The organism is Curtobacterium subtropicum (assembly GCF_030362975.1).
GTDB lineage: Bacteria > Actinomycetota > Actinomycetes > Actinomycetales > Microbacteriaceae > Curtobacterium > Curtobacterium subtropicum.
The window spans coordinates 54,758-112,428 of the sequence record NZ_JAUCMM010000005.1; the positions used below are offsets into that span (position 1 = coordinate 54,758).

General features: G+C 72.4%; 47 protein-coding genes, 1 tRNA gene and 1 pseudogene (2 of these 49 running past the window's edge). 41 read left to right on the plus strand and 8 right to left on the minus strand.

The window, feature by feature from the left end:
- Positions 1-1,393: the 5' portion of a TPM domain-containing protein gene (locus tag QUG98_RS09040; protein WP_289470230.1), read on the minus strand. 548 nt of this gene lie to the left of the window's left edge; only the first 1,393 of its 1,941 coding nucleotides appear in the window; its start codon is at positions 1,391-1,393; its stop codon lies beyond the left edge, outside the window.
- 289 nt (positions 1,394-1,682) lie between these two features.
- Between QUG98_RS09040 and QUG98_RS09045 the strand changes: the two genes are divergently transcribed.
- Together QUG98_RS09045 and QUG98_RS09050 are read left to right on the plus strand one after the other, a co-directional pair.
- Positions 1,683-1,886 (plus strand): hypothetical protein, encoded by a 204-nt coding sequence (locus QUG98_RS09045; RefSeq protein WP_058729997.1) that lies wholly within the window; start codon positions 1,683-1,685, stop codon positions 1,884-1,886.
- Between the two features lie 43 nt (positions 1,887-1,929).
- On the plus strand, positions 1,930-2,547 hold the full coding sequence (locus tag QUG98_RS09050) for a 4'-phosphopantetheinyl transferase superfamily protein (RefSeq protein ID WP_289470231.1): 618 nt from the start codon (positions 1,930-1,932) through the stop codon (positions 2,545-2,547).
- Here the strand turns inward: QUG98_RS09050 and map are convergent.
- Entirely contained in the window at positions 2,528-3,298 is a 771-nt protein-coding gene (gene map / locus QUG98_RS09055) for a type I methionyl aminopeptidase (RefSeq protein WP_289470232.1), read from the minus strand. The two genes, QUG98_RS09050 and map, sit on opposite strands and share 20 nt — an antisense overlap.
- Before the next feature lie 47 nt (positions 3,299-3,345).
- On the opposite strand from map, the gene QUG98_RS09060 reads away from it, so the two are divergent.
- A complete protein-coding gene (locus tag QUG98_RS09060) occupies positions 3,346-3,651 on the plus strand; it encodes a helix-turn-helix domain-containing protein (RefSeq protein WP_289470233.1) in 306 nt (101 codons plus the stop codon).
- On the opposite strand, the gene QUG98_RS09065 is transcribed toward QUG98_RS09060, so the two are convergent.
- The 4 genes from QUG98_RS09065 to QUG98_RS09080 form a co-directional block, all read right to left on the minus strand.
- Positions 3,648-4,973, minus strand: coding sequence for a M1 family metallopeptidase (locus QUG98_RS09065; RefSeq protein ID WP_289470235.1), 1,326 nt, complete (start codon positions 4,971-4,973; stop codon positions 3,648-3,650). The genes QUG98_RS09060 and QUG98_RS09065 overlap by 4 nt on opposite strands.
- Positions 4,970-8,953, minus strand: coding sequence for a Pls/PosA family non-ribosomal peptide synthetase (locus QUG98_RS09070; RefSeq protein ID WP_289470236.1), 3,984 nt, complete (start codon positions 8,951-8,953; stop codon positions 4,970-4,972). The genes QUG98_RS09065 and QUG98_RS09070 overlap by 4 nt, the downstream gene beginning before the upstream one ends.
- A gap of 120 nt (positions 8,954-9,073) precedes the next feature.
- Positions 9,074-9,145 (minus strand) — tRNA-Arg (locus tag QUG98_RS09075).
- Between the two features lie 135 nt (positions 9,146-9,280).
- Positions 9,281-9,853 (minus strand): hypothetical protein, encoded by a 573-nt coding sequence (locus QUG98_RS09080; RefSeq protein ID WP_289470237.1) that lies wholly within the window; start codon positions 9,851-9,853, stop codon positions 9,281-9,283.
- A 72-nt stretch (positions 9,854-9,925) separates the two neighbouring features.
- Here QUG98_RS09080 and argS point away from each other — a divergent pair, with 72 nt between their 5' ends.
- The 9 genes from argS (at position 9,926) to prmC (ending at position 21,913) form a co-directional block, all read left to right on the plus strand.
- Positions 9,926-11,596, plus strand: a complete 1,671-nt coding sequence (argS, locus tag QUG98_RS09085; protein ID WP_289470238.1) for an arginine--tRNA ligase — start codon at positions 9,926-9,928, stop codon at positions 11,594-11,596.
- A gap of 207 nt (positions 11,597-11,803) precedes the next feature.
- Complete coding sequence (locus QUG98_RS09090) at positions 11,804-12,559, plus strand: LmeA family phospholipid-binding protein (protein ID WP_289470239.1); 756 nt, start codon at positions 11,804-11,806, stop codon at positions 12,557-12,559.
- A 76-nt stretch (positions 12,560-12,635) separates the two neighbouring features.
- Positions 12,636-14,036: a diaminopimelate decarboxylase gene (gene lysA / locus QUG98_RS09095; protein WP_289470240.1), complete on the plus strand. Its 1,401-nt coding sequence runs from the start codon at positions 12,636-12,638 to the stop codon at positions 14,034-14,036.
- A gap of 55 nt (positions 14,037-14,091) precedes the next feature.
- A complete protein-coding gene (locus tag QUG98_RS09100; protein ID WP_058729225.1) occupies positions 14,092-15,411 on the plus strand; it encodes a homoserine dehydrogenase in 1,320 nt (439 codons plus the stop codon).
- Between the two features lie 51 nt (positions 15,412-15,462).
- On the plus strand, positions 15,463-16,542 hold the full coding sequence (gene thrC / locus QUG98_RS09105; protein ID WP_058749850.1) for a threonine synthase: 1,080 nt from the start codon (positions 15,463-15,465) through the stop codon (positions 16,540-16,542).
- A gap of 32 nt (positions 16,543-16,574) precedes the next feature.
- Entirely contained in the window at positions 16,575-17,531 is a 957-nt protein-coding gene (thrB, locus tag QUG98_RS09110) for a homoserine kinase (RefSeq protein ID WP_289470323.1), read from the plus strand.
- A gap of 120 nt (positions 17,532-17,651) precedes the next feature.
- Positions 17,652-19,922 carry a transcription termination factor Rho gene (gene rho, locus QUG98_RS09115; protein WP_434533427.1) on the plus strand — a complete coding sequence of 757 codons (2,271 nt, stop codon included), beginning with the start codon at positions 17,652-17,654 and terminating at the stop codon, positions 19,920-19,922.
- 3 nt (positions 19,923-19,925) lie between these two features.
- The gene (gene prfA / locus QUG98_RS09120; protein WP_289470243.1) at positions 19,926-21,008 is read left to right on the plus strand and encodes a peptide chain release factor 1; all 1,083 of its coding nucleotides are present in this window, start codon (positions 19,926-19,928) and stop codon (positions 21,006-21,008) included.
- 14 nt (positions 21,009-21,022) lie between these two features.
- Positions 21,023-21,913: a peptide chain release factor N(5)-glutamine methyltransferase gene (gene prmC / locus QUG98_RS09125; protein ID WP_434533431.1), complete on the plus strand. Its 891-nt coding sequence runs from the start codon at positions 21,023-21,025 to the stop codon at positions 21,911-21,913.
- Positions 21,914-21,964: 51 nt separating this feature from the next.
- On the opposite strand, the gene QUG98_RS09130 is transcribed toward prmC, so the two are convergent.
- Positions 21,965-22,618: an HAD-IA family hydrolase gene (locus QUG98_RS09130; RefSeq protein WP_289470245.1), complete on the minus strand. Its 654-nt coding sequence runs from the start codon at positions 22,616-22,618 to the stop codon at positions 21,965-21,967.
- Positions 22,619-22,655: 37 nt separating this feature from the next.
- Here QUG98_RS09130 and QUG98_RS09135 point away from each other — a divergent pair, with 37 nt between their 5' ends.
- From QUG98_RS09135 to QUG98_RS09240, 23 genes and pseudogenes are all read left to right on the plus strand, one after another.
- A complete protein-coding gene (locus QUG98_RS09135) occupies positions 22,656-23,330 on the plus strand; it encodes an L-threonylcarbamoyladenylate synthase (protein ID WP_289470246.1) in 675 nt (224 codons plus the stop codon).
- On the plus strand, positions 23,327-24,553 hold the full coding sequence (locus tag QUG98_RS09140) for an MraY family glycosyltransferase (RefSeq protein ID WP_289470247.1): 1,227 nt from the start codon (positions 23,327-23,329) through the stop codon (positions 24,551-24,553). The genes QUG98_RS09135 and QUG98_RS09140 overlap by 4 nt, the downstream gene beginning before the upstream one ends.
- The gene (locus QUG98_RS09145; RefSeq protein WP_289470248.1) at positions 24,550-25,029 is read left to right on the plus strand and encodes a Cg1360 family ATP-synthase-associated protein; all 480 of its coding nucleotides are present in this window, start codon (positions 24,550-24,552) and stop codon (positions 25,027-25,029) included. The genes QUG98_RS09140 and QUG98_RS09145 overlap by 4 nt, the downstream gene beginning before the upstream one ends.
- Before the next feature lie 179 nt (positions 25,030-25,208).
- On the plus strand, positions 25,209-25,994 hold the full coding sequence (gene atpB / locus QUG98_RS09150; RefSeq protein WP_111226179.1) for a F0F1 ATP synthase subunit A: 786 nt from the start codon (positions 25,209-25,211) through the stop codon (positions 25,992-25,994).
- A 56-nt stretch (positions 25,995-26,050) separates the two neighbouring features.
- The gene (gene atpE / locus QUG98_RS09155; RefSeq protein ID WP_027465781.1) at positions 26,051-26,287 is read left to right on the plus strand and encodes an ATP synthase F0 subunit C; all 237 of its coding nucleotides are present in this window, start codon (positions 26,051-26,053) and stop codon (positions 26,285-26,287) included.
- Between the two features lie 9 nt (positions 26,288-26,296).
- Complete coding sequence (locus QUG98_RS09160; protein WP_058729233.1) at positions 26,297-26,851, plus strand: F0F1 ATP synthase subunit B; 555 nt, start codon at positions 26,297-26,299, stop codon at positions 26,849-26,851.
- Positions 26,852-26,853: 2 nt separating this feature from the next.
- Entirely contained in the window at positions 26,854-27,648 is a 795-nt protein-coding gene (locus QUG98_RS09165; protein ID WP_058729234.1) for a F0F1 ATP synthase subunit delta, read from the plus strand.
- A gap of 110 nt (positions 27,649-27,758) precedes the next feature.
- Complete coding sequence (gene atpA, locus QUG98_RS09170; protein WP_058729235.1) at positions 27,759-29,387, plus strand: F0F1 ATP synthase subunit alpha; 1,629 nt, start codon at positions 27,759-27,761, stop codon at positions 29,385-29,387.
- Complete coding sequence (locus QUG98_RS09175; RefSeq protein WP_289470250.1) at positions 29,388-30,290, plus strand: F0F1 ATP synthase subunit gamma; 903 nt, start codon at positions 29,388-29,390, stop codon at positions 30,288-30,290.
- A 48-nt stretch (positions 30,291-30,338) separates the two neighbouring features.
- Positions 30,339-31,793 (plus strand): F0F1 ATP synthase subunit beta, encoded by a 1,455-nt coding sequence (atpD, locus tag QUG98_RS09180; RefSeq protein WP_289470251.1) that lies wholly within the window; start codon positions 30,339-30,341, stop codon positions 31,791-31,793.
- Between the two features lies 1 nt (position 31,794).
- On the plus strand, positions 31,795-32,058 hold the full coding sequence (locus QUG98_RS09185) for a F0F1 ATP synthase subunit epsilon (protein WP_058729238.1): 264 nt from the start codon (positions 31,795-31,797) through the stop codon (positions 32,056-32,058).
- Positions 32,059-32,063: 5 nt separating this feature from the next.
- Positions 32,064-32,825 carry a YaaA family protein gene (locus tag QUG98_RS09190; RefSeq protein WP_289470324.1) on the plus strand — a complete coding sequence of 254 codons (762 nt, stop codon included), beginning with the start codon at positions 32,064-32,066 and terminating at the stop codon, positions 32,823-32,825.
- A 106-nt stretch (positions 32,826-32,931) separates the two neighbouring features.
- Positions 32,932-33,546 (plus strand): hypothetical protein, encoded by a 615-nt coding sequence (locus QUG98_RS09195; protein WP_289470252.1) that lies wholly within the window; start codon positions 32,932-32,934, stop codon positions 33,544-33,546.
- A 2-nt stretch (positions 33,547-33,548) separates the two neighbouring features.
- Positions 33,549-34,292: an FHA domain-containing protein gene (locus tag QUG98_RS09200; protein ID WP_289470253.1), complete on the plus strand. Its 744-nt coding sequence runs from the start codon at positions 33,549-33,551 to the stop codon at positions 34,290-34,292.
- Between the two features lie 52 nt (positions 34,293-34,344).
- Complete coding sequence (locus QUG98_RS09205) at positions 34,345-35,166, plus strand: PP2C family protein-serine/threonine phosphatase (RefSeq protein ID WP_289470254.1); 822 nt, start codon at positions 34,345-34,347, stop codon at positions 35,164-35,166.
- 154 nt (positions 35,167-35,320) lie between these two features.
- On the plus strand, positions 35,321-36,730 hold the full coding sequence (locus QUG98_RS09210) for a serine/threonine-protein kinase (protein WP_289470255.1): 1,410 nt from the start codon (positions 35,321-35,323) through the stop codon (positions 36,728-36,730).
- Complete coding sequence (locus tag QUG98_RS09215) at positions 36,727-42,573, plus strand: Ig-like domain-containing protein (protein WP_289470256.1); 5,847 nt, start codon at positions 36,727-36,729, stop codon at positions 42,571-42,573. The genes QUG98_RS09210 and QUG98_RS09215 overlap by 4 nt, the downstream gene beginning before the upstream one ends.
- Positions 42,574-42,622: 49 nt before the next feature.
- Entirely contained in the window at positions 42,623-43,594 is a 972-nt protein-coding gene (locus QUG98_RS09220; protein WP_289470257.1) for an AAA family ATPase, read from the plus strand.
- Complete coding sequence (locus QUG98_RS09225; protein ID WP_289470258.1) at positions 43,591-45,003, plus strand: DUF58 domain-containing protein; 1,413 nt, start codon at positions 43,591-43,593, stop codon at positions 45,001-45,003. Before QUG98_RS09220 ends, QUG98_RS09225 begins: the two co-directional genes overlap by 4 nt.
- A 119-nt stretch (positions 45,004-45,122) precedes the next feature.
- Positions 45,123-47,504, plus strand: coding sequence for a transglutaminase domain-containing protein (locus QUG98_RS09230; RefSeq protein ID WP_289470259.1), 2,382 nt, complete (start codon positions 45,123-45,125; stop codon positions 47,502-47,504).
- Positions 47,501-47,569 (plus strand): annotated as a pseudogene (locus QUG98_RS16595) (zinc-ribbon domain-containing protein); the annotation flags it as partial. The gene QUG98_RS09230 and the pseudogene QUG98_RS16595, both read left to right, overlap by 4 nt.
- 735 nt (positions 47,570-48,304) lie before the next feature.
- Positions 48,305-49,477, plus strand: coding sequence for an FHA domain-containing protein (locus tag QUG98_RS09235; protein WP_289470260.1), 1,173 nt, complete (start codon positions 48,305-48,307; stop codon positions 49,475-49,477).
- Positions 49,478-49,585: 108 nt separating this feature from the next.
- A complete protein-coding gene (locus tag QUG98_RS09240) occupies positions 49,586-50,461 on the plus strand; it encodes a hypothetical protein (protein ID WP_289470261.1) in 876 nt (291 codons plus the stop codon).
- Between the two features lie 42 nt (positions 50,462-50,503).
- Here the strand turns inward: QUG98_RS09240 and QUG98_RS09245 are convergent, their stop codons facing one another.
- Entirely contained in the window at positions 50,504-51,496 is a 993-nt protein-coding gene (locus QUG98_RS09245; protein WP_289470262.1) for an asparaginase, read from the minus strand.
- Positions 51,497-51,601: 105 nt separating this feature from the next.
- On the opposite strand from QUG98_RS09245, the gene QUG98_RS09250 reads away from it, so the two are divergent.
- From QUG98_RS09250 to QUG98_RS09275, 6 genes are all read left to right on the plus strand, one after another.
- Positions 51,602-52,078, plus strand: a complete 477-nt coding sequence (locus tag QUG98_RS09250; protein ID WP_289470263.1) for an OsmC family protein — start codon at positions 51,602-51,604, stop codon at positions 52,076-52,078.
- A 6-nt stretch (positions 52,079-52,084) separates the two neighbouring features.
- On the plus strand, positions 52,085-53,056 hold the full coding sequence (locus QUG98_RS09255; protein WP_289470264.1) for an FKBP-type peptidyl-prolyl cis-trans isomerase: 972 nt from the start codon (positions 52,085-52,087) through the stop codon (positions 53,054-53,056).
- A gap of 75 nt (positions 53,057-53,131) precedes the next feature.
- Complete coding sequence (locus tag QUG98_RS09260; protein ID WP_289470325.1) at positions 53,132-54,217, plus strand: 1-deoxy-D-xylulose-5-phosphate reductoisomerase; 1,086 nt, start codon at positions 53,132-53,134, stop codon at positions 54,215-54,217.
- Positions 54,218-54,362: 145 nt separating this feature from the next.
- Complete coding sequence (locus tag QUG98_RS09265) at positions 54,363-55,697, plus strand: M50 family metallopeptidase (protein ID WP_289470265.1); 1,335 nt, start codon at positions 54,363-54,365, stop codon at positions 55,695-55,697.
- A 47-nt stretch (positions 55,698-55,744) separates the two neighbouring features.
- Positions 55,745-57,193 carry a purine-cytosine permease family protein gene (locus tag QUG98_RS09270; RefSeq protein WP_289470266.1) on the plus strand — a complete coding sequence of 483 codons (1,449 nt, stop codon included), beginning with the start codon at positions 55,745-55,747 and terminating at the stop codon, positions 57,191-57,193.
- Positions 57,190-57,671 carry the 5' portion of a cysteine hydrolase family protein gene (locus QUG98_RS09275; protein ID WP_289470267.1) on the plus strand. The gene runs 94 nt beyond the window's last position, so the window shows 482 of its 576 coding nt (coding positions 1-482); it begins with the start codon at positions 57,190-57,192; the stop codon falls past the right edge of the window. Before QUG98_RS09270 ends, QUG98_RS09275 begins: the two co-directional genes overlap by 4 nt.

The following is a 57,671-nucleotide window of genomic DNA, read 5'->3' on the forward strand; positions in this document are numbered from 1 at the left end:
CGATCGGGTCGCGCGGGTCGGAACCCTGTCGGAGGACGGTGTCCGCGCGGGTGACCGCGGCGGCGAGGGTCGGGTCGCCCGACCGCATCGCGCGTGCCGCAGCGACGTCACCCTCGATGTCTGCGCGCATCGCCTCGGCCCGCGCAGCCGCCTCGGCGAACGCCCGCTCGGCGCCCGTGGCGCTGGCGGTCAGCTGCTGGACCTGCGCGAGGGCGTGCTGCGCGTCGCGAACGGCGATCACGGCCTCGCCCTTGTCGCCCGACGCGATGGCCGCGGTCGCCGCCTGCGAGCGTTCCGTCGCGTACCCGAGCACCTGTTCGGCCTGTTCCACGTTGTCGGAGACCGTCGCGAGCGTCCGGCCGCCGTAGGACCCGCGGACCCGTTCGAGTGCCCGGCGCGCGGCGTCGAGCTCCACCGGGGCCGCGGCGACCGCGGAGGCGAGGCCGGCCGCGGCGTCCTCGACGCCGTCCTCGAGCGCGCGCAGCCGGTCGAACGCCTCGGTCTGCTCGTCGATGGACGCGTGCGCCTGTTCGCAGATCGCGATGATCTGGTTCGCCCACTGCGCGCGTTGCTGCGGGGAGTCCGGTACCTCGTCGTCGAGCTGCTGCTGGAAGGAGAAGGCCTGGCGCACGTTCCGCTTCGCGGTCGCGACGGCCTCGGCGAAGGGCTTCGCAGCGTCCTCGCCGAACTGCGCCGTGGCGAACCCGACCTCCTGCTCGGCGGTCCGGAGCTCGTCGTCGATGGTGACGAGCGCACCCCCGGCCTTGCGCTCGAGCCCGGCGAGCGACTCCTGTCGTGCCCGCTCGGCCTCGGCGGTCCGACGCTTGTTGCGGGTGCGGATCACCAGGACGGCGACGACCGCTCCGAGCACGACGACGAGCAGCAGCACCCACAACCACGTGAGGTCCGGCGGCGCCTGCGACGCGACGAGGCCGTTCGCCAGCGCGACGGCGGCGCCGGCCCAGTCGCCGTCCCGCAGCTGCGGCACCGCGTCCTGCTGGTACGCGGACTCGACGTCGGAGCGCGACAGTGCGGTCTCGTTGGTCTGCTGGATGTCGGCGATCCGGTCGTCGACCGCCACGGAGAGCACGATGGCGTCGGAGTCGATCTGGTTGCGCTCCCGCAGGGCGTCACCCCAGGCCGCGTGGTCGCTCGGGTTCGTGAAGGTCGGGACGTAGACGACGTAGAGCTGCGTCTGCGTCTCGTCGTACAGGTCCTGGATCGCCCGTTCGACCTGCGTCCGCTGCCCGCTGCTCAGGGCGCCTGCCTCGTCCACGACGTAGGCGCCGCCGAGGTCCACCGGATCGGTGGCGTGGGCGGCGGCAGCGGGTGCGAGCACGAGCCCGGCGGCGAGGAGCAGTGCGGCGATGCGTCCGACAGATCGGGTCGCCACGGACGCCGCGCCTCCGCGGGGGCGAGGGTGGCGCCGTCCTGCCGCTCGGTCGCCCGTGTCCGCTCCGTCGTGGACCGCTCGCATCCGTCCTCCATCCGTCGTCCGGGGACCTCCGTGCCGCCCCCGACGGCCCCCGCACGGGTGCCGACGCCCCGATGCTATCCAGACCACGCACACAGCGGGTGGATGCTCGGACGACCCCCGGTGACGTCGGTCATGTGGAGGACTTGTACCCCGGTTCGGGGTATGGTGATGGTCATCGTTCGACGACGAACGGAAGGGGAAAGCGATGGAGCGTACGACGAGCACCGAGGTCGTCCCACTGGAGGACGGCTACCACCGCGTCTCGACACCCGCGAGCGGTGTCATCGGTTTCGTCCGTGAGCAGGACGGCCGCTACGAGGTCCTCCGCGGTCGGGTCCGACAGGCCACCCGGTCCGAGGGTGCCTACAGCACCATGAACGTCGCGCTCATCGCGCTCACGCACGCCTGACAGGAGCCCGGCGCGACGCCGGACGGCGCGCTAGGCTCACCGCGTGGTCCGTCCGTCACACGTCGTCCGGGTCACGATCGTGCGTTCCGGTGCCGACCGGGAGGCCCTGCTCGACGCCGTCGCGTCGGCCCACCACGTCGACGCGGGCGCCGTGGGCGCGGGGCGCGCCTGCCCGCACTGCGGTTCGACGGAGCACGGACGCCCCTGGGCCACCGTCGCGGGCCGCGCGGTGCCGGTGAGCCTCGCGAGGACGCCGGCCCGGGAGCCCGGACGGCCGGGCGCCACCGCGATCGCCGTCGCCACCGGCACCACCCGCGCCGGGACGGTCGGCATCGACCTCGAACGGGTCGACCGGGTCGCGGCCGCCCCGCTCGACGCCTTCGCGCCGGTCGAGCTCGCGCGGCTGCCCGACGACCGCGACCGCACCACCGCCTGGGCCGTCAAGGAGGCGGTGCTGAAGCGGGACGGTCGGGGACTGCGCGTCGATCCCGTCGCCGTCGAGGTCGACCTCGTCCGGGGCTCCGCACGTCTCGCCGGACGCGTCCAGCCCGTGACGATCCGTTGGCCCGCACCGGACACCGTGCTCGCCGTGGCGGCCGGTGGCCTGCCGGTGGTCGTCGAGGACCGGGCCGGGCTCGGCGTCAGCGGCCCGGTCGGGTGAGGACCTCGACGCCGTCCTCGGTGATCGCGACGGTGTGCTCGGTGTGGGCGGTCCGCGCACCGGTCGCGCTCCGCAGCGTCCAGCCGTCCGGATCGGTGACGAGTTCGTCGGTGTCCGCCATGACCCAGGGCTCGAGCGCGAGGAGGAGACCGGGGCGCAGGGTGTAGCCCCGCCCCGGCTGGCCGGTGTTCGCCACGTGCGGGTCCTGGTGCATCGTCGAGCCGATGCCGTGGCCGCCGAACTCGGTGTTCACCGGGAACCCCGCTCCGGTCAGCACGGTGCCGATGGCGTGCGACACGTCGCCCAGGCGCACGCCCGGGCCCGCCGCGGCGATCCCGGCGGCGAGCGCGCGTTCCGTGGCGTCGATCAGGGCCGTGTCCGCGGGGTCGGCGTCACCGACGACGAAGCTGATCGCGGCGTCCGCGGCGATCCCGTCGAGCGTCACCGCCAGGTCGAGGGTGAGCAGGTCGCCGTCGGCGATCGCACGGTCGTGCGGCAGCCCGTGCAGGACCGCGTCGTTCACCGCGGTGCAGACGTGGTGGCCGAAGGGTCCGCGCCCGAACGAGGGGGCGTAGTCGACGTAGCACGAGACGGCGCCGGCGTCCTCGATCATCGTCCGGGCCCACCGGTCGACCTCGAGCGGGTTCGCGCCGACCGTCGTCCGCTCGCGGAGGGTCTGCAGGATCGTGCCGACGAGGGCGCCGGTGCGGCGGGCCCGGTCGACCTCGGCGGCGTAGAGGATCTCGATCACACAGATGATCGTACCGGTACTTGTAGCCCGGTACTAGTATCGGGAGCATGGTCCGACTCCCGCTCAGCCCCGACGAGCTCGAACGCGGTCGCCGACTCGGCGCGCTGCTCCGGATGGCGCGTGGCGACCGCTCCATCCTCGACGTCGCCCTGGCCGCGGGCATCTCGCCGGAGACCCTCCGGAAGATCGAGACCGGCCGGATCGCGACGCCGTCCTTCGCGAGCATCGCCGCGGTCGCCGGTGTCGTCGGGCTGTCCCTCGACACGCTCTGGGCCGAGGTGCACCCGTCGACGTCGGAGGGTCCGTGGGGTCGGGACGCGCCGGGTGCCCGCGTCGGGGCCGTGCGCTCCTAGGCCCCGGCGGCCGTCGCGGGTCCGGGGACGTCCGGCTCGTCGATCCACGGGCCCGTGACCCGGCGCACGGCGAACTCCGTCGTGCCCGCGGCGTGCGCGAAGGCGGCGTACACGTCCGTCGGCGCGATCGTGCCGTGCCGGTGCGCGGCGCCGGTGCTCCGGAGTGCCGCGGTGAACGTCGTGTCCCCGTACGTCCGGCGCAGTGCGTGCAGGGCGAGGGCCCCGCGCTTGTAGACCCGGTCGTCGAACATGTCGCGCGCGCCCGGGTCGGCGACGACCAGGTCCTGCGGCCCCGCCAGCAGCGCCTGCCGGTGCCGTTCGGCCAGCACGTCGGCGGTGTCGCCACCGCGGTGCTCCGACCACAGCCACTCGGCGTAGCAGGCGAAGCCCTCGTGCAGCCAGATGTCCCGCCACCGCCCGGCGGTCACCGAGTTGCCCCACCACTGGTGCGCGAGCTCATGCGCGATGAGCCGGTCGGTGCCGTGCTCCCCGTCGACGTGGTTCCTGCCGAAGACCGCGAGACCGTGGGCCTCGAGCGGGATCTCGAGCTCGTCGTCCGTCACGACGATGCCGTAGGACGAGAACGGGTACGGCCCGAACACGTCGCTGTACAGCGCGATCATGTCCGGGACCCGCCCGAAGTCGGTCCGGACCGCCGTGGTCAGGTCGGCCGGGTGGTGCACGGTGACGGCCGGTGTCCCGCGCAGCGCCGTGGTGCGGTACCGCCCGATCTGCACGGTGGCCAGGTAGGTCGCCATCGGCTCGGTGACGGCGTAGGTCCAGGTCGTCCCGGCGCGTGCTCGCTCGCTGCCGAGCAGGTCACCGTTCGCCACGACGTCGTAGCCGCTCTCGGCGGTGACCTCGAAGCGGTACGTGGCCTTGTCGTCCGGCCGGTCGTTGCAGGGGAACCACGAGGGCGCTCCGGTGGGCTGGGCGGCGACGATCACGCCGTCGGTCAGTTCCTCCCAGCCGATCTGCCCCCACGGACTGCGGAGCGGACGGGGCGCGCCGCGGTACCGGAGGTGCACCGCGAACGTGTCCCCGGCGGCGATCGGGACCACCGGCGTCACGGTGACCTTGTGCGTCCCGGTGGCGACCTTCGCCGCGCGCGTGCCGTCGACGTCGACGCGGTCCACGCGCAGCCCGTGCAGGTCGAGCACGATGCGGTCGAGCGGCACGAGCGCGCGGCCGGTGACAGTGGCGGTGGCGTCGAGGCGGTTCGTGGCGACCCGGTAGCCGAGCCGCAGGTCGTAGTGCAGCGCGCTCCACCGCCGGTCGCCGCTGTGCGGGGTGTAGGGGTCGGCGTCGGGGTTCGGCTTCACGGTGTCGTCGAGTCTGCCACGGCCGCGGACCCAGGGGCGGTGTCGGTGCGTTCCCCGTCCGGCCCGTCCGGTGCGGTCGAGGTGTCGGGTGCGGACGGGACCGTGGGCGCGGACGCCCACGGGGCGATCGGGTTCCCCGCCCACCACGTGCCGCCCGGCACCTGCTCGCCGCGCATCACGAGCGACGCCGGTCCGACGGTCGCGCTCGTCCCGATCCCGGAGGCGGGCAGCGCGACGCTGTGCGGCCCGAGGGTCGCGCCGTCGTCGAGGCGCACCTCGTCGAGCTGCATGACCCGGTCGTGGAACAGGTGCGTCTGCACGACCGTGCCACGGGCGACCGCTGCACCGTCGCCGATCGCCACGAGGTCGGCCTCCGGCAGCCAGTACGTCTCGATCCAGGTGCCGCGACCGATGCGCGCGCCGAGGCTCCGGAGCCACGCGGCGAGTGCGGGCGTGCCGGGGGCCTGCTCGGCGAACCACGGCCGCGCGACCGTCTCGACGAAGGTGTCCTGCACCTCGTTGCGCCAGACGAAGGACGACCACAGCGGGTGCTCCCTGGCGTCGATCCGGCCGACGAACACCCACTTCGCCACCGTGGAGACGACGGCTGCGACCGCTCCCGCCACGATGAGCACCGGGCCGGCGAGCAGCACCGTCCAGCCGATGCCGACGGCCGACCAGAGCGCGAGCAGGGTCCCGGCGACGCCGAGCGCGATCGCCGCGGACACCATCGGGGCGAGCAGGCGCAGCAGCTCCCAGCACCCGCGCGCCACCTTGAGCCGTCGGGGCGGGCGGAACGTCCGTGCCTCGTCGAACTCCGTCGCCGCACGGCGCAGCCGTACCGGCGGCGACCCGAGCCACGACGACCCGCGCTTGGCCTTCCTCGGCACGGCCGAGAGCACGGCGACGAGCGCCTCGCGGGGGACCGAACGGCCGGCGCCCGTCATGCCGGAGTTGCCGAGGAACGCCCGGCGGCCCACCTTCGAGCGGCCGATACGGACGTACCCGCCGCCGAGCTCGTACGTGGCGACCATCGTGTCGTCCGCCAGGAACGCCCCGGACGCGATCTGCGTGAGCGACGGGATGAGCAGCACCGTCGAGATCTCGGTGTCCCGCCCGACGCGTGCGCCCAGGAGCCGCAGCCAGAGCGGGGTGACCAGCGACGCGTAGAGGGGGAAGAGCAGCGTCCGGGCGGCGTCGAGGACCCGCTCGGTGCACCAGGCCTGCCAGCCGCGACGTGACCGCACGGGGTGTCGTCCCTCGTGCAACCCGAGCGCGAGGAGCCGTACGGCCGCGACCACGAGCACGGCGTACACGAGTCCCGCGACGAGCGTGGCGAGGGGGACCGCCGCCAGCGCGCGGGGCACGGCCGCCCCCAGGGTGCCGGCGGGCCCGACGAGCGTGACCGCGACGGCGAGCCCGGCGGCGACGCCGACGACGGGCAGACCGGCGACGACGACCGATCCGACCCCGTACGCGACGAGCCAGCGACGTCGGGCCGGGGGACGTGCCTCCCGGCCGTGACGTGCCGAGCCGACGCGCTCCGCGGGGGAGCCCGCCCACCGTTCCCCGTCGGGGACCCGGCCGGTGACGGCGGAGCCGGCCTCGACCTCGGCGCCCTCGCCGACGTGGGCCCCGGGCAGCAGCGTCGAGCGGCTGTGCACCACCGCGTCGGCGTCCACCTGCACGAGGCCGAGGCGGAACACGTCGCCGTCGACCCAGTGCCCCGCGAGGTCGACCTCCGGTTCGATCGACGCACGCTTGCCGACGGCCAGCATGCCGGTGACCGGCGGCAGCGTGTGCAGGTCGACGTCGCGGCCGATGCGGGCACCGAGTGCGCGGGCGTAGTAGCTGATCCACGGGGCACCCGCCGTGGACGGGCCGTCGACGGCCTCGGCGACGCGTTCGGCGAGCCAGACACGGACGTGCACCGACCCACCCCGCGGATGGTTGCCGGGATGGACGCCGACCAGCAGGAGGCGTGCGAGCACCACCGTGAGCGCCATCTTGCCGACCGGGGTGACGAAGAGGAGCAGGGCGACGACGAGGGCCCACCACGGCAGGACGGGCAGCATCGGCAGCGTGGTGGCGTGCAGGACCGCTGCGACGAGCGCCGTCCAGGTCAGGACGCGCAGGCCCCGCAGCACCTGCACCGGCAGGCCGAGCAGCGTGAGCAGCAGGCCGGTCGTCGGCGGGACCGGTCGGACCGGGCGCCGGGCGGCCGCGGCGGGACCGGCGTCGTCGAGGGCCTCGGCGAGCGCACCTATCCGAGGGTGGTCGTACACGTCCGACACTGTCGTGGTGGGGAAACGCTCCCGGATCGCCGACACGAGCTGCGCGGCGGTGAGGGACCCACCGCCGTGCGCGAAGAAGTCGTCGTCCACGCTCGTCACCGGCACGCCGAGGATCGCCGACCACCGCTCCGCGATCCACGCGACGGTGTCGGGCAGCAGTGCGGCGTCGGTCGCGCCGGGCAACGGCCAGGGGAGCGCCGCGCGGTCGACCTTGCCCGAGGTGCGGGTGGGCAGGGCGTCGACGACGGCCAGGAGCGGCACGAGCGCGGCGGGCAGTTCCTCGCGCAGCCGGGCGTTCGCCGCGGCGGTGTCGATCTCGGCGCCCGCGACGGGGGCGACGTAGCCGACGAGCACCTGGTTGCCGGCCGGTGTCCGCTGCACGACCGCCGCACCGCCGGCGACGCCGTCGAGGCCCTGCAGCGCCGCGTCGACCTCCCCGAGCTCGATGCGGCGGCCGCCGAGCTTCACCTGGTCGTCTGCGCGGCCCTGGAAGACGAGGCCCTCGGGCTCGTAGCGGACGAGGTCGCCGCTCCGGTAGGCCCGCTCCCACCCGAGCTCGGGGAACGGGGCGTACTTCTCGGCGTCCTTCGCCGGGTCGAGGTAGCGGCCCAGTCCGACCCCGCCGATCACGAGCTCCCCGACACCGCCGGGTGCGACGCGTCGCCCCTGCTCGTCGACGACCGCGAGGTCCCACCCGTCGAGCGGCAGGCCGATCCGCACCGGTTGGCTGCCGTCCATCAGCGACCCGCAGGCGACGACGGTGGCCTCGGTGGGGCCGTAGGTGTTCCACAGCTCGCGGTCGCGCGAGGTGATGCGGGCCGCGAGTTCGGGCGGGCAGGCCTCGCCGCCGAAGATCACCAGTCGCACCTGCTCAAGCGCGTCGTCGGGCCACAGCGCGGCGAGCGTCGGGACCGTCGACACGACCGTGATGGTGTGCGCGATGAGCCACGGGCCGAGGTCGACCCCGGTGCGGACGAGCGACCGCGGCGCCGGCACGAGGCACGCGCCGTGCGCCCACGCCAGCCACATCTCCTCGCACGAGGCGTCGAACGCGACGCTGAGGCCGGCGAGCACCCGGTCGCCCGGACCGATCGGTGCGTCCTGCAGGAACATCCGCGCCTCGGCGTCGACGAAGGCCGCGGCGGACCGGTGCGTCACCGCGACGCCCTTCGGCACGCCCGTCGAGCCAGAGGTGAAGATCACCCACGCGTCGTCGTCGGTGGTCGGGACCGTGGCCCCTGCACCGGGGTCGACGACGGGGGCGGGGACGGCGTCCGCCGCGCCGCTCGTCCGGAGGACCCCGCCCGAACCGAGCACGCCGACGACGCCGGCCTCCCCGAAGACCAGCGCGGCACGCTCCTCGGGGTCGTCCGCGTCGACGGGGACGTAGGCGGCGCCGGCGGCGAGCACGGCCAGGATCGACAGGTAGAGGTCGCGGCCGCCCGACGGGATCCGCACGCCGACGCGGTCGCCGCGACGCACCCCGCGCGTGGCGAGGTCGTCGGCCTGCTCACGGACCAGCCGGAGGAGCGTCGCGTAGTCGAGGGTGCCGGCGGGGTCCTCCAGTGCGAGGGCGTCGGGCGTGGCACGTGCGGTCGCCTCGAGGACGTCGACCAGGGTGCGGGGGTCGGGTGCGTACTGGCCGCGGGCGAGGGGTGCCTGGGTGTCCGTGGTGCCGGTGCTCATCGGCGCGGATCATACTGACGCCGGGTGTCGCCCCCGCAAACCCCACGTGACCCGCACCACGTGCCCCAGTCCGCGCCCGCGCAATGCAAGAGCCCCGGTGGTGATCACCGGGGCTGCCTGTGCCCCCAGGAGGATTCGAACCTCCGCCCCTGCCTCCGGAGGGCAGTGCTCTATCCCCTGAGCTATGGGGGCTCGTGGGTGACACCAACCGTAGCAGGTCCGGCGACCCCGTCCCGACAGCGCGTGTCGCGTCCGTGTCGCGACCACCGTCGGACGGGAGGCGCGGCACCGGCCCGCACTGCGCCTCCCGTCCGGTGGGTGGTGGCGTCAGCCCGCCGGGCTGGCCGAGGCGGACGGCTGCAGCACCGCGCGCACCGCATCGACGACGGGCTGCGCCCCGCCCGGCTCGGTGTAGAGCGTCGACTCGGTGGTGACCCAGTACGGGTCCGGGAAGGCGTCGGCGCGGCCGACGCCGTCGGCCAGCGCGTAGTACCCCTCGACGCGGTAGGTCGGCACGGAGCCGCCGCGCTCGTAGAGGGCGTCCTTCAGGGTCGTGAGCGACTTCTCAGGCAGGTGCGCCACGGCGAGCGTGATGGTGGTCGACGGGTCGTCGGTCGCGACGAGGTGGCAGACCCGACCACGCTGGCGTTCGATCGTCGCGGCGGGCGTGCCCTTCGCCGGCGTCCACGACGTGTCCTGCTCGAAGGTCTTCCCGTAGACGGCGAGGGCGCTCTCGGGTAGCAGCTCGGCGCACGTCTGCCGGACGGCGGTGCCGATCGGGGTGGGGCTCGCGCTCGGGCTCGCGTCGCCGGACCCGCCCGTGCACCCGGCCAGCAGGACGGTGGCGGACACGGAGAGCAGGGCGACGGTGATCGCCCGGGCACGGCTGCGGGAGGTCATCCAGCCATGATGCTGCACGCCGTCCGGCACCGGCCCGCGAGGCACCTGGGCGTCCCGGTAGACTCGACCCTCGTGACTCCTGCCGAACTCTCCGCCGCGTACCTGTCGATCCTGACCGGGATCGTCGAGCGACGAGGCGCGTCCGACGCCGTGACGATCGGGGAGTCCCACGTGGCCCTCGAGCGGCCGAAGAACCGTGCGCACGGCGACTGGGCCTCGAACGCGGCCATGCAGCTCGCGAAGCGCCTCGGGACGAACCCGCGCGAGCTCGCGACCGAGATCGCCGGGGAGCTGACCGAGCTCGACGGTGTCGCCTCGGTCGACGTCGCCGGCCCGGGCTTCATCAACATCACGCTCGAGGCCGCCGCAGCCGGTGAGATCGCCCGCACCATCGTCGACCAGGGTGTCGCGTTCGGGCACGGCGACCTGTACGAGGGCGTGTCGATCGACCTCGAGTTCGTGTCGGCGAACCCGACCGGCCCGATCCACATGGGCGGTGTCCGCTGGGCCGCCGTCGGTGACTCGCTCGCCCGCGTGTTCGAGGCGCAGGGCGGACTCGTCACCCGCGAGTACTACTTCAACGACCACGGCGCGCAGATCGACCGGTTCGCCCGGTCGCTCGTCGCCTCGGCGCTGGGGGAGCCCACCCCGGAGGACGGCTACGGCGGCGCCTACATCGGTGAGATCGCGGCGCGCGTGATCGCCACGCTGCCGGCCGGCTCCGATGTGCGGGACCTGCCGCGCGACGAGGCGCAGGAGCTCTTCCGCCGCGAGGGCGTCGAGTTCATGTTCGCCGACATCAAGTCGTCGCTGCACGACTTCGGCGTCGACTTCGACGTCTACTTCCACGAGAACTCGCTGCACGAGTCGAAGGCCGTCGAGCGGGCCATCGAGCGGCTGCAGTCCCTCGGCAAGATGTACGAGGCCGAGGGGGCGCTCTGGCTGCGCACGACCGACTTCGGCGACGACCGCGACCGTGTCGTGATCAAGTCCGACGGCCAGCCCGCCTACATCGCCGGTGACCTGGCGTACTACCTCGACAAGCGCGAGCGCGGGTTCGAGCGGAACCTGATCATGCTCGGCGCGGACCACCACGGCTACGTCGGTCGGATGATGGCGATGTGCGCGGCGTTCGGCGACGAGCCGGGCAAGAACCTCGAGATCCTCATCGGGCAGATGGTGAACCTGCTCAAGGACGGCCAGCCGTTCCGGATGTCGAAGCGCAACGGCACGATCGTGTCGATGGAGGACCTCGTCGACGCCGTGGGTGTCGACGCCGGTCGGTACGCACTGGTGCGGTTCGCCAGCGACACGTCGATCGACATCGACCTCGACCTGCTCACGAAGCGGACGAACGACAACCCCGTCTTCTACGTGCAGTACGCCCACGCGCGCACGCAGTCGGTCGCGCGGAACGCCGCTGCCTCGGGCGTGGACCGCTCGGCGTTCGACGCGTCCCTGCTCACGCACGAGACGGAGGGCGCGCTCCTCGGGGCCCTCGCCGAGTACCCGCGGGTCGTGCGTCAGGCCGCCGAGCTCCGCGAGCCGCACCGCATCGCGCGGTACATCGAGCAGCTCGCCGGGCTGTACCACCGCTGGTACGACGCCTGCCGCGTGACGCCGCTCGGGGACGAGGCCGTGACGGACCTGCACCGCACCCGACTCTGGCTGAACGACGCCACCGGGCAGGTCGTCCGCAACGGCCTGGGTCTCCTCGGGGTGAGCGCGCCCGAGCGCATGTAGCGGCTGTGCCGCGCGCAGCGCGCCCGCGGCACGCGGCTGCGGGCTGCGCTCCGAACCAGGGTTCCGACATCGAACCAGGCGGTCCGCCTGGTTCGATGTCGTTTCCGTGGTTCGACACCGCGCCGCGCCGCCGCCGCCGCGCCGCGCCGGGCGGGCGCACACCGCGCCTCCAGGCCGGCTACGGGGAGCACCTGGCAGGGTGGGACGATGTCCTCCGCCACCGCGCCCTCCCGGAAGCGCCGTCGCTGGCCCGTCGTCCTCGTCGTCGTGGTGCTCGTGCTCGCCGCGCTCGTCGTCGTCGCGGAGTTCGTGCTGCGCGGCATCGTCGACCGGATCATCGCGGACCAGGTCGAGCAGTCCCTCCCGGAGGGCGCGACCGGCGAGGTCACCGCGCACGCCGACGGCATCGTCATCCCGCAGCTGCTCGCCGGCACGCTCGACCGGGTCGACATCACCTCGGAGCGGCTCACGGTCGACGGGGTGCCCCTCGCGGCCGACGTCACGGCCCGCGACGTCCCGGTCGACGGGAAGGGTGACGTCCACGACGTCGACGGCCACGTGACCCTCGCCGCGTCGAGCGTGCAGGACCTGGCGAAGTACAGCCCGCTGTTCGAGCGCCTCCGGCTCGCCGACGGCGGTGTCGAGCTCTCCGGGTCGACCGCGGTGCTCGGCTACGACATCAGCTACGCCGCCACCGGTGACGTGGTCGCGCAGCAGGACGGTCGCGGCGTCACGATCACCCCGCAGAGCGTCCGCATCACGAACTCCGCGCTCGGGCTGCGCGTCGACCGCATCCCGGGCGTCACGGGTGTGCCCGTCCAGGTCTGCACGGCACGGTTCCTGCCGGAGCAGCTCCGGGTCCGGTCCGTGGACGTCACCGCCGAGCAGGCCACCGTCCGGGTCACCGCGGACTCGCTGCCGCTCACCGAGCAGGGCCTGCGCACGGTCGGCTCCTGCGGTTGACCCGTGCGTCGCCACCGCGGGCGACGGGCGTAACACCGGCCGGGAGGCCCGCCCCGGCTCGGTAGGATCGGGTCCCGTGAGCGCCAACCCCCTTGCCCCGCCGCGGCTGCGGTTCCCCGCCGACGCCTCCGCGCTCACCGCGCGGATCTGGCCGGCCTCCGCGACGCGGACGGACGACGGCGAGCTCGCGATCGGGGGCATCACGGCACCGGACCTGGTCGCGCGGTTCGGCTCACCGCTGTACGTGGTCGACGAGCACGACGTGCAGGCACGGGCCGCCCGGGTCCGCACGGCGTTCACCGACGCCTTCGCCCGGATCGGCACGCGTGCGCACGTCTACTACGCCGCGAAGGCGTTCCTCACGACCCAGGTCGCCGCGTGGATGACCGCGGCCGGACTCCGGCTCGACGTCTGCACCGCGGGCGAGCTCGCGGTCGCGCTGGCCGGGGGAGCGGACCCCGCGCTCCTCGGCTTCCACGGCAACGACAAGTCGGACGCCGAGATCGCCCGCGCGGTCGAGGTCGGCCTCGGCACGGTCGTGCTCGACAGCCACGAGGAGATCGGTCGCGTCGCACGCGCAGCCGCCGACGCGGGCACGGTGCAGCGTGTGCGCATCCGGATCAACAGCGGGGTGCACGCCTCGACGCACGAGTACCTCGCCACCGCGCGCGAGGACCAGAAGTTCGGCATCCCCCTGTCCGAGGCCGTCGACGCCGCGGCCGCGGTCCGGGCCGAGCCCTCGCTCGCGTTCGTCGGGCTGCACTCGCACATCGGCTCCCAGATCTTCGACGAGTCCGGCTTCCGCGAGGCGGCACGGCGCCTGATGGACGTGCACGCCGAGCTCGTCGCGTCCGGTCCGGTCCCGGAGCTCAACCTCGGCGGCGGCTGGGGCATCGACTACACCGAGGCGGACGAGGCGTTCGCGCCCGAGGACGTCGCCGAGGCCCTCGCGACCATCGTCGCCGAGGCCTGCACGGAGCGGGGCATCCCGGTGCCGGAGATCGCCGTCGAGCCCGGTCGGTACATCGTCGGTCCGGCCGGCGTGACCCTCTACCGCGTCGGCACGATCAAGCCGGTGACGCTCGAGACGGACGACGGCTCCTCGGCCACACGCACGTACGTGTCCGTCGACGGTGGCATGAGCGACAACGCCCGGCCGGCACTGTACGGCGCGGACTACACGGCGCGGCTCGCCCGCGCCTCGGACGCCCCGGCGGTGCTGACGCGCGTGGTCGGGAAGCACTGCGAGTCCGGCGACATCGTGGTGAACGACGAGTACCTGCCCGGCGACGTGCACCGTGGCGACCTGCTCGCGGTGGCGGCCACCGGTGCCTACTGCTGGTCCCTGGCGAGCAACTACAACCACGTCGGCCGCCCGCCGGTCGTCGCGGTCGCGGACGGCACAGCCCGTATCCTCGTCCGTGGCGAGTCGATCGACGACCTGCTCGCCCGCGACACGGGGGTCGTCGCCGGCTGATGCCGCTGACCCCGACCGACCGGGCTGCCGCCCGCCCCACAGGAATGCGCACCACATGATCGAATACCGCAACGTCCGCGTCGCGCTGCTCGGAGCCGGCTCCGTCGGTTCCCAGGTGGCGCGCCTGCTCCTCGAGCACGGCGACGAGCTGGCCTCGCGCGCCGGTGCCGGGCTCGAACTCGTCGGCATCGCGGTCCGGGACCTCGACGCGCCGCGTGACGTGGACCTGCCGAAGGAGCTCTTCACGACGGACGCGCAGTCCCTCATCCTCGGCGCGGACATCGTCGTCGAGCTGATCGGCGGCATCGAGCCGGCGCGCACCCTGGTGCTCGAGGCACTGCAGTCCGGCGCCGACGTCGTCACCGGCAACAAGGCGCTCCTCGCCACGCACGGCCCCGAGCTCTTCGCCGCGGCCGAGCAGGTCGGTGCACAGCTCTACTACGAGGCCGCCGTCGCCGGCGCGATCCCGATCATCCGACCGCTGCACGACTCGCTCGCGGGCGACCGCATCGAGCGGATCATGGGCATCGTCAACGGCACCACGAACTTCATCCTCGACCTGATGGACCGGGAGGGCTCGACCTTCGAGGCCGCCCTGGCGACCGCGACCGAGCTCGGGTACGCCGAGGCCGATCCGACCGCCGACGTCGAGGGCTACGACGCCGCGCAGAAGGCCGCGATCCTGGCCTCGCTCGCGTTCCACACGTCGGTGCCGCTCGCCGCCGTCCACCGCGAGGGCATCACCTCGGTGACCATCGAGCAGGTCCGGGCCGCACGCAAGGCCGGCTACGTCGTCAAGATCCTGGCGACCGCCGAGCGGCTCACCGACGAGGACGGCGTCGAGGGCGTCAGCGCGCGGGTCTACCCGGCGCTCGTGCCGGAGTCGCACCCGCTCGCGAGCGTGCACGGGGCGAAGAACGCCGTGTTCGTCGAGGCCGAGGCCGCCGGCGACCTCATGTTCTACGGCGCCGGTGCCGGTGGCGTCGAGACCGCTTCGGCCGTGCTCGGCGACCTGGTGTCGGCCGCCCGTCGGCACGTCATCGGCGGTCCGGGCATCGCGGAGTCGACCCAGTCGGCGCTGCCCGTCTTCCCGATCGGGACCGTCCGCACCCGCTACCAGATCACGCTGCACGTGGCCGACGCCCCCGGCGTGCTGTCGACCGTCGCCGGTGTGCTCGCGGCGCACGGCGTCAGCGTCGAGACCGTCGAGCAGTCCGCCGCGACCGATCCGGGCGACGGCACCGCGGGCACCGCGACCCTCGTCATCGGCACGCACCTCGCCCGCGAGTCGGACCTGGCCGCCACGGTCGTCGCGCTCCGGAACGAGGACGTCGTCGTCGAGATCACCAGCGTCCTGCGGGTGGTCGGGGCCTAGCCCCCGCACCCTCCGCCCTCGACTGCACCAACACCGAACAAGGAGAGCCTGATGGCCCACCAGTGGCAGGGAGTCCTGCGCGAGTACGCCGACCGTCTCGACGTCACCGAGGCGACGCCCGTCGTGACCCTCGGCGAGGGCGGCACACCGCTCATCCCGGCCCGACGCCTGTCCGAGCGCACCGGCGCCGAGGTCTACGTGAAGTTCGAGGGCATGAACCCCACCGGGTCGTTCAAGGACCGCGGCATGACGATGGCGATCTCGAAGGCCGTCGAGCACGGCGCGAAGGCCGTCATCTGCGCCTCGACCGGCAACACCAGTGCGTCGGCCGCCGCGTACGCCACGCACGCGGGGATCACCGCCGCGGTGCTCGTGCCCGAGGGCAAGATCGCGATGGGCAAGCTCAGCCAGGCCGTCGCGCACGACGCCCAGCTGCTGCAGGTCCAGGGCAACTTCGACGACTGCCTGGACATCGCGCGCGACCTCGCCGCGAACTACCCGGTGCACCTGGTCAACTCGGTGAACAACGACCGCATCGAGGGGCAGAAGACCGCCGCGTTCGAGGTCGTGGACGTGCTCGGCGACGCCCCGGACTTCCACTTCCTGCCGGTCGGCAACGCGGGCAACTACACCGCGTACTCCCGCGGGTACCGCGAGGACGTCGCTGCGGGCCGCTCGACGAGGATGCCGCGCATGTTCGGCTTCCAGGCCGCCGGGTCCGCGCCGATCGTCTCGGGCGAGGTCGTGCGTCACCCGGACACCATCGCGTCCGCCATCCGCATCGGCAACCCGGCCTCGTGGCAGTACGCGCTCGAGGCGCGCGACGAGACCGACGGGTACTTCGGGGCCATCACCGACGAGGGCATCCTCGCCGCGCACCGCATCCTGTCCGCCGAGGTCGGCGTGTTCGTCGAGCCCGCGTCGGCGATCGGTGTCGCCGGTCTGCTCGAGCGTGCGGACGCCGGTGTCGTGCCGCAGGGCGCGAAGGTCGTCATCACCGTGACGGGCCACGGCCTCAAGGACCCGCAGTGGGCGCTCCGCACCGAGGACGGCGGCGAGGTCGCGCCGACGAGCGTGCCGGTCGACACGAAGTCGGTCGCCGAGGTGCTCGGACTGGTCGGCTCCGCGTGAGCGTCGACCGCTCGTCCGGACCGGGGGAGGGCATCACCGCCCGCAGTGCTGTACCGGCCGGACGGGCGGTCCGTGTGCGGGTCCCGGCCACCTCCGCGAACCTCGGGCCGGGCTTCGACTCGCTCGGTCTGGCGCTCTCGGTCTACGACGAGGTCGTGGTGCGCGTCCGCCCGGAACCCGGCGCGACCGTGACGGTGGAGGGCGTCGGTGCCGGCGAGGTCGCCACCGACGACTCGAACCTGGTCGTCCGCGCCGTCCGCCGAGGCCTCGAGCACGCCGGCGTGGAGCAGCCCGGGCTCGAGCTGCACGCCGTCAACGCGATCGCGCACGGGCGTGGAATGGGTTCGTCGGCCGCGGCGATCGTCGCCGGGCTGATGGCGGCCCGTGGTCTCCTCGAGGGCGTGGTCGACCTCGACGCGTCGACGCTCCTGACCCTGGCGACCGAGATGGAGGGCCACCCCGACAACGTCGCACCAGCGCTGTTCGGCGGCCTCACCATCGCGTGGATGACGGCCGAGGGCCCCGCGGTGAAGCGACTGCTCGTGCACCGCGGTGTCTCGCCGGTGGTCTTCGTGCCGACCTCGACGCTCTCGACGAAGCTCGCCCGGTCCCTGCAGCCCGCGAGCGTGCCCCACGAGGACGCCGCGTTCAACGTGTCCCGATCGGCACTGCTCGTCGCGGCGCTCATCCAGAGCCCGGAGCTGCTGCTCGCCGCGACCGAGGACCGGCTGCACCAGTCGTACCGGGCCAGCGCGATGCCGGAGACCGACGCCCTGATCGGTCTGCTCCGGCAGCACGGCCTCGCCGCCGTGGTCTCGGGGGCCGGGCCGAGCCTGCTCGTGCTCGGGAGCGACCCGTCGCAGCGCCTGACCGCCGCCGACCTCGTGGAACGACACGCCCAGTCCGACTGGCGGGCGCTCATGCTGGCCGTCGACCTCGGTGGTGCTACAGTGGTGCCGCACTCGGCGCTCGAAGCCGATCCAGCGTAGGCGCACAGGCCGATCCGAACCGGATCCGTCGGCGCTGGCGCAGGGTCCGGTGCGCGGGGGCACTCTCTTTCAGATCACCGAATCCCGGTCCGTCGTCTGAACGGCGGTCGCAGCGCACCCATGCGCCGGGACGGTGGAAACTCTCCGCGTTCTGCGGTTCGAAAGGAAACACCGACCTTGACGAACGTCAACGACTCCACCCCGGTGGAGATCCCCAGCGACCTGCGCGCACTCCGCCTGCCGGAGCTGCAGCGCATCGCGTCCTCGCTCGGCATCACCGGGCTCTCGAAGCTCCGCAAGGGCGACCTCATCGCCTCGATCGAGGACAAGCGCCCCGTCGCCGACGACACGGCTGCCGAGGCTCCGGCCGCCGAGCAGCAGTCCGCGCCGGCCGAGCAGGCCCCGGTCGCCGAGCAGCCGACCCTGGCGACCCCCGCGTCCTCGCCGGCCGCTCAGGAACCCGGGCAGCAGCAGGCCGACGCCGAGCCGCAGCAGGCCGCTGCCGAGCAGCCCGGGGAGCAGGCGGGCGAGCAGCCCGCAGCCGAGCCCCGCGGCCGCCGCTCGCGCCGCGCCTCCTCGGCCGGCACCGTGAACGCCGCGCCGACGTCGGCCGCCGAGCACACCAACCACGGGCACACCGGCACCGAGGACCTGCTCGCGGGCCTCGACCAGGTCCGCGCCGAGAAGGACGCGGAGGAGGCCGCGCAGTCCGGTCGCCGTCGCGGACGCCGCGGTGGTCAGGACACGGCGCAGCAGTCCCAGCAGGACGAGGCGCAGCGGGACGCCGGTCAGGCGACGCAGGGCGGCGCGACCGAGCAGCCCACGTCCGCTCCGGAGCAGGACGACCAGGCGGACCAGCAGGGCGAGGGCGGCTCGCGTCGCGGCCGTCGCAGCCGTGGTCGCGGCCGCGGTCGCGGGCAGAACGCCGAGGGCGCCGAGCAGCAGAACGGCGGCCAGCAGAACGGCGGCCAGCCCAACGGCGACCAGCAGAACGGGCAGCAGCAGAAGCAGGGCGGCAAGCAGGACGAGCAGAAGTCCGGCGACGCCAAGCAGGACGACCGACAGCAGAACGGCCAGCAGAAGCAGAACGGTCAGCAGAAGCAGAACGGCCAGCAGCAGAACGGCCAGCACGGCGACGAGGCCGAGACCGGTCGCGGCCGTCGGCAGCGTGACCGGAAGCGCGGCCGCGGTGGCCAGAACGACGAGTTCGAGCCGGAGATCACCGAGGACGACGTCCTCATCCCGATCGCGGGCATCCTCGACGTCCTCGACAACTACGCCTTCGTCCGCACGACCGGCTACCTGCCGGGCCCGAGCGACGTCTACGTCTCCCTCGGCCAGGTGAAGAAGTACCACCTGCGCAAGGGCGACGCGATCGTCGGTGCGATCAAGCAGCCGCGCGACAACGAGCAGCAGGCGCGCCAGAAGTACAACGCGCTCGTCAAGGTTGACTCGGTCAACGGCCAGACCGCCGACGAGGCCGCGGCGCGCGTCGAGTTCCACGACCTGACCCCGCTGTACCCGAACGAGCGCCTGCGCCTCGAGACCGAGCCGGCGAAGCTCAGCACGCGGATCATCGACCTCGTCGCGCCGATCGGCAAGGGCCAGCGCGGTCTGATCGTCTCGCCGCCGAAGGCCGGCAAGACCGTCGTGCTGCAGGCCATCGCCAACGCGATCGCCAAGAACAACCCCGAGGCGCACCTCATGGTCGTGCTCGTGGACGAGCGGCCCGAAGAGGTCACCGACATGCAGCGTTCGGTGAAGGGCGAGGTCATCGCCTCGACCTTCGACCGTCCGGCGGAGGACCACACCACGGTCGCCGAGCTCGCCATCGAGCGTGCGAAGCGCCTGGTCGAGCTGGGCCACGACGTCGTCGTGCTCCTCGACTCGATCACCCGCCTCGGTCGCGCCTACAACCTGGCGACGCCGGCCTCGGGCCGCGTGCTCTCCGGCGGCGTCGACTCGGCTGCGCTGTACCCGCCGAAGCGCTTCTTCGGCGCCGCGCGCAACATCGAGGACGGCGGCTCGCTGACCATCCTCGCGACCGCGCTCGTCGAGACCGGCTCCAAGATGGACGAGGTCATCTTCGAGGAGTTCAAGGGCACCGGCAACATGGAGCTCCGCCTCAACCGGCACCTCGCCGACAAGCGGATCTTCCCGGCCGTCGACATCAACGCCTCCGGCACGCGTCGCGAGGAGCAGCTGCTGTCCGCGGACGAGGTCAAGATCACGTGGCGCCTGCGCCGTGCCCTCGCGGGTCTCGACCCGCAGCAGGCACTCGACGTCGTCCTCCGCAACCTCAAGGAGACGCAGTCGAACGTCGAGTTCCTGGTCCAGGTGCAGAAGTCGGTCCCGACGACCGGCGGTCGCCACGACGGCCACCAGGAGTAACGCGTGTTCGAGTCGGTAGCAGGGCTGCTGGCGGAACACGAGGACCTGACACAGCAGCTGTCGGACCCCGCGCTCCACGCCGATGCGGCCCGAGCCAAGAAGGTGAACCGGCGGTACGCCGAGCTCAGCCAGATCAAGGCCGCGTACGAGTCCTGGCAGGCGGCGGGGGAGGACCTCGCCGCCGCCCAGGAGCTCGCCCGCGAGGACGAGTCGTTCGCCGACGAGGTCCCCGTGCTCGAGGGGCAGCTGACGGAGCGCCAGGAGCGCCTCCGTCGGCTGCTCATCCCGCGCGACCCGGACGACGGCCGTGACGTCATCATGGAGATCAAGGGCGGCGAGGGCGGCGAGGAGTCGGCGCTGTTCGCGGCCGACCTCCTGCGCATGTACTCGCACTACGCCGAGTCGAAGGGCTGGAAGGTCGAACTGCTCGAGCGGACCGAGTCCGACCTGGGCGGCTACAAGGACGTCCAGGTCGCGATCAAGTCGAACACGACCGACCCGTCGCAGGGCGTCTGGGCGCACCTCAAGTACGAGGGCGGCGTGCACCGCGTGCAGCGCGTGCCGGCCACGGAGTCGCAGGGTCGCATCCACACGTCGACGACCGGCGTGCTCGTCTTCCCCGAGGTCGACGAGCCGGAGGAAGTGGCGATCAACCAGAACGACCTCAAGATCGACGTCTACCGGTCGTCCGGCCCCGGCGGGCAGTCCGTCAACACGACGGACTCCGCGGTCCGCATCACCCACCTGCCCACGGGCATCACCGTGGCGATGCAGAACGAGAAGTCGCAGCTGCAGAACCGTGAGGCGGCGATGCGCGTCCTCCGTGCCCGCATCCTCGCGAAGCAGCAGGAGGAGCTCGACGCGATCGCCTCGGACGCGCGCAAGTCGCAGATCCGCGGCATGGACCGCTCGGAGCGCATCCGCACGTACAACTTCCCGGAGAACCGCATCGCGGACCACCGCACCGGGTACAAGGCGTACGACCTCGACCGCGTGATGAACGGTGCCCTCGAACCCGTCGTCCAGTCCGCCATCCAGGCGGACGAGGAAGCACGACTGGCCGCCATCGGCGACCAGGACGCGTAGCCCGGGAGGCACGGATCACCCCCGACACGCCCGCCGCGGCTGCGTCCACACCGTTCGCCGCGGACCGCCTCCTGCGCGAGGCGGCCGCCGCGTTCGCCGCGGCCGGCGTCCCGACCCCGCAGGTGGACGCCGAGCTGCTGCTCGCGTGGGCGACGGACACCTCGCGTGGCGCCGTGCAGGCCCGCGCGCTGACCGGGGGAGCGATCGCACCGGAGCACGTCGAGCGCTTCCGGCACGCGGTCGCCCGCCGGGCCACCCGTGAGCCGCTCCAGCACATCACGGGTGAGGCCCACTTCCGCGCGCTGACCCTGTCGGTCGGGCCCGGCGTCTTCGTGCCACGACCGGAGACCGAGGGCGTCGTGCAGTTCGGCATCGACGCGCTGCGGGCGACCGCGGTGCCGGCGCCCGTCGCGGTCGACCTGGGGTCCGGCAGCGGGGCGATCGCGATCGCGATGGACACCGAGGTGCCGAACGCCGTCGTGTACGCGGTGGAGCGGTCGCCGGGGGCACTGCCCTGGACGCGGCGCAACGTGGACGCGCACGGCGGGACGGTGCGACTGATCGAGGGCGACCTCGCCGATGCGCTCCCCGAGCTCGACGGTACGGTGTCCGTGGTCGTGTCGAACCCGCCGTACGTGCCGGACGACATGGTGCCGGTCGACCCGGAGGTCCGCGACCACGACCCGGCGCTCGCGCTGTACGGGGGCGCCGACGGCCTGGACGCCGTCCGGGCGCTCACCGAGACGGCCTGGCGGCTCCTCGTGCCCGGTGGGCTGCTCGTCATCGAGCACGCCGAGCAGCAGGGGGCCGGCGTGCGCGACGTGCTCGCGCGGCGGGGGTTCCGGTCGCCGGAGACGCACGTCGACCTGACGGGTCGCGACCGCACGACCACCGCGACCCGGTAGGCACAGCCGCTGCGAGCCTCCCGGTCGTCCCGTTCCTCGGGGAGGGTCCGGTCAGGTGACGGGTGCGGCTGCGGTCCGCCGGGCCGCGACGAAGGCGCGGACCGCCTCGCGCAGATCGGTGTGCTCCTCGACCAGGACGGCGTGGATGCCGACGGCGCGGGCCGCCTCGACGTTCACCGGCATGTCGTCGGCGAAGAACGTGCGCTCGGCGGGCACGCCGTGGTGCGCGAGCGCCCGCTCGAAGACCGCGGGCTCGGGCTTCCGCGCACCGAAGTTGCTCGTCGTGTCGAGGTGCTCGCCGAAGAGCGGGGGCAGTGACGGCGCCCATCGACCGATCCACCGGCCGGCGAGCGGTCCGTTGTTCGTGAGCAGGCCGACCCGGCCGTGGCCGGCGGCGATCCGGACCGCCTCGATGCGCTCGGGCAGCTCGGTCATCGCCGCACCGCGGATCCGGGCCCAGTCGGCCTCGGGGACGTCGCACCCCATCGCCGCGGCGAACGCGGCGAGGTAGGCGTCGCCGTCGGGGAAGTGTCCGGCCTCGGCGCGGGCCTCGTCGCCGCAGTCCCACCAGCGTCGTCGGAGCTCCGCGAAGGTGTGCCCGGTGTACTCGGCGAGGGCCGCCATCCGCACCCGCCAGTCGTAGCGGACGAGCACCTCGTCCATGTCGAAGAGGAACAGGAGTCGGGGCGCGGGCGTCTCGTTCACGATGCCGTCCATTGTGGCGCACTATCATCGTCGAGTCATGGCCTCCCGATACGACTGCACCGACCCCGACGGGCTCCTGACCGGGATGCGGCTCGCACGTGCCGCGCTCGGACGGGGTGAACTCGTCGTCGTCCCCACCGACACCGTCTACGGCGTCGCCGCGGACGCCTTCAGCGCGACCGCCGTCCAGCGCCTGCTCGACGCGAAGGGCCGCACCCGCCAGTCACCGCCGCCGGTGCTCATCCCCGGCCCGCCGACGCTCGAGGCGCTCGCGACCGAGATCCCGCAGCAGGTCCGCGACCTGGTGGACGAGTTCTGGCCCGGCGGTCTGACCGTGATCCTGCGCGCGCAGCCCTCGCTGGACTGGGACCTGGGGGAGACCCGCGGCACCGTCGCGCTCCGCATGCCGGACTCGCGCATCGCGCTCGAGCTGCTGCAGGAGGTCGGCCCGCTCGCGGTGTCCTCCGCGAACTCGACCGGGGACCCTGCCGCGATGGACGTCGACCAGGCCGAGTCCATGCTCGGCGACAGCGTGTCGGTGTACCTCGACGGCGGCCCGCTGGCGGTGCACGACGGCTTCGCCGCGTCGACCGGGTCCACGATCGTCGACGCGACCGGCCTGTCGACCGGCGGGAAGCTGACGATCGTCCGGCACGGGGTGATCTCCGACGAGGACATCGTCCGGGTCGTCGGAGCCGACCTCGTCACGTGAAGTACTACCTGCTCGCCGGTGCCATCGCCGCCGTGGTGAGCTTCGTCTGCAGCTGGGCCGTGTGGAAGCTCGGCCTGCGCTACGGCTGGTACCCGAAGGTCCGCGAGCGTGACGTGCACCGCACGCCCACCCCGCGGCTCGGGGGGATCGCGATGTACATCGGCGTGATCGTGTCGCTGCTGGCGGCGTGGTTCCTCTTCCCGTCGATCGCGGGGACCGACTACTTCCGGTTGGTCTTCTCGGAGCCGGGGCGGGTGATCGCGGTGCTCGCGGGTGCCACGATCATCGTGGTGCTCGGCGTCGCCGACGACATCTGGGACCTCGACTGGATGACGAAGCTCGCCGGGCAGATCATCGCGGCGGGCATCCTGGCCTGGCAGGGCGTCGCGATCGTGTCGCTGCCGATCGGCAACACCCTCGGCGTCGGCTCGTCGTACATGAGCCTGATCTTCACGGTGCTCGCCGTCGTGCTCGTGATGAACGCGGTGAACTTCATCGACGGGCTCGACGGACTCGTCGCCGGCGTCGCGATCATCGCCGGCGGGGTGTTCTTCCTGTACACGTTCTTCATCAACCGCGTGGTCGTGCAGACGGAGTTCTTCTTCAACCTCCCGTCACTGTTGACGGCGGTCCTCGTCGGCGCGTGCTGCGGGTTCCTCGTGCTCAACTGGCACCCCGCGAAGCTCTTCATGGGCGACGCCGGCGCGCTGCTCGTCGGCTTCCTGATGGCCACGAGTGCCGTCTCGGTGACGGGCAACATCGACCCCGCGGTCATCTCCACGCGCCAGGCCCTGCTGCCCGCCTTCATCCCGATCCTGCTGCCGTTCGCGATCCTGATCGTGCCGATCCTCGACTTCGGGCTCGCCGTCACCCGTCGGCTGAGCGCGGGGAAGTCGCCGTTCTCGGCCGATCGGAAGCACCTGCACCACCGCCTGCTCGACATGGGGCACTCGCACTTCCACGCCGTGCTGATCTTCTACGCGTGGACGGCCACCGTCGCCGTGGGGTGCCTGCTCTTCCTGTTCGTCGAGTGGTACTGGGTGGTGGCCGTCGTCGCCGTGGGCTTCGCCGTCTGCGCCGTCGCCACCTTCGCCCCGCTCGGCCGGAAGCGCGCCGAGTTCGCCGCGCAGGCCGCCACCCGCTCGAACACCGTCGTCGATGCGAGCCTCGACCCGCTCGACCGGGCCGCCAACGACCGAACCCTCCCGGGAGACCCATCGTGACCGCACCGAACGCCCTCGACCACGTCCGGCCGGTGTTCCGCCGGATCCTCACCTGGGCGGCTCTCCTCGCCGTCGGTCTCGCCGTCGTCGGGGGAGTCGTGGGGCTGGTCGTCGCCGGGACGCCCGGACTCGTCGGGGGCCTGCTCGGCGCCGTGCTGAGCGTGGTGTTCCTCGGGCTCACCGCGGTGTCGGTCCTGGTGGCGCTGCGGGTGTCGAAGGGGCAGATGATCTCCGGTGCCTTCTTCGGCATCGTGATGGGCACCTGGTTCCTGAAGTTCGTGCTCTTCCTGGTGGTCCTGATCGCGCTGCGCGACCGTGTGTGGGTGGACTTCCCGGTCCTCGCCGTCGTCATCATCGTCGGCGTCGTCGGGTCGCTCGTGATCGACGTCGTCGCGGTCGCCAAGGCCCGCATCCCGATCGGCGTGCGCCTGCCCGGTGACGCCGTCGATCCTGGGAACGACACCCCACGCCCCTGAGAGCCCGAGAAGCCTCTCGCACCTGATAGGCTTCTCGAAGTCCGCGTCCGGAGCCTCGCTCGGAGCGGACGAGCCTCCACAAAGTCCACCATCGCGTGCCGTGTGTGCGCGCGCCGACACAGGAGACAGCGCTGCTATCCCACGCTCTTCCCCTGTCCCTCACCGCCGCGGCCAACACCGTGGCGGCGGGGAGCAGCAAGGCCGCCGAATTCCATGGTCCGTCGATCAACGAGTTCTTCCCGGACCCGATCTTCTTCGCCGGGACCCCGATCGAGATGGACCGCATCGTCCTCATCCGCTTGTTCGCGGTGGCCGTGCTGCTCGTCTTCGCGTTCGTCGGGACGCGCGCGCTGAAGCTGGTCCCGAACCGCGGACAGGCGTTCATCGAGTACGCGTTCGACGTCGTCCGTCGCAACACCTTCGACAACCTCGGTGAGAAGGACGGCAAGCGCTTCCTGCCGCTCCTCGCCACCATCTTCTTCGGTGTGCTCTTCATGAACCTGACGGGTCTGATCCCGTTCATGAACATCGCCGGTACCAGCCGCATCGCGATGCCGATGATCCTCGCGATCGTCGCCTACGTCGCGTTCATCTACGCGGGTCTGCGCAAGCACCCGGGCACGTTCCTCCGCAACGCGCTCTTCCCGCCCGGCGTGCCGTGGTACCTCTACATCATCGTGACGCCGATCGAGCTCGTCTCGACCTTCGTGCTCCGTCCGGTGACGCTGACGCTGCGACTCCTCATGAACATGGTCGTGGGTCACCTCCTCCTGGTGCTCTTCTTCTCGGCCACCTGGTTCTTCTTCTTCGACGCCGAGAGCCTCTTCAAGCTCTTCGGTGTCGGGACCCTGGCGTTCGGCATCGCGTTCAGCTTCTTCGAGATCCTCGTCGCGCTGCTGCAGGCGTACGTCTTCATGCTGCTGACCGCTGTGTACATCCAGCTCGCGCTGGCTGACGAGCACTGACCTACTGACCCCCATACGGCACGACATCCGTCGGGCCGCACTCGAAAGGAAAACACGTGGACGCAACGACCGTTCTCGCGGAGATCAACGGCAACATCGCAACGGTTGGCTACGGCCTCGCCGCGATCGGTCCGGCCATCGGCGTGGGCATCGTCGTCGGCAAGACGATCGAGTCCGTCGCTCGCCAGCCGGAGCTCCAGGGCCGTCTGACGACCCTCATGTACATCGGTATCGCCTTCACGGAGGCCCTGGCCTTCATCGGTATCGCGACGTACTTCATCTTCACCAACTAAGGCTTCTCGATGCAGACTGCACTCATCATCGCGGCGGAGGAGACCCACAATCCGCTGATCCCACCGGTGTACGACATCGTGTGGTCCGCGGTGGCCTTCGTCATCATCTTCCTCGTGATGTGGCGCGTCGTGACGCCGCGCATCACGAAGATGCTCGATGAGCGCACCGAGGCCATCGAGGGTGGCATCAAGAAGGCGGAGGCCGCTCAGGAGCAGGCCGCCGCTGCACTCGACGAGTACAACAAGCAGCTCGCGGACGCACGTGCCGAGGCCTCGCGCATCCGTGAGCAGGCCCGTGCCGACGCCACCGCGATCGGCAACGAGGTCCGCGAGCAGGCACAGGCCGATGCAGCACGCATCACCGCCAACGCCCAGGCGCAGATCGAGGCCGAGCGGCAGAGCGCGCTCCAGTCGCTGCGGAGCGAGGTGGGCACCCTCGCCCTCGACCTCGCCTCCGGTGTGATCGGGGAGTCCCTCAAGGACGACCAGAAGTCGGCCGCGGTCGTGGACCGCTTCCTCGCCGACCTCGAGGCGTCGCAGGGCCAGTCCGCCGGGGAGCGCTGAGCATGCGCAGCGCCACCAGGGAAGCGCTCGCGTCGACGCGGGCGGTGCTCACCGACCTCGGTGACGCCGTCCAGCTCGACACGGGTGTCGAGATCCTCGCCGCAGGGCGTGCGATCGCCGGGGCGCCCCAGCTGCTCGGTCTGCTGGCCGACCCGACGGCGGACGTCGTCGGCAAGAAGTCGGTCATCGACCGGGTCTTCGGCGGCCAGTCCGACGCCACGCGTGCGGTCCTGACCGCGGTGGCCGGCTCGCGCTGGTCCTCGCAGCAGGACCTGCTCGCGGGCATCGAGGACGCCGGCATCCGTGCCGTCGCCCGGACCGCGTCGGCGGAGACGTCGATCGAGGCCGAACTGTTCTCCTTCGAGACGGCCGTCCGTTCGGACGCCGCGCTCGAGCTGGCGCTGGGCACCAAGCTCGGCAGCCCGTCGGAGAAGGGTGCGCTCGTCCAGCGTCTCGTCGGGGCCAAGGTCTCGCCGCAGACCACCGCGATCCTGGAGCACCTCGTGCAGCAGCCCCGTGGCCGCCGCATCGGCGAGATCGTCCGCGACGCCTCGCGCATCGTGGCCGACCAGGCCGGCAAGGTCGTCGCGACGGTCATCACGGCCTCCCCGCTCTCCGACGGCCAGGCGGCCCGTGTCGCCCGCGGCATCGCGGAGCGCTACGGCAAGGACGTCAGCGTGAACCAGGTCGTCGACCCCGCGGTCGTCGGCGGGGTCCGCGTGCAGGTCGGTGGCGACGTCATCGACGGCACGGTGTCCACGCGCCTGTCGGAGCTCCGGCTCCAGCTCGCCGGCTGAGCGTACGGTCGAAGCCGACTCCTCCAAGTCCACAACGGGAACTGTCCCTCGCCGGGGCAGCATCACCCTCTCGGAGCCGAAGGGCCCCGGAAACCAACAAGGAAAATCCCATGGCAGACATCACCATCAGCCCCGATGAGATCCGTGATGCCCTGAAGGACTTCGTCTCGAACTACGAGCCGACGAAGGCCTCCACGGCCGAGGTCGGGCACGTCACCGACGCCGGTGACGGCATCGCACACGTCGAGGGCCTCCCCGGCGTCATGGCGAACGAGCTCATCCGCTTCGAGGACGGGACCCTCGGTCTCGCGCAGAACCTCGACGAGGACGAGATCGGCGCCATCGTGCTCGGCGAGTTCGGCGGCATCGAAGAGGGCCAGGAGGTCACCCGCACCGGCGAGGTCCTCTCGGCCCCCGTCGGCGACGGCTTCCTCGGTCGCGTCGTCGACCCGCTCGGCAACCCGATCGACGGTCTCGGCGAGATCCAGGCCGAGGGTCGTCGTGCCCTCGAGCTCCAGGCGCCGGGCGTCATGTCCCGCAAGTCGGTCCACGAGCCGCTCCAGACCGGCATCAAGGCCATCGACGCGATGATCCCCGTCGGCCGTGGTCAGCGTCAGCTGATCATCGGCGACCGCCAGACCGGCAAGACGGCCATCGCGATCGACACGATCATCAACCAGAAGGCCAACTGGGAGTCGGGCGACGAGGACAAGCAGGTCCGCTGCATCTACGTCGCCATCGGCCAGAAGGGCTCCACGATCGCCTCCGTCAAGGGTGCGCTCGAGGACGCCGGTGCGATGGAGTACACCACCATCGTCGCCGCCCCGGCCTCCGACCCGGCCGGCTTCAAGTACCTCGCCCCCTACACCGGCTCGGCCATCGGTCAGCACTGGATGTACGGCGGCAAGCACGTCCTGATCATCTTCGACGACCTGTCGAAGCAGGCCGAGGCCTACCGTGCGGTGTCGCTCCTCCTGCGTCGTCCGCCGGGCCGTGAGGCCTACCCGGGTGACGTCTTCTACCTGCACTCCCGCCTGCTGGAGCGTTGCGCGAAGCTGTCCGACGACCTGGGCGCCGGTTCGATGACGGGTCTCCCGATCATCGAGACGAAGGCGAACGACGTGTCGGCCTACATCCCGACCAACGTGATCTCGATCACCGACGGCCAGATCTTCCTGCAGTCGGACCTGTTCAACGCGAACCAGCGTCCGGCCGTCGACGTGGGCATCTCGGTGTCCCGCGTCGGTGGTGACGCGCAGGTCAAGTCGATCAAGAAGGTCTCCGGGACGCTCAAGCTCGAGCTCGCGCAGTACCGCTCGCTGGAGGCGTTCGCGATGTTCGCGTCCGACCTCGACCAGGCGTCGCGTCGTCAGCTCGACCGTGGTGCCCGCCTGACCGAGCTCCTCAAGCAGCCGCAGTACTCGCCGTACCCCGTCGAGGAGCAGGTCGTCTCGATCTGGGCCGGCACGAACGGCAAGCTCGACGAGGTGCCCGTGCCGGACGTGCTCCGCTTCGAGGCCGAACTGCTCGAGCACCTGCGTCGCAACTCCGACGTGCTCACCACGCTCCGCGAGACGAACCAGCTCAGCGACGAGACCGTCGCGGCGATGGACCGGGAGATCGACGCGTTCACGAAGGGCTTCCAGACGAGCGACGGCAAGACGCTCGGGTCGGAGCAGTTCGACGCGGCGGACGCCGAGGACGTCGACCAGGAGCAGATCGTCAAGGGTCGTCGCTAGATGGCAGCACAGGTCCGGGTCTACCGACAGCGCATCAAGTCGGCGAAGACCACGAAGAAGGTCACTCGCGCGATGGAGCTGATCTCGGCGTCGCGGATCCAGAAGGCGCAGGCCCGCATGGCCGCGTCCGGCCCGTACTCGCGGGCCGTGACGCGGGCCGTGTCGGCCGTGGCGACGTTCTCGAACGTCGACCACGTGCTGACCACCGAGCCCGAGTCGTCGACCCGTGCGGCGGTCGTCCTGTTCACGTCCGACCGCGGCCTCAACGGCGCGTTCAGCACCAACGTCCTCAAGCAGGGCGAGGAGCTCGCCTCCCTGCTCCGCAGCGAGGGCAAGGAGGTCGTGTTCTACCTCGTCGGCCGTAAGTCGGTCGGGTACTTCGCGTTCCGCGAGCGTCCGTCCGAGCGGCAGTGGATCGGTGGGACCGACCAGCCGGAGTTCTCGACCGCCAAGGAGATCGGCGACGCGGTCGTGTCGAAGTTCCTCCAGGACACGGCGGAGGGCGGCGTGGACGAGATCCACATCGTCTTCAACCGGTTCGTCAGCCTGGCGACCCAGGAGCCGCAGGTCGTGCGGCTGCTCCCGCTCGAGGTCGTCGAGGGTGTGGAGGAGCCGTCCGACGGCGAACCCCTGCCGCTGTACGAGTTCGAGCCCGACGCCGACGCCGTCCTCGACGCGCTGCTCCCGGTCTACATCGAGAGCCGCATCCTCAACGCCATGCTGCAGTCGGCTGCCTCCGAGCACGCCGCCCGCCAGAAGGCGATGAAGTCCGCGAGCGACAACGCCGACTCGCTCATCAACGAGTTCACCCGGCTCGCGAACAACGCGCGTCAGGCCGAGATCACCCAGCAGATCTCCGAGATCGTCGGCGGCGCCGACGCCCTCTCGTCGAAGAAGAAGTAGTCCGCGGACGTCCGCGGACAGACACCACCCCTCAGGAAGGCACACGCCATGACCGACACCGCCACCACCGCGGTCGAGACGTCGTCGGCGCCCGGTGTCGGACGGATCGCCCGTGTCACGGGTCCCGTCGTCGACATCGAGTTCCCGCACGACGCCATCCCCGACATCTACAGCCTGCTGTACACGACCGTCACCATCGGTGACTCGTCGCAGGAGATCGGCCTCGAGGTCGCGCAGCACCTGGGCGACGACCTGGTCCGCGCCATCTCGCTGAAGCCGACCGACGGTCTCGTCCGCGGTCAGGAGGTCCGTGACTCGGGCGCCCCGATCTCGGTCCCCGTCGGCGACGTCACCAAGGGCAAGGTCTTCGACGTGCTCGGCAACGTGCTGAACACCGACGAGAAGCTCGAGATCACCGAGCGCTGGCCGATCCACCGCAAGGCGCCGGCCTTCGACCAGCTCGAGTCGAAGACCACCATGTTCGAGACCGGCATCAAGTCGATCGACCTCCTCACCCCCTACGTGCAGGGTGGCAAGATCGGCCTCTTCGGTGGTGCGGGCGTCGGCAAGACGGTCCTCATCCAGGAGATGATCCAGCGCGTCGCGCAGGACCACGGTGGTGTGTCGGTGTTCGCCGGTGTCGGCGAGCGCACCCGCGAGGGCAACGACCTCATCGGCGAGATGGAAGAGGCGGGTGTCTTCGACAAGACGGCCCTCGTGTTCGGCCAGATGGACGAGCCGCCGGGAACGCGCCTGCGCGTGGCCCTGTCGGCGCTGACGATGGCGGAGTACTTCCGCGACGTCCAGAAGCAGGACGTGCTCCTCTTCATCGACAACATCTTCCGCTTCACGCAGGCCGGTTCCGAGGTCTCCACGCTCCTCGGCCGCATGCCGTCCGCGGTGGGCTACCAGCCGAACCTCGCCGACGAGATGGGTGTGCTCCAGGAGCGCATCACCTCGACACGTGGTCACTCGATCACCTCGCTGCAGGCGATCTACGTCCCCGCCGACGACTACACCGACCCGGCGCCGGCGACCACGTTCGCGCACCTCGACGCCACGACCGAGCTCTCCCGTGAGATCGCGTCGCAGGGTCTGTACCCGGCCATCGACCCGCTGACCTCCACGTCGCGGATCATGGACCCCCGGTACCTGGGCGCCGACCACTACGAGACCGCGACGCGCGTCAAGCAGATCCTGCAGAAGAACAAGGAGCTGCAGGAGATCATCGCGATCCTCGGTGTCGACGAGCTCTCCGAAGAGGACAAGATCACGGTCGAGCGCGCTCGTCGTATCCAGCAGTTCCTCTCGCAGAACACGTACATGGCCAAGAAGTTCACGGGTGTCGAGGGTTCGACGGTCCCGCTCAAGGACACGATCGAGTCCTTCCGCGCGATCGCCGACGGCGAGTTCGACCACGTGGCCACGCAGGCCTTCTTCAACGTTGGTGGCATCAACGACGTCGAAGAGAAGTGGGCGCAGATCCAGAAGGAGAACCGCTGACATGGCGGCACTCACCGTGAGCGTCGTCTCGGCGGACCGCGAGGTCTGGACGGGCGACGCCACCATGGTCGTCGCACGGACGACGGAGGGCCAGATCGGCATCCTCGCGGGGCACGAGCCGCTGCTCGCCACCCTCGCGCAGGGCCAGGTCCGCATCACCCGGGCCGACGGCTCGACGGTGACGGCGGACGCCGAGGACGGCTTCCTGTCGGTCGAGCACGACACGGTCACGATCGTGGCGCGGCAGGCCGCGCTGGCGTCCTGACCGGACTGACCGTCCTCCTCCCGCCGTCCGAGACGAAGCGGGAGGGCGGGGACACGGCACGCACCCTCGACCTGGGTGGGCTGTCCTTCCCGGAACTGTCCGACGAGCGGGCCGCGGTGATCACCGCGGCCCGCTCCGTCAGTTCCGAGGAGTCCACCGCACGGACGGCCCTGAAGCTCGGCCCGCGGTCCGTGTCGGAGCGCCTCCGCAACCTGGAGCTCGACACCGCACCGACACTGCCGGCGATCGAGCGGTACACGGGCGTGCTCTACGACCCGCTCGACGCCCCCGGTGCGGACGACGTGACGCGGCGCTGGTGGTCCGACCACGTCGTGGTCCAGTCCGCGATGTTCGGTCCGATCGGTGCCGGCGACCACATCCCCGCGTACCGGCTCTCGCACGACTCCAGACTCGGAGCGCTCCGACTCGCCGGGCACTGGCCCGGGCCGTCGGCCCGTGCGCTCGGTCGTCTCGCGGACGGCCTCGTGCTCGACCTGCGTTCCGAGGGCTACCGTGCCCTCGGACCGGTACCCGAGGCGGTCACCCTCCGGGTGGTCTCCGTCGACGAGGGCGGTCGTCGGCGTGCGCTCAACCACTGGAACAAGACGGCGAAGGGGCGGCTGACCTCGCTCCTCGCGCGCACCGCTGCCGACGTGGGCGACACCGCGGGGTTGCTGCGGTGGGCGGGTGAACACGGCGTGGTCGTCGAGCAGACGGACGACGGGTGGGACCTCGTGGCCGAGAGCCTCGAGCCGGTACGGCTCTGACCGCCAGCAGGGCTCCGTCCTGCACAGCCGGCGGATCCGTCGGACCCGTCCACAGATGCTCTGTTGCCATCGGCCGGGAGGCGCGGCACCCGTCACGATCTCGTGCATGACCTACACGACACGACGCCCTCCGTCCACCCTGGTGCGCTACCCGCGCGAGATCGCCGCTGCGGTCACCCTGCGTGCCGCTTGCGGCGCGCTCGTCGCCCCGTCTCCGCCGCGAGGCGCCGGTGGACCGGCGGAGGACGAGGTGCTCACGCGTGCGCAGGCCGTCGCCGTGACGACGGCGTGCGGCGCGCTCGCGACACGCTTCGCGCTGGTCGGCTTCCTCGCTGCGCGCGGGCGTCCGGACCCCGGGACGGTCGTCCCGTTCGACCCGTTCCGCGATCCGACACCACCGGCGCTCGGCGGGTCGGGTCCGGAACCCGACCGCACGCGGTTGCGCCTCGCGGGCGATCGGTGTGCCGCCGCCTGGCGGATCTGGCGCGCCGATGGAGCGGTCGGGGGAGACGTGGCGATCGGCGCAGCCGGCGCGCTCGCCCTCGGCGCCTGGTGTGCCTGGGCACTCGGCTCGTCCGCGCGTGCGGAGGTGCGCGCGCGGCACGCACTGGACACGCGACCGGACGACCCCTTCGGCTGGTTGGTCCTGCGTGCCGTCCGTGCCGGACACGGCCCTGCGTGGGCGCCGACGGGGTCGACAGGATCGTCTACGGTGGGATGACCATGGAGCGGGAACCAGTGCACGACGACGACACGGTCATCCGTGCGCGTTCCGACACCGGACCCGCGATCGGTCCGCGTGCCGCGTCCGGCGGCAGGTCCGTCACGCCGGCGCTGTCCGGCAAGGACTGCGCGGAGCCGGAGGGCCCTCCCGCTGCGGAGCCGGACGACCGTGCCGACGACGACCCGTACGGCGACACGGTGATCCGTCCCGCTCGAGGCGTCCGACCGGGTGCCGGACCAGCCGCGGACGACACGGTGCTGCGTGGTCGGCCCGGTCGGCCGGCTCCGGAGGCGACACCGGTGGGAGCACCAGCGGGTGCGGCAGCTCCGGTCGCCGACGAGCGCCCGGTCCAGCGCCGGACGCCGTCCGTGCGGATCGGCGGGCGCGTCGTCCGGCTCGACCGACCGTTGGTCGTCGGACGTCGACCTGCCGCGCCACGCGTGGTGGTCGACGACGGTCCCGTCCTCGTGCCCGTCCCGTCCCCGAGCGGACAGGTGTCGTCGTCGCACCTGCTCGTGCACGCCGCAGGCGAGGCCGCCGTCGTCGAGGACCTGCGGTCGACGAACGGTACCGTCGTCCGACCACCCGGCGCCGCGCCGTTCCGGATGGCCGCGGGTGCGTCGATCGTCGTCCTGACGGGTACGCTCGTCGAGATCGGTGACGGCAACGTCATCGAGGTCCTGTCGCCGCACCTCCGGGTCGGACCGGACGACGGCCTCCCACCGTTCCCGCCGGCCCCGTGACGGACCGTCCGTCCGGCACGTCCCGCCACTCCCAGAGAGCGATCCTGAAACCGTGACCGAACTCGGCCGAGCTGCCACCGAGCACGCCATCGACGTCCCCGGCGCAGCCGGCACCCCCCTGACGCTCTCGTGGGGAGCCGCGACCGACGTGGGTCGCCGTCGGGACCACAACGAGGACAGCTACCTCGTCGGCGCACCCTTCTTCGTGGTCGCCGACGGCATGGGCGGACACCTGGCGGGGGACCGGGCGAGTGACGCGGTCGTCCGCCGACTCGACCAGGTCGCGACCGGCGACTTCAGCAGCCGCCGGGACATCCAGCGGGCGCTGCTGCTCGCCACCGCCGACATCGAGCGGGCGGCCGGTGGCAACGCCCTCGGCGCGGGCACCACCGTGACCGGCCTCGCGCTCGTCGCGAGCCACGGACAGCCGGCCGCGCTCGTGTTCAACGTCGGCGACTCCCGCACCTACCGGATCGAGTCGGGTGCACTGCGACGGGTGACGGTGGACCACTCGGTCGTGCAGGAGATGGTCGATGCCGGCCTGCTCCGGGCCGAGGACGCCGAGCAGCACCCCGACAGCAACGTCATCACCCGCGCGGTCGGCTTCGGCGAGCCGCCGGAGCCCGACTGGTGGACGCTGCCGCTGCGCGCCGGCGACCGCTACCTGGTGTGCTCCGACGGACTCACCAAGGAACTCGGCGACGTCGGCATCGCCCGGATCGCGGCGCGGGTGCCCGGAGCCCAGGCACTGGCCGAGCGGCTGGTCGGCGACGCGGTCGTCGCCGGCGGCCGCGACAACGTCACGGTGGTGGTCGTGCAGGTCGACAGCGCGCCGGAGGACACCGACGTCGAGGACACGCTGCCGCGGCACTGACCGCGACCGGCGGCTCCGGCGTCCCCCGAAGTGGGGGATGGTCGCTGTCCACAGGGTCGCCCGTGGCTCCCGGGCGTCGGGGCCCGCTCCGTAGAATGACCTGGCTGCGAGGAACGGAAGATCCGGCCGGGGGCCGGGGGAGGGAACGACGCAGATGGCCCGACGCCTGCCGTCCGACCCGCCCGTCATCCCCGGGTTCAGCCCCGTCCACGTCCTGGGCTCCGGTGGCTTCGCCGACGTGTTCCTCTACGAACAGGACATGCCCCGACGGCAGGTCGCGGTGAAGGTGCTCCTGGACGAGGTCGTCGACGAGCGCGTCCGGCAGATGTTCCAGGCCGAGGCGAACCTCATGGCCCGGCTCAGCACGCACCCGTCCATCCTCACGGTGTTCCAGGCGAGCATCGCGGCCGACGGGCGACCGTACCTGGTCATGGAGCTGTGCTCGTCGTCGCTCAGCCAGCGGTACCGCCGCGAGCCGCTCCCCGTGTCGGAGATCCTGGCCGTCGGCATCCGCATCGGGTCGGCACTCGAGACGGCCCACCGGGAGGGCGTGCTCCACCGGGACGTCAAGCCCTCCAACATCCTGCGCACCGCCTACGGCACCCCCGTCCTGTCGGACTTCGGCATCGCCGCGACCATCGGCAGCGCCGACCCGGACGAACCAGTGGGCATGTCGATCCCGTGGTCCGCGCCCGAGGTGCTCGGCGACGAGTCGCGCGGGACCGTGCAGTCCGAGGTGTACTCGCTCGCCGCCACCGTCTACTCGCTGCTCGCAGGGCGCAGTCCGTTCGAGGTCCCGGGCGGGAAGAACGCCGCGGCGGACCTGATGGACCGGATCGACAAGGGCGGCGTCCGGCCGACGGGCAGGACCGACGTCCCGCCGTCGCTCGAGCGACTGCTCGCCACGGCGATGTCGCGCCGGGTGTCCACGCGCCCGGCGACCGTGATGGAGTTCGTCCGCGGACTCCAGCAGGTCGAGGCGGAGCTCGGGATCCCGCAGACCCCCGCCGAGGTGGCCGTCGAGTCGTGGGCGGTCGCGACCCCGTCGTCCGACGCGGACCGGACCGTCGTCCGCGAGCTGCAGCCGCCCTCCCGGACCGGCGCCCGGCGACGCACACGGCGCGCCGTCCAGGGCGGGGCCTTCGCGGGGGTCCAGAGCGTGGGGACGGTCCACCGCACCGGCTCGGCGACCGTCGCGCGTCGACGGGGCCGGACGAACGTCGTGGTCGCCGGATCGGCCGGTGTCCTCGTCCTCGCGGCCGTCGCCGTGGTGAGCGTCCTGCTCGTCACGCGCGCGGGCACCGCGTCGATCCCGACCGTCCGTGACGTCAGCGCTCGCGCCGGTGCCGACTCGGTGTCGTTCAGCTGGGCCGACCCGGGGCTCCGTCCCGGCGACACCTACGTCATCACCTCGTCCGGCGCGACGAGCCAGCAGACCGGCACCACCTTCGTCGTGTCCGGTGGGACGGGGACCGAGCAGTGCATCACGGTCGCCGTGAACCGTGACGGCAAGACCGGCGCCGCGAGCCCCGAGCAGTGCGGGACGATCGGGAGCACCGGGTGATCCGGGCGCTCCTGGCGAAGCACCGGTCGGCGGCCGTGACGCTCGGTGCGTCGGTCGTCGTCGGTGCCGTGGTGGCGACCGCTGCGGTCGTGTCGACCGGGTACCACACGCAGCGGATCGACCTCGGCGACGGCACGGTGTGGGTGCCGTCCGCGCAGTACGGAGCCGTCGGCCGCGCGAACACCGGGGTCCTGGCGCTGAACACCGCCGTCGAGACGCCGAGCGACGACCTCTCGGTCGTGCAGCGCGGTGCCGAGGTGTACAGCGTCGACGGCACGAAGGGGACCGTGGCCAAGGTCGACGTCGCCGATGCGACCGTGGGCGACGCCGTGACCCTGCCCGCCGGGTCGCCGCAGGTGTTCTTCGCCGGGGACACGGCCGTCGTCGGGAACGGCGACACCGGTGAGCTGTGGGCGACCCCGGCTGCCCGGCTGGCCGACTTCGACGCCTCGGCCAGGGCCGACCTGACCCTCGGTGCCGACGCCGTCTTCGACGCCTCCGACGACCGGGTCGCCGTCTACTCGCCGCGCACCGGGCGGGCGTCACTCGTCGACGTCGGGTCCGAGCTGACGGTCGAGCAGCGGTGGGACGTCCGGTTCGACCGCTCCCACGAGTTCCAGGTCGCGTCCTTCGGGGACCACGTCGCCGTCCTCGACCGGACCACGGGGCAGCTCTCGGTCGACGGGGACACCGTCGACCTCGGTGACCGCGTCGGCGGGACCCCTGCGCTGCAGCGGTCGTCCGACTCCTCGTCCTCGGTCTTGGTGGCCGGTACCGCGGGCCTGGTGCGGGTCTCCGCCTCCGGCCAGGTGGACCGGACGGCACTGCGGGTCTCGGGTCGAGCGGCGCGCCCGACGGTGGTCGGCTCGTGCACCTACGCCGCGTGGGCGGGCGGGCAGGCGATGGACTCCTGCCGCGGCAGCGGGCTGCAGCGGCTGGCGCAGAGCGCCGACGCCGACGACCTGCAGATCGTGCACAACGGCGAGACCGTCGTGGCGAACGACCCGCGGAGCGGGCGGTCGTGGGCGATCGGTCGCAGCGGACAGCTCATCGACAACTGGTCCGACCTGGTCGACCAGGACGACGAGCGGCAGCAGGAACGGGTGTCGGACGACGACCCGCAGGTGGACAAGGACCAGAAGCCGCCGGTGGCCGTGGACGACGAGCTCGGCGCGCGTCCCGGACGGACGACGAGCCTGCCGGTGCTCCTCAACGACTACGACCCGAACGGTGACCCACTGGTCATCAGCGAGGTCGGCAGCATCCCCGACGGTCAGGGCACCATCGCGATCGTCGGCGACGGGCAGCGGCTGCAGGTCACGCTCACCGCGGACGCCCGCGGCACGCTGTCCTTCCAGTACACGATCACCGACGGCAACGGCGGGTCGGACAGTGCGACCGTGCGCGTGACCGTCCGTCCCGACTCGGAGAACGAGCCGCCGCGACAGGTCCGCAGCACCTCGGCCGACGTGGTGCAGAACGGGCACGTCGTGACCGACGTGCTGTCGGACTGGGTCGACCCGGACGGCGACCCGGTCTACCTGGAGTCCGCCTCGGCGGACGGCGACCGTGTCTCGACCACGCCGGACGGGCTGCTCGACTTCCGCAACGCGAGCGGCCGGACCGGCGACCGCACCGTGCAGCTCGTCGTGAGCGACGGACGCGACCGCGGCCGCGGGTCGATGACCGTCCGGGTCGCGGCGCAGGGGAACGTCCCGCTGCGCGCCGATGCGTTCGCGGTGCAGGGCTACGCCGACAAGGCGTTCACGGTGGAGCCGCTCGACCACGTCCGCGGCGGCAACGGCACCGTCACGCTGACCAGCGTGTCGTCGTCGAGCGGCCTGACGGTCACCCCCTCGTACGACGCCGGCACGTTCCGCGTCCAGGGTGCCGCGGTGGGGGACCACCAGCTCGAGTACACCGTCACCGACGGCACGAAGACCGCGAGCGGCGTCGTCCGGGTCACCGTGCTCGCCCCGCCCGACGCATCCACCCCGCCGATCACGACGCCCAAGACGGTGTTCGTCACCACCCTGTCGACGAAGGACACCGACGTCACCGCGACGGACACCGACCCGGCCGGCGGCGTCCTGATGGTCACCGCGCTCGACGGGCCCGGTCGCGCCACCGGGGTGCAGGCGAGCATCCTCGACCAGCACGTCGTCCGGGTCACGCTGACCGCGCCGCTCGACGGGCCGGTGACGTTCGGGTACACGGAGTCGAACGGGCTGGCCACCGCCGCCGGGACGATCACGGTGGTCGAGATCCCGAAGCCCGACCGGATCCAACCGCCCGTGGCGCAGGCCGACTCCGCCACGGTGCGGGTCGGGGACGTGGCCGAGATCGACGTCCTGGCGAACGACACCCAGCCGGAGGGTGAGCCGCTGACGCTCGACCCGCAGCTCGTGCAGAACGTCCCGGGCGACGGCGGGCTGCTCTTCGTGGCGGGCGACCGGCTCCGGTACCTCGCACCACACACGCCCGGCAACCACACCGCGGTCTACCGCGTCCGTGGGCCGGACGGGCAGTACGCCGACGCGACGGTGTCGATCTCCGTGCGGGAGCGTGACGTCGCGACGAACAACCCGCCGGTACCCGAGACCGTGACGGCGCGCGCCGTCGCCGGACAGGCCGTGCGCATCACCGTGCCGCTGAACGGCATCGATCCCGACGGCGACTCGGTGCAGCTCGTCGGCGTCGCCGACAACCCCGAGAAGGGATCGGTGAGCGACGTCACCGCGGACGCGCTCACCTACGACGCGGGGGACTACTCCTCCGGTACCGACGAGTTCACGTACACCGTCGTGGACGCGCTCGGCGCCCGCGCGACCGGGACGGTCCGGGTCGGCATCAGCCCGCGCGCCGAGCAGGCCGCGAACCCCGTCGCCCAGGCCGACCACGTGACCATCCGTCCCGGGGGGTCCGTCACCGTCCGGGTCCTCCAGAACGACTCCGACCCGGAGGGCGGGCAGCTCACCGTCACCGCTGCGGAACCCACCGCCGCCGGGGTCACGGCGAAGGTGCTCCAGCGCAGCCAGGTGCGGGTCACACCGCCCCGCTCCGCCACCGAGGGTGACTTCGCGGTGCTCTACACGGTCGCCAACGCGAGCGGTGGGTCGAGCACCGCCTTCCTGACCGTGACGGTCGACCGCGACGCCCCGCCGCTCCGGCCGGAGGTCGAGGACACCACGCTCGACCTGCAGGACATCCTGCGCCGCGAGAGCGTGACGGTCGACGTGCTGCAGAACGTCTTCTTCGCCGAGGGGTCGACCTCGCGACTCGAGGTCGGCGTGGTCGACGGCTACGGCGACACCGCGCAGGTGACGAAGGACCGTCGGATCACCATCCGGTTGACGGACGCCGCGCAGGTCGTGCCGTTCTCGGTCGCCAGGAGCGACCACCCCGACGTCGTGTCGTACGGCTTCGTGCACGTGCCCGGGTTCGACGACGCCCTGCCGCAGGTCGACCGCAGCGTCGGCGCGGTGACCGTGAAGAGCGAGGCCACAGTCCGCATCCCGCTCGACCGCTACGTGGTCACGGCGAACGGGCGCACCGCGCAGATCACCGACCGCAGCACCGTGAAGGCGACGCACGCGAACGGTCAGGATCTCGTGGTCGACCGGTCGACGCTGCAGTTCACGTCCTCGAAGCTCTTCTACGGCAATGCGTCGATCTCCTTCGAGGTCACCGACGGCTCGAGCACGAACGGCGGCAAGGGCCGGGTCGCGACGCTCGTCCTGCCGATCAAGGTCACTCCGCGGTCGAACCAGCCACCCGCGTTCACCGGGTCGTCGATCGACATGCAGCCGGGCGACTCCCGGACGCTCGACCTGACGAAGCTGACGGACTACCCGTACCCGGACGACCTCGGGGAGCTGCGGTACTCCGTCGTCAGCCGCCCGGGCTCCGGCACCACCGCGACCGTCCAGGGCCAGCAGCTCCGGGTGTCCGTGGCCGAGGACGCGGCGAAGGACACGACGGCGTCGATCGGCATCGGGGTGTCCGACGCCGCCAACCAGGGCCGTGCCGGCGTCGTCCAGGTCGGGATCGTCGGGTCGACCAGGCCCCTCGTGCAGCCGGGAGCCGATCGCGCCGTCGTCGCGCGCGGGACGTCCGCGACCATCGACGTCCTGGCGAACGACCAGGCGACGAACCCGTTCCCGGACCGGTCGCTCCGGGTGGTCGCGATCCGCGGACTCACCGGTGGACTCCCCGCCGGCGTGAGCGTCACGCCGAGCGCCGACCGGTCCCGGCTGCAGGTCACCGTCGCGAACGGTGCTCAGCCCGTCGACGCACACCTGCAGTACCAGGTCGCCGACGCGACGGACGACCCGTCGCGGTACGTCTGGGGCGACGTCACCGTCTCGGTGCAGGACGTCCCGGACGCGCCGGGGGCACCCACCAAGACCGGGTCGTACGAAGGCGGTGTGGTCCGTCTGCAGTGGTCGACCCCACTGGCGAACAACGCGCCGATCACGAACTACCGGGTCACCGGCAGTGGCGACGGCGGCTCCTCGTACGCCCGTGACTGTGGTGCGGCGACCGTTTGTTCCCTGACGGACCTGGATCCTCAACAGCGGTACACGTTCCGGGTCACAGCGACGAACGCGATCGGGACCTCTTCTCCGTCCGCGACCAGCGCTGTCATGAGCGCCGACTTCATCCCGGGCGCCCCACAGAACGTGACGGCTGCCGCGAGCACCTCGACCCCGAACCAGATCGTCGTGTCGTGGACGCCCGTCCCGAAGCCCGGCCCGGGGAGCGCGGTGTCGAGTTACGTCGTTGCCCTCAACGGCAGTGGAGGGACGACGCAGACCGTCGCTGCAGGAAACTCGTCCGCGACGTTCGACGGGCTCACGCCAGGTGCCTCCTACTCGGCAACTGTCTACGCGAAGAACCGCGCGATCGTCGCATCAGATGCCGACTGGAACCGATCGACGTCGGGCGACGCCGTCGCCTACGGACAGCCGACCGCCGCGGCGATCACCGCGTCGTCTCGAGCGGAGAACGGCAAGACCGTCGTCGACTGGTCAGTGACCGGGGGCAGCGCTCAGGGCGGTCAACTGACCAACACCGTGTACCGCACGAGCGGTGCGGTCCCCACCACCTGCGACGCCCGCGGCCTCCAATCCGTGCAGTCGAGCCCGGATCGGGGTGTGAGCGGTGATGCAGGTGATTACCGCTATGTCGTGTTCAGCGCCAACTCCGGCGGATTCTGCTCCGTCGGCGCTTCGAACCCGGTGACGAGCTTCACTTCGCCGTCGGCTCCGACCGGCAACGCTGCACTGGTCGGTCCTGACCAAGACGGGAGCGTGCTCATCGCAGTGCGCGTCGATGGCCGACCGGGAGTCGATCACTACGCGTACGCGGTGAACGGCAGTGCCCTGATCCCGCTGAACGGCACGACGAACACCCTGGGGGCCGGCTTCGGCGTCGAGAGTGACATCGTGCTCTACGCCTGCACCACGGAGACGAACGACTACTGCTCGTCGACCGACCTCGGGACGCTGACGCCGTTCACCACCCGCGCGTCGGTCGAGAGTGCTGTCGTGGGTCAACCCCCGGTGATCAACAAGCCAGCCAACGCGGGCGGTCTGACGCCGAGTGGTTACGAGATTTCGTACTGCAACCTGGTTGTGGTCTGCAACGGCACGAACCCGGACACGAACGCCGCGTGGACGACCCGCGACAAGGTGCCCAGCGGGTACTCGTCCATCAGGGTCAAGGCGACCGTGAAGGGCCAGCAGGACCCGAACGGAGCCCGCCGCGACATTGCGAACCCGGCCACCGGCACGGCCGACCCGCCGTCCGGTACCGACCCGAGCAGCCCCACCGCAGGCTAGGGTCTCGACCCGCCAGCGATCCCGCCCCCGAGAACGAGGACACCACCGCATGAGCATGACCCCCGAGCAGGCCACCTGGTTCGCCGACGTCGCCGGCCGGATCGTGACCAACGTCGAGCAGGTGCTCCTCGGGAAGACGTTCGTCATCCGGCTCGCCGTGACGACGATGCTCAGCGAGGGGCACCTGCTCCTCGAGGACGTCCCCGGGACGGGCAAGACGAGCCTGGCCCGCGCGATGGCGCAGAGCGTGCAGGGATCGACGAACCGGATCCAGTTCACCCCGGACCTGCTGCCCGGAGACATCACGGGCATCAGCGTGTACGACCAGCGCACGCAGGAGTTCGACTTCCACCGTGGTCCGGTGTTCGCCAACATCGTGCTCGCGGACGAGATCAACCGGGCCAGTCCGAAGACGCAGTCCGCGCTCCTCGAGGCGATGGAGGAGTCGGCGGTGACCGTCGACGGCGTGAACCACCGTCTGGCGGCCCCGTTCATGGTGATCGCGACGCAGAACCCGGTCGAACAGGCCGGCACCTACCGCCTGCCCGAGGCCCAGCTCGACCGGTTCCTCGTACGCACCTCGATCGGATACCCGGACCACGCAGCCACCGTCCGGATCCTCGAGACCTCCTCGGCACCGTCCGCCTCGGTGCCCCTGCCGAGCGTCGTCCCCGCGGCGACCGTCACGGAGATGGCCGCGCTCGCCCGCACCGTCCACGTCGACCCCACGATCGCCGACTACGTCGCCCGCCTCGTCGACGCGACGCGTGCCGCCGGCGAGGTCCGCCTCGGTGTGAGCGTGCGCGGCGCGATGGGGCTCGTCCGCGCCGCCCGCGTGTACGCCGCGGTGCACGGCCGCCACTACGTGACCCCGGACGACGTGAAGGCGCTGGCCGTCCCGGTGCTGGCGCACCGTCTCGTGCTCGACGCCGAGGCCGAGTTCGACGGGGTCAGCGCCACGAGTGTCGTGGCGCAGCTCCTGGTCGAGACGCCGCCACCGGCCGACCGAGCGGCGTCGTGACCGACCGCCGACCCAGCAGCACCAGGACGCGACGCGGCAGCACGAGGTCCCGTCGCGGTCCGGTCGCGCCCGAACGGACGACGACGGTCGCCGGCCTCACGAACGTGCGCACCCGGCTCGTCGGAGACCGCGAGGGCGTCGCCGCCGACGCGGTCGTCGGTGCGGCGAAGGCGTGGGCGACGGCCTGGAGGACCGTGCGACGTCTGTGGGCCGAGGTCGCCGCGGTGGTCACCGGCCTCGGATGGACGGTCGCCGCCGTCACGGTCGTCGCCTTCGTGGTCGGGTACCGCTTCGGACTGCGCGAGGTCGTGGTGGTGGGCTTCGCCGGTGCCGTGCTCGCGGTGGTGGCCGCCGTCGCGCTCGTCGGGCGGACCCGTCTGGTCGTGCGCATGCGGCTACCGCAGCACCGCGTGGCGGTCGGCGACGACGCCGGGGTCGTGGTCACCGCGGAGAACCCGGCTCGGCTGCCGTCCGTCCCGACCACGGTCGAGCTGCCCGTCGGCTCCGGCCTGGTGGACGTCGCGGTGCCGTCCGTCGCCCCCGGTGGCGTGTTCGAGGAGCTGGTGCCCGTGCCGACGGTGCGGCGGGGTGTGCTCGACGTCGGTCCGGTGACCGGCGTCCGGGCCGACCCGGTCGGGCTGGTGCGTCGCGAGGTCGTCTGGACAGCCCGGGAGCAGGTGATCGTCCACCCGCGCACGATCGCGATCCCGTCGACGAGCACCGGGCTCGTCCGCGACCTCGAGGGGCAGGCGACGACCGACCTCTCCCCGGCCGACATCGCGTTCCACGCCGTCCGCGAGTACGTCCCCGGTGACGACCCCCGCACCATCCACTGGAAGTCGACCGCGAAGTCCGGCGCGCTCATGGTCCGCCAGTTCGAGGACACCCGGCGGTCCCACCTCGTGGTGGCCCTCGCGACCCGACGGGCCGAGTTCGACGACGACGACGGGTTCGAGCTCGCCGTGAGCGTCGCCGCGTCCCTCGGTGCCCGTGCCGTCCGGGACGGGCGGGAGGTGTCCGTCGTCGTGTCCGAGCGCACGCCGGAGTACGCCAAGCGCCCGGTGCGGGCGGTGCACCGGCTGGCCACCGTCACCCCGACCCGACTGCTGGACGAGTTCGCGACCGTCGGACTCTCCGACGCCTGCCTGCCCGTCGCCGAGGTCGCCGGGATCGTCGGCAACGACACCGCGGGCATCTCGGTCGCCTTCCTGGTGGTGGGTTCCGCGGTCGGACTGCCGGCGCTCCGGCTCGCCGCGACGCGCTTCCCCGTGGGGGTCGAGGTCGTGGCCGTCACCTGCGAGCCCGAGGCCCAGCCGCGCGTCCTCCGTGTCGCCGGTCTCACCGTGCTGACCATCGGCTACCTCGAGGACCTGCGCCAGGCCCTGCACCGGTCGGCGGCCGCCGCGTGAGTGCCGCGACGTCCACGGACCGACGGACGCGCGGCCGCGGGGCGACCCGCCGCGCGGCGCGCCGGCGCTCGCCCGCCCGCCTGGTAGGCGGGACCCTCCTCGTCTGGCTCCTCGTCGCGGTGGCGAGCACCGCCTGGTGGCCGATCCACCGCGACGGTTCGATGGTGACCGCGGGCGTCACCGCGGTCGTCGCAGGGACCGTCGTCGCGTGGGCCGGCGCGCTCGGGCGACTGCCGACGGTGGTCGTCGGCGTCCTGACCGTGGCCGTCTTCACCCTGACCGGGGTGCCCGTCGCGGTCCCGGCCGAGGCCGCAGGGCTGCTGCCGACCGGACCGGGCCTCGTCGACCTCTTCGCCGGCGTCGCGCTCGACTGGAAGCGACTCGTCACCGTCAGCCTGCCGGTCGGGTCCTACGAGTCCCTGCTCGTGCCGTACTTCGTGACGACCCTCGTCGCCACGGTGACGGCCGTGACCGTGGCGATCCGCGCCTCCAGGCCGGAGACCGCGAGCATCCCGGCGCTCGTCCTGTTCGCGGCGGGTGTCGTCGTCGGACCGAGCCGCCTCGACGTCTCGGTCGCGACCGCGGTCGCGCTCGGCGGGATCGCCCTGGTCTGGGCGCTCGTCGTCCGGCACTCCCGCAGGGCGGCCTCCGTCGCGGCGACCGTCGGTGGCCGGGTCCCGGTGTGGCGGTCCGTGGCGCGACCCGCGCTCGTCGGGACGGGGACCGTGCTGGCGGCGGCGGTCGTCGCGACCGGACTCGGGCTGGTCGCGCCGCCCTCGGTCGGTCGTACCGTGGCGCGCACCGAAGTCGTCAAGCCCTTCGACCCCCGCGACGAGGTCAGTCCGCTGAGCACCTTCCGGGCGTACGAGGAGACCGGCTCGGCCGACGCGACCCAGTTGCGTGTGTCGGGGCTGCCGCAGGGCGGGTTCGTCCGGATCGCGACCCTCGACACGTACGACGGGGTCGTGTTCCGGGTCGGCGGCGACGACGGGGCGTCCGCATCCGGCACGTTCGAGCGGGTGCCGACGACCGTCGACGTCGGCGGCGTGCGGGGGACCGATCTCCAGGTCGGGGTGGATGTCGACGCCTACCGAGGCGTCTGGCTGCCGACCGTCGGGGACCTGGAATCGGTGACCTTCCGCGGGGACGGCGCGGAGCAGGCGCGGCGCTCCTTCTTCTACGACCGTGCGACGTCGACCGGCGCCGTCGTCGGCGGGGTCGGGGCGGGTACCCGCTACGACCTCGATGCGGTGCTGCCCGACCAGCCGGACGACCAACAGCTCGCCTCGGCACGACCGGGGACGGCTGCGGTCCCGTCGGCGACCGGGGTGCCGGATGCCGTGCGGGAGCGAGTGGAGTCGACGACCGCCGATGCCCGGACGGACGGGGAGAAGCTCGTCGCCGCCGTCCGGTGGCTCACCAGCACCGGCTACGTCAGCCACGGCGTCGGTGACGACCGTGCCAGCCGCTCCGGGCACGGCGCCGACCGCATCCAGGAGCTCCTCACCGCGCCGGTCATGATCGGCGACCAGGAACAGTACGCGGTGGCAGCGGCACTGATGGCGCGGCAGATCGGGTTCCCGTCGCGGGTCGTGATGGGGTTCACCCCGGGCGGCGACTCCGGCGCCTCCTCGGCCGGCAGGACGTCCGGCTCGGGCGGGACGACGACGCTGCGCGGGTCCGACGTGACCGCGCGGGTCGAGGTGGACACGGCACAGTGGGGCTGGGTCACCCTGAACCCGAACCCCGTCGTGCGGGAGATCCCGGAGGAGCAGGACCAGACCCCGCAACCCGTCACGCGCCCGGAGACGGTCGTCCCGCCGCCGCCCGTCGAGCGGCAGGACCAGGACCAGCAGGCGCCGCCGCAGACCGACCGCGAGACACCGCCCGTGCCCCCGCTGTGGCTCCAGGTGCTGCTCGCGGCGCTGCCGTGGGTCCTCGCGACGCTGGGCTTCGTCGCCCTCGTCCTCCTGCCCTTCGCGATCGTGCTGCTGTGCAAGCGGGTCCGGCGACGCCGCCGACGCAGGGCACCGACCCCTCGTGCCCGCGTCACCGGGGCGTGGGACGAGTACCGGGACGCGCTGCTCGACCGGGGGCACGCCGTGCCGGAAGGCGCGACCCGCCGCGAGGCCGTCGCCGGTGCTCCCGGCCGTGGCGGTACCGGGCTGGCCGCGCTGGCGGACCGCAGCGTCTTCGGCCCGGACGACGTCGACCAGGGCACGGCCGACCGGATGTGGTCGGCGACCGAGGAGGCGATCGAGAGCCTCCGCGAGGGCCGGACGCGCCGCGAGCGCGTCCGGGCGGCCGTGTCGTTGCGGTCACTCCGCTCCGGTGTCGGGTGGCTGCGGCGGCGTCCCGGGACGGGACCGGCGCGTGCCGGGGCCACGGTCACCGGGGTCGGTACCAGCGTCGACCAGGGGCGTCCCGGTGCCCGTGACTACGATGGTCCGGAGGCCGGCGAGCGTCGTGGACGGCCGAGTGAGGACAGAGGCGAACCGTGATCAGATGCGAACACTGCGGATCGATGCTGCCGGACGGCGCGATCTTCTGCGGTGAGTGCGGGCGGTCGGTGAACGTCTCGGCGAGCCGCCGGCCCGCTCCGGCGGCGCCCGTGGACGACACCCCGCCACCGCCGCTCCGCCAGCCCGACCAGTACGGTCACCGGCCCGACCCGGCGGCCGAGGCGTGGTTGCCGGAGGCGACGCTGGATCCCGCGACGCGCGCCTGGCTCACCGGCGAGGACCGGCGGTCCGCGGCTCCCGTGCCCGATCGTCCGTCAGCTCCGGCTGGGCCGGCCGGTCCGCCCGATTCCGCCTCCCCCCGTACTGCGGTCGGCGGCCCCGCGTGGGCACGACCCGAGGACGGCGACCCGGGCCGACCGCGCGGCGGCACCGGATCGACCGATGACTGGGCGACCGGTGCTGACGGAGCTGGTGCCGACGCAACCGGTACTTCCGAGACCGGCGCCGGAGCCGGCGAGACCGGGAGTCGTGCAGGCAGCTCGGCCGTGCCGGGCGCGGCCGACCTGCGGGCGGGCGCTCCGGAGGTGGAGCCGCCCCTCGACCCCGATGCGTACCCGTCCTCCGCGGAACCGCCCGCCCCGGCTGACCGGAGCACCGCGTCCGGCGAGCTCGCGGACACCGAACGCACCCGGCTCGCGCCGACCACCGACGCGACGTCGGAACGCCCCGAGCCGCCTGCGGCCCCGGTGTGGTCTCCTCCTGTCGCGCAGCAGCCGACGGCAGCGCCGTCACGGCCCTCCTGGTGGGTCGGTCGTGGTCCTGCCGCCGCCGAACCGCCCGTGGAGGACCAGCACGACGCGTCGTCCGGTGACGAGCAGTCCCGTGCCGGCGACACCGCGGTGGTCGAACCACTGGTCGACCGTCGTCCCGCGCCGACACCGCTGATCGCTCCGGGCAGCGGTCCGGCGACCTGCCCGGTGTGCGGCCACACGCTCGAGCCCGACGACATCTTCTGCGCGGAGTGCGGTGCGGTTCGTCCGACCGTGACCGCGGCCTTCACCGGCCCGGTGGTGCCGCTGCCGATGGCACGGCCGGACTGGGCCGCCGACGACGAGGTCCGCGCCGGTGACGAGCGCCCGGAGGACGGCGTCGACGGCGGGTCCGGAGCGTCCGAGCCCGACGACGAATCGGCCGCCGGCGCTCCCGACGGCGATCGAGCCGCTGACGGCGATCGAGCCGCCGACCGTGAGCGAGCCGTGGACGGCGCGACCGCTGACGGCGTGACCGGTGCCGGTCCGGTCGATGTCGATCGCACTGATGTCGATCGCACTGATGTCGATCGCACCGACGTCGATCGCACCGACGTCGATCGCACCGACGAGGCGCGGGCTGCACTCGAGGAGCCCGAACGCGCGACCGATGGCGCAGCGGTCCCGCCTGCACCGGCGTCGCCCACCGTGCCGTCCTCGGCCCGGTCCACCGATGCTGACGTCCGTGGCGGCGTGGGCGTCGGAACCGGTGGCCAGGACCTCCCGCCGGTCCCGCGCGCCGCGCCGCTGCCGCCGATCCCGGGCTCGACCGGCCCGGTCCTCCCGCCGGTCGACGTCGCGGTGGTGCCGTCGAGCGGTGACCTCGAACCCGACGAGGACGTCGAGGAGACGCGCATCGTCGTGAAGACCGAGTCGACCGCGCCCTTCGTGCTGCACTTCAGCACGGGGGAGCGCACCGCGGTGCACGGGACGGGGCTGCTCGGGCGGCTGCCGCGCCCGGAGCCCGCAGAGCGCTTCGACGACCTGCTGACGGTCCACGATCCCGGCAAGTCGGTGTCGAAGACGCACCTCGAGCTCGGGCGTGACGGCGACGACCTCTGGGTGTCCGATCGACACTCGGGCAACGGCACGGTCATCCGGCACATCGACGGGAGCATCCGGCGCTGCGAACCCGGGCGTCGCTACCGGGTGGAGCGTGGCGCACGGGTCGACATCGGCGAGCAGTTCTTCCTCGTGCAGTAGTCCCGCCGCGGCGCGCACAGTCCTCCACAGGGGGCCCTGCATCACGCTGCGTCCACGAGTAGCCCCTCGCGTCCGACCTCGGAGGCGAGGGGCTGCTTGGCTCTCGGCATGTCTCCGCTCGTTGCCCGATGGTGCCTGGTCGCGTCGGCCGTGGTGCTCGTGCTCGTCGGGGTCCTCGCCGACCTCGCCGGTTCCGCCAGGGTGGTGCTGCTCGCGGCGGCGGCGTGCTGCGCGGTGCTCGACGCGCTGACGGTCCGGGCTCCCGGCGCTGGTCCACCTCGGGTCGTCGTCACCCTGCCGCCGAGTCCGATCGATGTCTCGGCGCACCCCGGGTCCGGGGTCGCAGGCACCACCGGCGGATGCGAGTCCGACCTCGCGTCGGACCGAGGCGTCCCGACGTCCCCGCGCGCCGACGCCGGCGTCGCGCTGGTGCTCGGACGACGACCGGACGGGGGAACCGAGTGCGTCGAGGTGGGGGCTTCTGCGTCGTGCCACGTCGTCGTCGTCGGGACGGGCCCCTGTGCGCGGGCGGTGTTCGAGGCGCTCGTCGCGCAGCTCACCGGGCTGGGGGTCGGTCGCACGGTGGCGGCTGATCATGTCGGGGTCGTCGGTACCGCAGTCGACGGTGCCGCGATCGACGACATCGGTACCGACGAGACGGGTCCGGACGTCCGGATCGTCACCGATGACGGCCCTCGACCGGAGGCGCCACCCGGTCTCCGTGCGACGCCGACCGGTACGGCCGTCGCCGCTCGCCTCGACGACCTGGGCCGGCCGTGGGCGACGGTCGTGCTCGTGCCCGGGGTCGGTCTGCTCCCACGACGGCACGACCGGGTGCTGGAGGTCACGCGCCACGGCTGTCGCGCCTGGGGCGACGGCGACGACGGTGGAGCGGTGCCCCTGGACCCGGTGCTGCCGCTGCTGGTGGGTACACGGTCACCCGGTGACCCACTCGGTGCGGACCTCGCTCCCGTCAGAGAGTGAGGCGCCCGGACCCGATGCGCTCCGACGGGGGAGCGCAGCCGCTCAGCGCAACCCGGACCCCGCGCGGACGGCTCCGACCGGCACGCCACCTCCGAGCACCTGCTCGCCCGTGGCGGCCAGTACGTCCGCGACCCCCGCGGCGTCGACCAGACCGTTGCGCTCGAGCAGTGTGAGGGCCGCGAGCGTCCCGGCGCGCTGCGAGCCGTCGAGCGTCTTCACGGCCACCGACGCACCGCCGGGCAGGCCCATCACCATGACGCCCTCCGCGCCGAACTTCGCGAGCACGCGGAGCCGTTCGATCGTCACCGTGTTGGCGCGCCCGACGCCGTCGATCGCCCACGGGTGGTCGAGCACCGCGTCGACGAGCGCTGCGGCGTCCGCGTCCGACCGCGCGACGACCCCGGCGAAGCCGCGCGCGAGTCCACGCAGGGTCAGCGGGAACACGGGTGCACCGCAGCCGTCCGTGCCGACGACGTCGACGACCTCGCCGGTGTACTCCTCGACGGTCTCGCGGACGCGCTGCTGGAGCGGGTGCGTCACGTCGAGGTAGGTCGCCTCGTCCCACCCGTTCACCCGGCAGGCGGCGAGCATCCCGGCGTGCTTCCCCGAGCAGTTCATCGCGAGGCGGCGCGGGCCGTCCATCGTGCGCGCGGTGGCACGGTCGAACGGCAGGTCGGGCGGGCACCCGAGGTCGGACTCGGCGTGGTCGAAGGACTCGAGCATGTGCAGCGCGAGGGCCTGGTGCGGCGTGGTCCCGGCGTGGCTGGCCGTCGTGAGGACGAGCTCTTCGTCGCTGAACACGGCACCGGCGCGACGGATCGCCAGTGCCTGGAACGGCTTCATGGTGGAGCGGGGGTAGATGCTCGCGTGCACGTCACCGACGGCGTCGAGCACGGTCCCGTCCGCGGCGACCACCACGCCGGCGCCGACGTGGCGGCTCTCGTCGAAGCCGTTCCGGTCGAGCACCGCGAGCTCGACGGAGCCCTCGGCGGTGAGAGGATGGCGATCTGTGCGGACGTCGTGGCTCACCGTCATGTCGTCATCGTAGCGAGCGGGCGGGACACGCTCCGCCGACCGAGCACCAGCACGAGCGGGCGGGACACGCTCCGCCGACCGAGCACCAGCACGAAGGAGCGCACCGTGACCGACCACACCTACGAGGTCTCCGTCCGCTGGACCGGGGACCGGGGGACCGGGACCAGCGGCTACCGGGACTACGGCCGCGAGCACGACGTCACCGCAGCGGGCAAGCACCCCATCGCGGGGTCGGCCGACCCGGCCTTCCGCGGCGACCGCGACCGGTGGAACCCCGAGGAGATGCTGCTCGGCGCCCTCGCCCAGTGCCACATGATGAGCTACCTCTACGTGGCGGTGCAGCGGGGCTTCACGGTCGTCGACTACGAGGACACGGCGACGGCGTCGCTCGACGTGCACCGCGACGGCACCGGTGAGGTCACGGAGGTCACCCTCCGCCCGGTCGTCACGGTGCTCGAGGCCGACCGGGTCGCTGACGCCGAGGCCGCGCACGCCGAGGCGAACCGACTGTGCTTCATCGCGCGTTCGGTGGCGTTCCCCGTCCACCACACGCCGGTCACCAAGGTGCGTGCGGCAGGATAGGTCCCCGTGAAGCGTCTCCGCCTGCTCCCGATCGCCATCGTCCCCGCCGTCGTGCTCGGACTCGCCGCCTGCTCCGGGAACGGCTCGGGTGACGCCTCGGCCTCGCCGAGCGCGTCGTCCAGCGCCACGGCGACGCCCATCTCGTCGTGCCCGGAGTCGGGTTCGGCGTCGAAGAGCATCGAGGTCACCGGGGCCGTCGCCGGCACGGAAGCGCCGAAGGTCACCTTCGACAAGGGCCTCAGCGCGGAGACCCCGCAGGCCACCACCGTGGTGGAGGGCTCGGGCAAGGCGCTGCAGGACGGCGAGTTCGCCCAGGTCTCCTACGCCGTCTACAAGGCGTCGGACGCCTCGAAGCTCGGTGCGGTCGGGTTCGACCAGGGCAACCCGCAGGTGCTCTCGGTCGGCGGCACCGGCTTCGGCGCCCTGCTCGCCTGCACGAAGGTCGGCGACCGGGTCGCGGTCGTCGGCCAGTCCTCGGCGCTCGGCTTCAACACCGGCGGCGAGATCGTCGTCGTGGCGGACGTCGTCGCGCAGACCCCGACGAAGGCGACCGGCACCCCGCAGACGCAGGACCCGTCGCTGCCCACGGTGAAGGACAAGGCCGACGGTGAGCCGGAGATCACGATCCCGTCGGGTGCGACGGCCCCCTCGAAGACCGAGGTCGAGGTCCTGAAGCAGGGCGACGGCGCGACGATCGAGAACGGCGACACCGCGCTCGTGCAGTACAAGGGCGTGACCCTGGCGGACGGCAAGGAGTTCGACTCCTCGTGGTCGAAGGGCGCTCCGACGACCTTCACCGTGTCCGAGGGCTCGCTCATCAAGGGCTTCGTCACCGGACTCGTCGGACAGAAGGTCGGCTCGCAGGTCCTCATCGTCACCACACCCGAGGACGCCTACGGCTCGAACCCGCCGGAGGGATCGGGCATCCCGAAGGACGCCTCGCTCGTCTTCGTCGTCGACGTCCTCGCCAAGGGCTGAACCGTGCCGACGACCGCCGGGCCCGACGGCGTCACCGTGCCGACGACCGCTGGGCGCGGGACCGATGACACCGCCGTGCCGACCAGGCGCCGCGTCGTCGTCCTCGGCAGCACGGGCTCGATCGGCACGCAGGCCCTCGACGTCGTCGCACGGAACCCCGACCGGTTCGAGGTCGTCGGCCTGACCGCCGGGACGAACCGTGACCTCGTCGCCGAGCAGGCGGGCCGGTTCGGTGTCCGGGACACCGCGTTCGGTGCCGCCGACGCGGAACGGCTCGTCCGGACCGTCGCGGCGGACGTCGTGCTCAACGGCATCACGGGATCCGTCGGTCTCGGCCCGACGCTCGCCGCGCTCGAGACCGGTGCGACCCTCGCCCTCGCGAACAAGGAGAGCCTGATCGTCGGCGGTCCGCTGGTGCAGGCCGCCGCCCGCCCCGGGCAGATCGTGCCCGTCGACAGCGAGCACTCCGCGATCGCGCAGGCGCTGCGTTCCGGTTCCGGCACAGAGGTGCGCCGCCTCGTGCTCACGGCCAGCGGCGGTCCGTTCCGCGGACGCTCCCGGGAGAGCCTGCGCGACGTCACGCCGGCGCAGGCGCTGGCGCACCCGACGTGGGACATGGGGCTGGTCGTGACGACGAACTCCGCGACCCTGGTGAACAAGGGGCTCGAGGTCATCGAGGCCCACCTGCTGTTCGACGTGCCCTACGACCGCATCGACGTCACCGTGCACGCGCAGTCGATCGTGCACTCGATGGTCGAGTTCGTCGACGGCTCGACGATCGCGCAGGCATCCCCGCCGGACATGCGGCTGCCGATCGCGCTGGGCCTCGCCTGGCCGGACCGTGTGCCCGGCGTCGGCGTGCCGCTCGACTGGACGTCCGCGAGCACCTGGACGTTCGAACCGCTCGACACCGGTGCGTTCGGCGCGGTCGACCTGGCCAAGCGCGTCGGCGTGCTCGGTGGCACGTTCCCGGCGGTGTTCAACGCCGCGAACGAACAGGCGGTCGCCGCGTTCCACGCGGGTGCGATCGGGTTCCTCGACATCGTCGACACCGTCCGTCGGGTCGTCGACGTGCACACCGCGGGGGAGCCGTCCCTCGACGGCGTCCTCGCCGCGGAGCGCTGGGCGCGCACCGCGGCGGACCGCCTGCTGGCCCGCTGACGCGAGCGGACGACGCGAGTCCGTCACACGGTCGCGTGACGGACGCGCCCGCGCTGATCCGTGCCTCCAGGCCGGCCGGGAGGCACGACCGACCTCTCAGGGCGCGCTCGGCTCCGTCATGGGCAGGGTCCCGTACCCTCTGACGGTGACCGTCGAATCCGTGCTCCTCTTCGTCCTCGGCGTGGTCGTCTTCATCGTCGGCCTGCTGGTCTCGATCGGACTCCACGAGCTGGGACACCTGACCTTCGCGAAGCTCTTCGGGGTGAAGGTCACGCAGTACTCCCTCGGCTTCGGCAAGGCGATCTGGTCCTTCCGCCGGGGCGAGACCGAGTACGGCATCCGCCCGATCCTGCTCGGCGGGTACATCTCCATGGTCGGCATGCTCAAGCCCCGCGCCTCCGGCAGACCGAACGCGATCACGAACACCGGCATGTACGGCGCGTTCGTCCAGGACGCCCGTCAGGCCAGCGCGGAGCAGATCGCCGACTCGGGCGGCGACGACTCGCGGGCGTTCTACCGGCTGACGCCGTGGAAGCGGATCATCGTGATGGTCGCCGGCCCGGCGATGAACCTGGTGATCGGCATCGTGCTGTTCGGGGTGCTGCTGTGCGGGTTCGGCGCGCCGACCACGACCTTCACGTCGAGCGTCGACTGCGTGCTGCCGACGAGCAGCGCGACGACCTGCACCGCGGGTGACGCCGAGTCGCCCGCGAAGCAGGCGGGCATCCGCGACGGCGACGTCGTGCTGTCGGTCGACGGGCAGCAGGACCCGACGATCACCGAGGTGTCCCGGGTCTTCCAGCGATCCGCGGGCGAGTCGGTCACGGTCGTCGTGGAGCGCGACGGCCAGCGCCGGACGCTCCAGGTCACGCCGCAGCTCGCGACCCGCGACGTCGTGACCGAGCAGGGCACGGTCGCGAAGAACGCCGACGGCACGACGAAGACGCAGCGGGTGGGTGTCGTCGGCGTCAGCATCGGGCAGTCGCTGGTCCGACAGTCGCCCGCCGCGGTGCTGCCCGCGACCGGCGCGCAGATCGCCGCGTCCGCCCACCTGATCATCGACCTGCCGCAGCGTCTCGTCGCCGTCTGGAACGCCGCGTTCGGCGCGCAGGAGCGATCGCAGGACAGCCCGGTGTCGGTCGTCGGTGTCGGCCGGGCGATCGGCGAGGTCTCGTCGATGAGCGGCGTGCCCGTCGTCGACAAGGCGTACACGATCCTCGGGCTGCTCGCCTCGCTGAACATCGGCCTGTTCGTGCTGAACATGGTGCCGCTCCTGCCGCTCGACGGCGGGCACATCGCCGGTGCGCTGTGGGAGGCCGTGAAGCGCCGCGCGTACGTGCTCGTCGGCAAGCCCGACCCGGGCGCGATCGACCTGGCGAAGACGATGCCACTGACCATGGTCGTCGTCGTGCTGCTCGCGGGGATGAGCGCCCTGCTCATCTACGCCGACATCGTCCGCCCCGTGAACCTGTTCGGGTAGCGCGGCCGGTCGGCCCCGCGGGGTCGCTCGCCCACTACGCTCAGCGCATGAGCACCGCGCCAGAGGTCCGCGCCGTCGAGCGCCAGGGCATCGACGTCATCGCCGAGTCCGATCGCAAGGGGCGGCCCCGCGGGCTGTTCTGGCCGTGGTTCGCCGCAAACGTGTCGGTGCTCGGGCTGAGCTACGGCTCGTTCGTCCTCGGCTTCGGCATCTCCCTGGCGCAGGCGACGGTGGTGTCCGTCGTCGGTGTCGCGTTCTCGTTCCTGCTCTGCGGCATCGTGGCGATCGCGGGGAAGCGTGGATCGGCACCCACCATGTTGCTGAGTCGTGCGGCCTTCGGCGTGCGGGGGAACCGGCTGCCCTCGTTCCTCAGCTGGGTCCTGACGGTCGGGTGGGAGACCGCGCTCGCATCGCTGGCCGTGCTCGCCACGTCGACGGTGTTCCGCGAGCTCGGATGGGACGACGGCGTCGTGACGAAGCTCGTCGCCCTCGTGGTCGTCGCGGCGCTCGTCGTCGGCGCCGGCATCGCGGGCTTCGACGTGATCATGCGGCTGCAGACGGTCATCACCGTCGTCACCGCCGTGCTCACCGTCGTGTACGTCGTGCTCGCGGTGCCCTCGATCGACCTCGGCACCCTCGGTGCCCTGCCGGCGGGCAGCGCGCAGAACGTGATCGGCGCCCTGGTGCTCGTGATGACGGGGTTCGGACTCGGCTGGGTGAACGCGGCGGCCGACTACTCCCGCTACCTGCCGCGGTCGTCCTCGACCGGCGGCGTGGTCTGGTGGACGACGTTCGGCGGCGCCCTCGCCCCCGCGGTCCTCGTCGTCGTCGGCGTGCTGCTCGCCGGCTCGTCGAAGGACCTGGACGACGCGATCGGCGCCGACCCGATCGGCGCGCTGACGACGATCCTGCCGGTCTGGTTCCTCGTGCCGTTCGCCCTCGTGGCCATCCTCGGGCTCGTCGGCGGTGCCGTGCTCGACATCTACTCGTCGGGCCTGGCGCTGCTCAGCGCCGGCGTTCGGATCCCACGACCGGTCGCCGCGGGCGTCGACGGCGTGTTCATGGTCGCGGGAGCGGTGTACGTGGTCTTCTTCGCGAAGGACTTCATCTCGCCGTTCCAGGCGTTCCTCGTCACGCTCGGGGTCCCGATCGCCGCATGGGCCGGCGTGTTCGTCGCCGACGTGGTGCTGCGGCGCCGCGCGTACGCCGACGCCGAGCTCGACGACGTCCGCGGTCGCTACGGCGACGTGCGCTGGACCGCGATCGGTCTCGTCGTGCTGGGGACGGTGCTCGGGTGGGGGCTCGTCACCAACACCTACGGCGTGCCGGCGTGGCTCAACTGGCAGGGGTACCTCCTCGGCCCGTTCGGGCTGGGCGGCCGCGAGGGGGCGTGGGCCTACGCGAACCTCGGTGTCCTCGTCGCCCTGGTCGTCGGCTTCGTGGGCACGCTGCTCACGGCCCGTGGGACGGTCCGCCGTCAGGAGCACGACTCGTGAGCGTCGTCGTGCCGGCAGACGCCTGGCTCGTCGCGATCGACCTGCAGCGGGTCTTCACCGGTGACGGCCCCTGGTCGACGCCCCGGTACGACGAGGCCGCAGCCGGGACGGCGCGACTGCTGCCGCACTTCGCCGGACGCACGGTGTTCACGCGGTTCGTCGCGCCGGAGCGACCGCAGGGCGCGTGGGTGCCGTACTACCGCGAGTGGTCGTTCGCGCTCGTGCCCGACACCGACCCCCTGTACGACCTGACCGCGCCCTTCGCGGCCGCGGTGACGGACCACGGCACCCCCGTCGTGACCGAGCCGACCTTCGGCAAGTGGGGGACGAGCCTCCAGGCCGTCGTCGGGGACCACCCGCACCTCGTGCTCACCGGCGTCTCCACGGACTGCTGCGTCGTGTCCACCGCGCTGGCCGCCGCGGACGCCGGGGCGAGCGTCACGGTCGTCGCCGACGCGTGCGCGGGCGCGAGCGACGA

Coding starts and splice junctions, on each gene's coding strand:
- rho (WP_434533427.1), top strand. CDS start 17,652: ATGCGCCGGGACGGTGGAAACTCTCCGCGTTCTGCGGTTCGAAAGGAA.
- QUG98_RS09270 (WP_289470266.1), top strand. CDS start 55,745: ATGAGCACCGCGCCAGAGGTCCGCGCCGTCGAGCGCCAGGGCATCGAC.
- QUG98_RS09100 (WP_058729225.1), top strand. CDS start 14,092: ATGATCGAATACCGCAACGTCCGCGTCGCGCTGCTCGGAGCCGGCTCC.
- QUG98_RS09185 (WP_058729238.1), top strand. CDS start 31,795: ATGGCGGCACTCACCGTGAGCGTCGTCTCGGCGGACCGCGAGGTCTGG.
- QUG98_RS09165 (WP_058729234.1), top strand. CDS start 26,854: ATGCGCAGCGCCACCAGGGAAGCGCTCGCGTCGACGCGGGCGGTGCTC.
- QUG98_RS09195 (WP_289470252.1), top strand. CDS start 32,932: ATGACCTACACGACACGACGCCCTCCGTCCACCCTGGTGCGCTACCCG.
- QUG98_RS09135 (WP_289470246.1), top strand. CDS start 22,656: ATGGCCTCCCGATACGACTGCACCGACCCCGACGGGCTCCTGACCGGG.
- QUG98_RS09080 (WP_289470237.1), bottom strand. CDS start 9,853: ATGACCTCCCGCAGCCGTGCCCGGGCGATCACCGTCGCCCTGCTCTCC.
- QUG98_RS09175 (WP_289470250.1), top strand. CDS start 29,388: ATGGCAGCACAGGTCCGGGTCTACCGACAGCGCATCAAGTCGGCGAAG.
- QUG98_RS09240 (WP_289470261.1), top strand. CDS start 49,586: ATGTCTCCGCTCGTTGCCCGATGGTGCCTGGTCGCGTCGGCCGTGGTG.
- QUG98_RS09220 (WP_289470257.1), top strand. CDS start 42,623: ATGAGCATGACCCCCGAGCAGGCCACCTGGTTCGCCGACGTCGCCGGC.
- thrC (WP_058749850.1), top strand. CDS start 15,463: ATGGCCCACCAGTGGCAGGGAGTCCTGCGCGAGTACGCCGACCGTCTC.
- QUG98_RS09200 (WP_289470253.1), top strand. CDS start 33,549: ATGGAGCGGGAACCAGTGCACGACGACGACACGGTCATCCGTGCGCGT.
- QUG98_RS09070 (WP_289470236.1), bottom strand. CDS start 8,953: ATGAGCACCGGCACCACGGACACCCAGGCACCCCTCGCCCGCGGCCAG.
- QUG98_RS09060 (WP_289470233.1), top strand. CDS start 3,346: ATGGTCCGACTCCCGCTCAGCCCCGACGAGCTCGAACGCGGTCGCCGA.
- atpA (WP_058729235.1), top strand. CDS start 27,759: ATGGCAGACATCACCATCAGCCCCGATGAGATCCGTGATGCCCTGAAG.
- atpD (WP_289470251.1), top strand. CDS start 30,339: ATGACCGACACCGCCACCACCGCGGTCGAGACGTCGTCGGCGCCCGGT.
- QUG98_RS09210 (WP_289470255.1), top strand. CDS start 35,321: ATGGCCCGACGCCTGCCGTCCGACCCGCCCGTCATCCCCGGGTTCAGC.
- QUG98_RS09160 (WP_058729233.1), top strand. CDS start 26,297: ATGCAGACTGCACTCATCATCGCGGCGGAGGAGACCCACAATCCGCTG.
- QUG98_RS09245 (WP_289470262.1), bottom strand. CDS start 51,496: ATGACGGTGAGCCACGACGTCCGCACAGATCGCCATCCTCTCACCGCC.
- QUG98_RS09090 (WP_289470239.1), top strand. CDS start 11,804: ATGTCCTCCGCCACCGCGCCCTCCCGGAAGCGCCGTCGCTGGCCCGTC.
- QUG98_RS09045 (WP_058729997.1), top strand. CDS start 1,683: ATGGAGCGTACGACGAGCACCGAGGTCGTCCCACTGGAGGACGGCTAC.